The sequence below is a fragment of the Pseudomonas sp. SID14000 genome, from assembly GCF_002165135.1.
In the GTDB taxonomy this organism is placed as follows: Bacteria; Pseudomonadota; Gammaproteobacteria; order Pseudomonadales; family Pseudomonadaceae; genus Aquipseudomonas.
Window position 1 is genome coordinate 1 of the sequence record NZ_NFZQ01000016.1, and the last position, 56,005, is coordinate 56,005.

The window sequence follows — 56,005 nt, forward strand, 5'->3', positions numbered from 1 at the left end:
TCACAAGCACCCACACGAATTGCTTGATTCGATTTGTTAAAGAGCGTTTGGTTAAGAGCTTTTCGTCTCAACCGAGGCGCGCATTCTACGCTTTCCTCATTTGCTGTCAAGCGTTTATTTTGAAGTTTTTTGCGAGAAACTCGTTTAGCTTCAAACACTTGACTCAACAGGGTGGCTGGCTTTGCTTCGCTACCGCGTTGGAGTGGTGCGCATTATAGGGCGGCTTTTCAGGAGGTCAACCTTTAATTTCAATAATTTAGAATCTTTTTGGAAAAGACCGCGTCAGGGCCACCAGGTGCTCGCCACAACACCTTCAGCGCCTATGAGATCGAGCGCCGCCCGCGCGGCGCTTCGCGGGACAAGCCCGCTCCCACATTTGTTGCAACGTGGCCATGCCTGTGAGGCCATGGTCGTCAGCCTTGGCGCATGACTAAAGACATGTGGGGCGGCAGCCGCGCCAACGGGGAGACATCGTCAGGCCAACAAAGCAGGCAACCATGGCCTGACAGGTTTGGCACGTTGCAACAAATGTGGGAGCGGGCTTGTCCCGCGAAGCGCCGCGCGGGCGGCGCTCGATCTCACAGGCGCCGAAATAACAACGCCGGGCACCTTGCCCCCACACGCCGTAATTGCGCACTATATTGCTCACCCCAACCCCGCTCAAGGATCGCAGCACAGAAATGAACACCCAGCCCCGCAGCCTGGCCGCCACCCTCTTCCCGATCGGCCTGCTGCTCATCGCCATGGCATCCATACAGTCCGGCGCCTCTCTGGCCAAAACCATGTTCCCCCTCGTCGGCGCCCAAGGCACCACCACCCTGCGGCTGATCTTCGCCAGCGTCATCATGCTGCTCATCCTGCGCCCATGGCGTGTGCGCATGACCCGTAACACCCTGCGCAACGTCATTATCTACGGTATGGCGCTTGGCGGCATGAACTTCCTCTTCTATATGGCCCTGCAAACGGTACCTATCGGTATCGCCGTGGCACTGGAGTTCACCGGCCCGCTGGCCGTGGCGATCTTCTCTTCGCGCCGGCCGATCGACTTCCTGTGGATTGCCCTGGCCATCGCTGGCCTGCTGCTGTTGCTGCCGGCGGGCCATGGCGGGCAGGCCCTCGACCCGGTCGGCGTCGCCTATGCCCTGGGCGCGGGCGTATGCTGGGCGCTGTATATCCTGTTCGGGCAGCGTGCCGGGGCTGAACATGGTATCCAGAGTGCCGCGCTGGGCGTTGTGGTCGCCGCGCTGTTCGTTGCCCCCATCGGTATTGCCCACGCCGGCAGCGCATTGCTCACGCCCGCCCTGATCCCCATGGCCCTGGGCGTCGCGGTACTGTCCACCGCCCTGCCCTACAGCCTGGAAATGGTTGCCCTCACGCGCATCCCGGCACGCACTTTCGGCACCCTGATGAGCATCGAACCAGCATTCGGCGCACTGTCCGGTCTGCTGTTCCTGGGCGAGGTGCTGACGATTACCCAGTGGCTGGCTATTCTGGCAATCATTGCCGCATCGGTGGGCACCACCCTGTCCATGCGCAAGGAGCCCAGCCCGGCCGTCGCTGCAGATTGATATGAGAAATATTTTCATTTGAGACGGGATTAGTGATTGTAGCGACCCGCCTCGCTGATTAAGCTGTCACAAAATCATCATCTTTACGCTATCTACTGGGCCGGACACGGACGCTGGGGAAGTTTCAGGAAGAACCAAAGCGATAACGACGGGGCCAGACAGCTGATCCGCCCTGCATTTAAGGACAGGAATGAAACGTATTTTGCTCATCCTGGCCATCTTGGCTATTGCTGGATGTGCCGCCACAGCCAAGACTGAGGTCAAAAGGGGCAAGAAGGGCCTGCATATCAATTGCTCCGGCCTTTCTTCCTCGTGGGACAACTGCTACAGCAAAGCCGCAAGCTCCTGCAGCACGCGCGGCTACCGGGTCATTGCACGCTCGGGAGACAGCGATGAAGAACCCGGAGACTACTTGTTCGGCATAAACCCTGCGGGTTACACCAGCCGCAGCATGATCGTCATCTGCAAATAGAAAAAAGGGCAGCTCGCAAGCTGCCCTTTTCATTTGCCTTACAAAGGCGCGGTACGCGCCTCCAGCCAGGCCAGCGCTTCGCCCTTGAGCAAGGGCGCCAGGCGCTCGCGCACCCTGGCGTGATAGCCGTTCAACCAGTCCAGTTCGTCCCTGGCCAGCAGCTCGGGCAACAAGCAGCGGGTGTCGATCGGGCACAGCGTCAAGGTCTCGAAGTTCAGGAAGTCGCCGAAGGCGCTCTTGCCGGCCTCGCGGTTGACCACCAGGTTCTCGATGCGCACCCCCCACTGCCCCGGGCGGTAGGTGCCCGGCTCGATCGAGCTGATCATGCCCGCCTGCATCGCGGTCTGCGGCGTCGGCGCCGCCTGGTAGGCAATTACTTGCGGCCCCTCGTGCACGTTCATGAAGTAACCCACCCCATGCCCGGTGCCGTGGCCGTAATCCACCTGGTCAGCCCAGATCGGTGCGCGGGCAATGGCGTCGAGCAACGGCGACAGCACGCCACGCGGGAAGGTGGTGCGCGACAGGGCGATCATGCCCTTGAGCACGCGCGTGCAATCCTGCTTCTGCGCAAGGCTCGGGTTGCCTACCGGCACCATGCGGGTAATGTCAGTGGTACCGCCCAGATACTGCCCGCCCGAATCGATCAGCAGCAAACCATCACCCTCGATGACCGCATGCGACTGCTCGGTGGCACGGTAATGCGGCATCGCGCCATTGCCATTGAAGGCGGCAATGGTCGAGAAGCTCAACGACACGAAACCTGGGCGTCGGGCACGCGCTGCACTCAATTGCTCGTCGACGGTAAGCTCGGTAATCACTTCCCGCCCGAGGCTGGCCTCGAACCAGGCGAAGAACTCGCACAAGGCCGCGCCGTCCTGCTCCATCACACGGCGGATGTGTTCAAGGTCGTCTTCACTTTTGCACGCTTTGCTCAATGTAGTTGGGTTGAGCCCCTCGACCAGTTCGACCCCGGCAGGCAGCTTATCCAGCAGGCCGCAGGTTACCCGGGCCGGATCGACCAGCAATCGACTGCCGGCCGGCATGGCGGCAAGGGCCTCGCCTGCTTTGGCGTAATCGCGCACCTCGATACCGTCGGCCGCCAGTACCTGCCTCAGGTGCTCATCAACCTTGTCCGAGCCCACGAACAGGATGGCCTGCTGCTGGCTGATCAAGGCAAAGGCGACGAACACCGGGTTGTAGGACACATCGCTACCGCGCAGGTTGAACAGCCAGGCGATGTCATCCAGGGTAGCGATGAAATGCCAGTCGGCGCCCTTGGCCTGTGCGCTCTGGCGCAACTGCGCCAGTTTTTCCGCCCGGCTCACCGTGGCGTGCGGTGGCAAATGCTGGTAGACCGGGTTGCCTGGCAGCGCCGGGCGCTCTGCCCAGACCTGCTTCAGCAGGTCCTTGTCAGTCACCAGTCGCGCGCCGCGCGCCTTCAGCCGGTCGCCCAGCTGGCGCGCCGAAGCCAGGGCCATGACTGCACCATCTACCGCCACGCTGCCATTGGGCTCGACGTGATCGCCCAGCCATTCCAGCGCGCCAGGCTTGCCCGGCACCAGCTTCATCAACTCGATGCCACTGCCCGCCAACTCATGCTCCGCCTGCTCCCAGTAACGGCTATCGACCCACAACCCGGCAAAGCCAGCCGTGACCACCAGCGTGCCGACCGAGCCATGGAAACCCGACAGCCACTGACGCCCCTGCCAGTAACCGGGCAGGTATTCGGAAAGATGGGGGTCGGCCGAAGGTACCAGCAAGGCATCGATGCCCTCCGCGGCCATTATCCGGCGTACCTGCGCCAGGCGCTGCGGCACGCTTTGTCCAAGGGTGGTCTGAACGTTCATGCGCTCTCCTGCGGCTACATCACGGTTGATCCAGTGTGCCGATAATGAAACAGCCGCCGAAGCCCTGCAATCGTGACGACCGAGCCACGGCATGCATTGCCCGCCACGCCTTGGGCAAACCGGACATTTCCTACAGCAGGGCCAGGACCACCGATCAAGTTCCGCTGAACTTCCCCAGAACACCGGCTTCACACACAGTACATTCATTGCACACAGGCAAATGACCATGCCCAATGCCTGCGCCCCTAAAAGCGGCGTGGTGCTGCTCGACACCCGCGCGCACACACCTGACCACGAGCATGCCGTGCATCTGAAACTTGCCGATGGCCTGGCCCGCCTGTTGGGCTGCCCGCACGTGCAGCCCAGCCAGCCACCAAGCGCCGCCGATGGCTACTACTACCTGCCCACCGAAACCCTGGTCGATCCCAAGCGCCATGCCGCCCTGGGTATCTGCAGCGAGCAGGACCTGTTCGGTGGACTGGTCGCACACCCCTACATGGCGACCAAGGCGATCTCCCACCCGCTGCCCGCCGGGGCCAGTTTCCCGCCGGGCTGGACCGATGACTTCGCCCGACAAGCCAGCGATGCCCTGCTGCGCGGCTACACCGTGTTCAGCAAGGCCGATGCGCGCACCGCCGCACAGCTGTTGCTGGCGGACGGCCCATTGCGGATCAAGCCAGTGCTGGCCTGTGCAGGCCGTGGCCAACAGGTCGTCACCACGGTGGATGAACTGGAACCACTGCTGGCCGGCATGGACGATCAGGACCTTGCACTATGGGGGCTGGTGCTCGAAGAAGACCTGAGCAAGGTGCAAACCTTCAGCGTCGGTCAGGTACGCGTCGCCGGCCTGACCTGCAGCTATTACGGCACGCAGCAACTGACCCGCGACCATCAGGGCACGGAAGTGTACGGCGGCTCCGACCTGGTGGTAGTGCGCGGTGACTACCGGGCACTGCTGCAGTTGCCGCTGGACGACCCACTGCGCCTGGCCATCAACCAGGCGATGGCCTACGAACAGGCTGCCGAGCAGCACTTCCCCGGCTTCATCGCCTCACGGCGCAACTACGACATCGCCCGCGGCGTGAACTCCCAGGGCCACCTGCGCAGCGGCGTGCTCGAACAATCCTGGCGCCTGGGCGGCGCCAGCAGTGCCGAGCTGCTGGCCTTGCAGGCGTTTGCCGACGACCCGGCATTGCAGCGGGTGCGTGCCTCCACCCATGAAGTGTTCGGCACCCCTGAGCTGCCGGCTGACGCCTCCCTCTATTACCAAGGAAACGACAGTGAACTCGGACAACTCAGCAAATTTGCGCGGATTCGCGAACATGACCATCCAGAGTGAGACCATTGAACTGCAGGTCGAGGATGACAGCATCGTCGGCACCCTGGTCAGCCCCGGCAGCAAGATGCCGGGCATCCTCTTCGTCCATGGCTGGGGTGGCAGCCAGCAACGCGACCTGGCCCGTGCCCGGCATATCACCGGACTGGGCTGCGTGTGCATGACCTTCGACCTGCGCGGCCACGAAAAAACCGAAAGCCAACGGCTGACGGTCACCCGCGAACAGAACCTCAAGGACCTGCTGGTGGCCTACGACCGGCTGGTAAACCACCCGGCCGTCGACAACAACGCCATCGCCATCATCGGCAGCAGCTATGGCGGCTACCTGGCCACCCTGCTGACCCGCGAGCGGTCGGTCAAGTGGCTGGCCCTACGGGTACCCGCCATGTACTGGGACGACGAATGGAACCTCCCCAAGCATACCCTCGACCGGCAACGGCTGAACGCCTACCGCCAGCGCCCACTCGGCCCGGCGGACAACCGCGCACTGGCAGCCTGTGCCGAGTTCGGTGGCGATGTACTGCTGGTGGAGTCAGAGCAGGACGACTACGTGCCGCACAGCACGTTGATGAGCTACCGCTCGGCATTCGTCAGCGCTCATTCGCTCACTTACCGCATCGTCGACGGTGCCGACCATGCGCTGTCCAGCGAAGCAAGCCAAAAAGCCTACAGCTCGATCCTGGCGGCATGGGTCAGCGAAATGGTCATTGGCGCTCGCCTGGACCGTTACCCCCACTACGCCCCCTGGTATGCCTGAGGCTCACCCACCTGACAATGCAGGCCGCCATCGGCACCGCGTACCAGGCTGCGCAGGGTCTGGTACGCGGCAAAGTTGACGCCACGCGCCTGATACCGGCCAAGCAGTTCAAGAAACGGCTCCTCGACGAAATACACGGCCGCCGCCGCCCACGCCTGGCGGGACTGCCATTGCAGGTACTGCAGCACCCGGCTGCCATCGTCACTGGCCTGGATGCTGACACCCTGCAACCCTTCGCAGCGCGCGGCCAGCTCTTCGCTGCGCGCCACCAGCGCCTGGGCCAACGCCAGCTGGCAACTGCCGGGCACTTCATATTCGATCATCTGGGTAAACCACAGGGCATGAGACGTTGCCGTCATGAATGGTCTCCTGGTGACGGGCGCACGCAGCGCGATGTCGAGCAGGGTAAAACCTCAAGCTATGTCAAGGTCAAGAGTTTTCCGCCCCGGGAACGCCTCGAACGGCCTAACCCGATACCGCGAAACGCCGCCGGTAATCACTCGGGGTCAGGCCGGTGATGCGCTGAAACACCTTGCGAAACGCACCTGGGTCCTGGTAACCGACACCCCAGGCGATCTGCTCGACATTGCGCCGGGTAAATTCCAGCAAGCGGCACGCCCGCCCCACCCTCACCTGCTGGCAGTACTCGGTCGGCCGTAGCCCCGTGGCAACACGAAAACGCCGCAGGAAGGTGCGCTCCTCCAGCCCCGCGCATGCAGCCATGCTGGCCAGGTCGGCATCCTGCCCTGCATTGCCCTGCAACCAGTGCTGCACTTTCAGAACCGCCTCGTCACCATGGTCCAGGCGCGGGTTGAACACTGCACCAGGCAACGGCGCCGCGAGCGGATCGACCGCCAGGTAGCGGGCAGTTTCCCGCGCCACCGTCGCGCCCATGAAGCGCTCCAGCAAGCGTAAGCCCAGGTCGGTCCAGGCCATCAACCCGGCCGTGGTGACAATATCACCATCGTCCAGCAACAACTGCTGGGCTTCGACTTGCACCTTGGGAAAGCGCTGGGCAAGCGAATGCACGTAATTCCGATGAGTACAGGCCGGGCGCCCGTCGAGCAGGCCGCTGGCGGCAATGAAGAACACCCCGATGCACACCGACGCCAGCACCGTGCCACTTCGGTGCAACTGGCACAATGAAGCGCGATGGCGCTCGAGCAGCTCACCATGCGGTGCCGACTCCAGGCTCGGCGGAATGATCAGTACCCGCAGCTCGGACGCGACGGCAGGTGGGCTCTCTGGGGCAGGCTGCAACTGCCCCGACTCGTCTGCCTGCCAGAAGCTGACACGCACCGCTGGCAACTCGACGGCCCCCAGTTCGGCAGCCACCCGGTTGGCCACCAGGAACAGGTCGGCCAACCCATGCACGGCAGCACGTTGCGCACCGGGGTACAGCAGCAGGCCGATGTCCAGTCTGGCAGGGTTGTCAGTTTTTGCCCGCATAGTGTCGTTCGCGCCAATCCTCAGGTCAGTGCGCACAGCCTATAACTAACGTCATCCAACGACCACTGCCACAGGAGGCAGCATGAGCAAGCAGGCGCTGATCATCATCGACATCCAGAACGACTACTTCCCGGGCGGCAAATGGACCCTCGATGGCGCCGAGCAGGCGGCTGACAATGCCGCCCGCCTGCTGGCGGCGGCGCGTCAAAGGGACGACCTGGTGGTGCATGTGCGCCATGAGTTCGACAGCGCCGATGCGCCGTTCTTCGCGCCAGGCTCGCAGGGTGCGGCCATCCACGCCAAGGTCGAACCGCTGGCGGGCGAGCCAGTGATACTCAAGCACAAGGTCAATGCCTTCCTCGGTACTGACCTGGAACACACGCTGGACCTGCATGGTGTCGAAGCCCTGACAATCGTCGGCAGCATGAGCCACATGTGCGTCGACGCCGCCACCCGTGCTGCGGCCGATCTGGGCTATGACGTGACCGTGGCGCACGATGCCTGCGCAACGCTGCCACTGGAGTTCGATGGCAAGCAGGTACCGGCGGCTCAGGTGCATGATTCAGTGATGGCGGCGTTGGCGTTTGCCTATGCCAAGGTGGTCAGGACCGATGAGTTGCTGAATAGCTGATCAGTGGATTTGGGGGCGCTTTGCGCCCCATCGCGACGCAAGGCCGCTCCCACAGGTACCGTGCCAGACATCAGATTTGCGCGGCACCTGTGGGAGCGGCCTTGCATCGCGATGGGCTGCGCAGCAGCCCCAAAACCTGCTACCTCAAATCACCACATTGCGCACAAACCGCACCGCAACCACCCCATCGTTGCGATAGGCATACCGGCAGTTGCTGGGAAACACATGGAACTGCCCGACCTGCAAGCGATGCTCGGCCCCTTCGATAATCAGCGTCAACTGTCCTTCGGCCACATAGATCTGCTCGCTCCAGCCTTCGGCATCAGCCTCGCTGCAATAGCACTCGCCTGGTGCCAGCGTCCATTCCCAAAGTTCCACCTCGCGCCTTGCCACACTGCTGCCCAGCAGCACCGCCCGGCTCTGCGGGTGCTCACCGGCCCAGGCCAACTCTTCGATACGCCCAGGGTCACGCTGGTCAGGTGCCTGGATCAGGGTACTGAAAGCAACGCCCAAGGCTTCGGCAACCAGGTCGAGGGTGGTCAGGCTGACATTCCTTTCGCCCGCCTCTATCGCCACCAGCATGCGCCGGCTGACCCCGGAGCGCTCGGCCAACGCCGTCTGGCTCATACCCGCGGCATTGCGCAGGCGACGTACATTGAGACTGACATGCTGCAGCACCGATGCCCGGTGCAAGGAATCTTTGTGCACTATATTGCTCACTGATCGATATTGCGCAGTATACTGCCCATTTTGCGGCGATTGTGCGCCGCCCCCTCCGAGTGCGCAAGACCATGACCCAGCCCAGCAGCAAGCCGACCTCTGCCATTACCTTTCGCCTGAGCAAGGCCGAACTGGTGCTGGTGTTCATCACCATGCTGTGGGGCGGCACCTTCCTGCTGGTGCATAACGTGATGAGCGTCAGCGGCCCGATGTTCTTCGTCGGCCTGCGCTTCGCTGCAGCCGCCCTGTTCGTTGGTGTGGTCTCGGCCCGGGCGCTGCCGGGGCTGACCTTGACCGAGCTGAAGGCCGGCATGCTGATCGGCGTGTCGATCATGCTCGGCTACGGCCTGCAGACCATGGGCCTGCAAACCATCAGCAGCAGCCAGTCGGCGTTCATCACAGCCCTGTACGTGCCGTTCGTACCACTGCTGCAATGGCTGGTACTGGGCCGACGCCCCGGCCTGATGGCCAGCGTCGGTATAGGCCTGGCGTTCACCGGCCTGATGCTGCTGGCCGGGCCGGAGGGCGGCAGCCTGCACTTCAGCGAGGGCGAGTTGGTGACCCTGGTCAGCGCGGTGGCCATCGCCGGCGAAATCATCCTGATCAGCCGCTACGCCGGCCAGGTCGATGTGCGTCGGGTCACCGTGGTGCAACTGGCGACCGCTTCGCTGCTGGCATTCCTGATGGTTGTTCCGACCCAGGAGCGCATACCCGACTTCTCCTGGCTGCTGCTGACCAGTGCCGTGGGCCTGGGCGCCATGAGCGCGGTGATCCAGGTGGCAATGAACTGGGCGCAGAAGTCGGTCTCGCCCACCCGCGCCACCCTCATCTATGCCGGCGAACCGGTGTGGGCCGGGATCGTCGGGCGCATCGCCGGTGAGCGCCTGCCGGGCGTGGCACTGCTCGGCGGCCTGCTGATCGTGATCGCAGTGGTGGTCAGCGAGCTCAAGGTGCGCCGGCCGCGCGAAGCGACCAAAGCACGAGAAGTGCAGGATGAAGGCGAACGCCAGGCCAGCCTGTGAAGCCGCCAACTGCGGCTATGCTTTGTAAAAAACTGTTATAAAAAAACAGCTTGTCACAGCTTGTTTGTAGGATTCTGCGACAGCTTGCGTGTTGGTGATCACCCCCTCGACACGTATGATTCTTTGCAAACTTCTCCAGAATAGAACGCTATGTCATTGATAGTGCTATTGCTTCTGCCGTTCGTGGGCAGTTGCCTGGCAGCCGTGCTGCCGCACAACGCACGTAACGCGGAGTCCATTCTCGCCGGGCTCGTGGCCCTGGCCGGCACTGTCCAGGTAGCACTGCTGTACCCTCAGGTTGCCCACGGTGGCGTGATTCGCGAAGAGCTCCTCTGGCTACCCAGCCTGGGGTTGAACCTTGTGTTGCGCATGGACGGCTTCGCCTGGCTGTTCTCGCTGTTGGTGCTGGGCATCGGTGCGTTGGTGTCGCTGTATGCCCGCTACTACATGTCGCCTCAGGACCCGGTACCACGCTTCTTCGCCTTCTTCCTCGCCTTCATGGGCGCCATGCTCGGCCTGGTAATCTCCGGCAACCTGATCCAGCTGGTGTTCTTCTGGGAACTCACCAGCCTGTTCTCCTTCCTGCTGATCGGCTACTGGCATCACCGTGCCGACGCTCGCCGCGGCGCCTACATGGCGCTGATGGTCACGGGCGCAGGCGGTTTGTGCCTGTTGGTGGGTGCCCTGCTGCTCGGCCATGTGGTCGGCAGCTACGACCTGGACAAGGTCCTGGCTGCCGGCGATACCATCCGCCAGCATGCGCTGTACCCGGTGCTGCTGCCGCTGATCCTCATCGGCGCCCTGAGCAAGAGCGCACAATTCCCCTTCCAGTTCTGGCTGCCCCACGCCATGGCAGCGCCCACCCCGGTATCGGCCTACCTGCACTCGGCGACCATGGTCAAGGCCGGGGTGTTCCTGCTGGCGCGCCTATGGCCGGTGCTGTCGGGCAGCGAGGAGTGGTTCTGGATCGTCGGCGGTGCCGGCGCCCTCACCCTGCTGCTCGGCGCCTTCGCCGCCATGTTCCAGAACGACCTCAAGGGCCTGCTGGCGTATTCGACCATCAGCCACCTGGGCCTGATTACCCTGCTGCTGGGCCTGAACAGCCCACTGGCCGCCGTCGCAGCGGTGTTTCACATTCTCAACCACGCCACCTTCAAGGCCTCGTTGTTCATGGCTGCCGGCATCATCGACCACGAAAGCGGCACCCGTGACATCCGCCGCCTCAGCGGGCTGATCCGCCTGGTGCCATACACCGCCACCCTGGCCATGGTGGCCAGCGCCTCGATGGCCGGCGTGCCGTTGATGAACGGCTTCCTGTCCAAGGAGATGTTCTTCGCCGAAACGGTGTTCATCACCTCCACCGCCTGGGTCGAGGCGACACTGCCGGTGATCGCCACCTTGGCCGGCACTTTCAGCGTTGCCTATGCCTTGCGCTTCACAGTCGATGTGTTCTTCGGCCCCACCGCGCAGGACCTCCCGCATACCCCGCACGAACCGCCACGCTGGATGCGCGCACCGGTCGAGCTGCTGGTGCTCACCTGCCTGGTAGTGGGCATCTTTCCTGCCCAGTCGGTCGGCCCGCTGCTGGCCGCCGCGGCCCTTCCGGTGGTGGGCGGCACCCTGCCGGAATACAGCCTGGCCATCTGGCACGGCTGGAACGCGCCGCTGATCATGAGCCTGGTGGCCATGAGCGGCGGTATCGTGCTGTACCTGTTGCTGCGCAAGCAGCTGCGCCTGGGCCGTTTCCCCTACCCACCGGTGATCGAGCGCTTCAACGGCAAGCGCCTGTTCGAGCACGGCCAGGTGCAGTTGATGCTGCTGGCGCGGCGCATCGAGCGCCTGCTCACCAGCCGCCGCCTGCAGTCGCAGCTGTTCATGCTGGTGCTTGCCGCCTTGCTCGCCGGCCTCACACCCATGCTCTACAGCGGTCTGAGCTGGGGCGACCGGCCGAAGATTCCGGGCTCGGGCGTGTTCGTCGCGCTGTGGCTGATCGCGATTGCCTGCGCCATCGGTGCCGCCTACCAGGCCAAGTATCACCGCTTGGCGGCGTTGATCATGGTCAGCGTCTGCGGCCTGATGACCTGCATCACCTTCGTCTGGTTCTCCGCGCCCGACCTGGCCTTGACCCAGCTGGTAGTAGAGGTGGTCACCACCGTACTGATCCTGCTCGGCCTGCGCTGGCTGCCACGGCGGATCGAAGGTGTATCGCCGCTGCCGGGTAGCCTGGAGCGCGCGCGCATGCGCCGCCTGCGCGACCTGCTGCTGGCGATGCTGGTAGGTGGCGGCATGGCCGTGCTGTCCTACGCCATGCTGACCCGGCCGACGCCCAACGACATTTCCTCGTTCTACCTGAGCCGGGCGCTGCCCCAAGGCGGCGGCACCAACGTGGTCAATGTCATGCTGGTCGACTTCCGTGGCTTCGATACCCTCGGTGAAATCACCGTGCTGGTGGCCGTGGCGCTAACCGTGTTCGCCCTGCTGCGGCGCTTCCGCCCGCCGAAGGAAAGCATGCAACTGCCGGCGCAGCAGCGCCTGCTGGCACCCGATGTGGTCACCGACCTGATCAACCCGCGGCATGCCACCGATACCGCCCTGGGCTTCATGATGGTGCCTGCGGTGCTGGTGCGCCTGCTGCTGCCGATCGCCCTGCTGGTGTCGATGTACCTGTTCATGCGTGGCCACAACCAGCCCGGTGGCGGCTTTGTCGCCGGGCTGGTGATGTCAGTGGCGTTCATCCTGCAGTACATGGTGGCCGGCACCCAATGGGTCGAGGCGCAGATGAGCCTGCGCCCACTGCGCTGGATGGGCACCGGTCTGCTGTGTGCAACCCTGACCGGGGTGGGCGCCATGATGCTGGGCTACCCGTTCCTCACCACCCATACCGCCCACCTGCACCTGCCGTTGCTCGGTGATGTGCACGTGGCCAGCGCGCTGTTCTTCGATGTCGGCGTATTCACCGTGGTGGTCGGCTCGACCCTGCTGATCCTCACCGCCCTGGCGCACCAGTCGGTGCGCGCCTACCGCCCGGCCAACCCGGCGAAAACCAGCCAAGCAGGAGCCGCCTGATGGAAGAAGTGATTGCAGTCGCCATCGGCGTGCTGGCCGCCTCGGGGGTGTGGCTGATCCTGCGCCCGCGGACCTACCAGGTGATCATGGGCCTGTGCCTGCTGTCGTACGGGGTCAACCTGTTCATCTTCAGCATGGGCAGCCTGTTCATCGGCAAGGAACCGATCATCAAGGACGGCGTGCCCCAGGACCTGCTGCACTACACCGACCCGCTGCCGCAGGCCCTGGTGCTTACCGCCATCGTCATCAGCTTTGCCATGACCGCGCTGTTCCTGGTGGTGTTACTGGCATCGCGCGGCCTGACCGGTACCGACCACGTGGATGGCCGGGAGCGTGACGAATGAGTGGCATGAGCCAACTGATCATCGCGCCCATCCTGCTGCCGCTGGTGACAGCGGCATTGATGTTGCTGCTGGGCGAAAAACACCGGCAGATCAAGGCCCGGCTGAACCTGTTGTCGACCTTCGCCGGCCTGGCCATCGCGGTCAGCCTGCTACTGTGGGTGCGCACCCAGGGCCAGGCGGAATCGATCGGTGTCTACCTGCCGGGCAACTGGCCGGCGCCGTTCGGCATCGTGCTGGTGGTCGACCATCTGTCAGCCCTGCTGCTGACCCTCACCGGCATTATCGGCTTCAGCACCCTGCTGTTTGCCCGAGCCCGCTGGGACGGTGCCGGAGCAAGCTTCCACGCGCTGTTCCAGATCCAGCTGATGGGCCTGTACGGCGCCTTCCTCACCGCCGACCTGTTCAACCTGTTCGTGTTCTTCGAAGTGCTGCTGGCCGCCTCCTACGGCTTGCTGCTGCATGGATCGGGCCGCGCCCGGGTGCGTGCCGGCCTGCACTACATTGCCGTCAACCTGTTCGCCTCGTCACTGTTCCTGATCGGCGCAGCGATGCTGTATGGCGTGACCGGCACCCTGAACATGGCCGACCTGGCCCTGAAGATTCCGCTGGTACCGGAGGTCGACCGTGGCCTGTTGCACGCTGGCGCGGCGATCCTGGCCATGGCCTTCCTGGTCAAGGCCGGCATCTGGCCGCTGAACTTCTGGCTGGTGCCGGCCTATGCCTCGGCCAGCGCACCGGTGGCGGCGCTGTTTGCCATCATGACCAAGGTCGGCCTTTATGCCGTGCTGCGCCTGTGGACCCTGCTGTTCTCCGGGCAGGCCGGGGCCTCGGCGCACTTCGGTGGTGAATGGCTGGTGTACGGCGGCCTGGTCACCCTGGCGGTGGCGGCGGTGTCGATCCTGGCCGCGCAGCGCCTGGAGCGCATGGCCGCCCTCAGCATCCTGGTCTCGGCCGGCACCCTGCTCGGTGCCGTCGGCTTTGCTCAATCGGCGCTGACCGGTGCGGCGTTGTTCTACCTGGTCAACTCGACACTGGCGCTGTGCGCACTGTTCCTGCTCGCCGAGTTGGTCGAGCGTTCGCGCTCGGCCAACGAAGCGCCACTGGACGACGAAGAAGACGCCATGCCGCCACCGCTGGAATCACTGCACCCGCCCAAGGGCATCAACCTCGACGATGAGCAAAAGGTGGTGATCGGCCAGATCATCCCCTGGACCATGGCCTTCCTCGGCCTCAGCTTCATCGCCTGCGCCCTGCTGATCATCGGCATGCCGCCGCTGTCTGGCTTTGTCGGCAAGCTCAACCTGATCAGCGCGCTGTTCAACCCACAGGGGCTGGGCGCGCCACCCGAGCAACCACTGGGCACTGCGGGCTGGGGCCTGGTGACGTTGCTGGTCCTCTCTGGCATGGCTTCGCTGATCGCGTTCGGCCGCGTCGGCATCCAGCGTTTCTGGAAGCCAGAGGAGCGCCCGTCGCCGGTGCTGCGCCGTTATGAATGCCTGCCCATCGTCATCCTGCTCGCGCTTTGCATCATTCTCAGCTTCAAGGCTGAACCGCTGCTGCGCTACACCCAGGACACCGCCGCCAGCCTGCAGGCCCCCGACGCCTATATCGAAGCGGTGATGGCCGCCCGGCCGGTTCCTGGCCCCACCTCGCCCGACGTACAGGTGCAGCCATGAATCGATTGTTCCCCGCACCGCTGTTATCGGTTTCACTGTTCGCACTGTGGCTGTTGCTGAACCTCTCGGTCAGCCCCGGCAATCTGTTACTGGCTGCCGCGCTCGGCGTGCTGGCACCGTTGCTGATGGCACCGCTGCGCCCACAGCATGCCCATGTGCGGCGGCCGCTAGCCATTGCCCGGCTGATTGGCCGGGTCGGCATCGATGTGATCATGTCCAACCTGCTGGTTGCCCGGGGCGTGCTGCGTGCCGGCAAGCAGCCGCCACGCTCGGCGTTCGTGCACATCCCACTGGCCCTGCGTGACCCGCATGGCCTGGCGGCATTGTCGATGATTACCACGGTGGTGCCCGGCACGGTCTGGTCCGAACTGGCGCTGGACCGCAGCGTATTGCTGCTGCATGTGTTCGACCTGGACGATGAGGCGGTGTTCATCCAGCACTTCAAGGACACCTACGAACGCCCGCTGATGGAGATTTTCCAATGACAGGCCTGCTCGCCAATGCTGTCCTCGCCAGCCTGTTCATCTTCGCCCTGGCCATGGCCCTGGCGCTGATCCGGCTGTTCCGCGGTCCGTCCGCGCAGGACCGGGTCCTGGCGCTGGACTACCTGTACATCCTGGCCATGCTGACCATGCTGGTGCTGGGAATCCGTTATGCCAGTGACACCTACTTCGAAGGTGCCCTGCTGATTGCGCTGTTCGGTTTCGTTGGCTCGTTTGCATTGGCCAAGTTCCTGCTGCGCGGTGAGGTGATCGAATGACTGAAACCCTCGAACTCCCCTTCTGGCTGGAGCTGGTCACCGCCGCGCTGCTGCTGACCGGCAGCCTGTTCGCCCTGATCGGTTCCGTGGGCCTGTTGCGCCTGAAGGATTACTTCCAGCGCATGCACCCGCCGGCACTGGCCTCGACCATTGGTGCCTGGTGCGTGGCAATGGCCTCGATCATCTACTTTTCCTGGCTCAAGGAAGCGCCGGTGCTGCACGCCTGGCTGATTCCGATCCTGCTGTCGATCACCGTACCGGTGACCACGCTGTTGCTGGCCCGGGCGGCGCTGTTCCGCAAGCGCATGGCGAAAGAACCGGTACCTGAAGAAGTCAGCAGCGGCCGCGATCGCGGCAACTGAACGGTCGCCACCTCACTCATGGGCGAGGCGCTGCAACTCGCGCCGGACCATGGCCGCATAAGGCGGCGGGCCCAGGCGGTACAATTCGCCTGCCACCCAGTTCAACCAGGCGCCTTGCAGTTCCTCGCGCCTGGCCAGCAAACGCTCGGCCTCGGCCACGGCATCCGCCTGGTGCTGCCGATGGAACTCGGCACGCGTAGCAGGCGCGTCGTCACTGTGGGTCATTCACTGGCCTTGAAGGTGGTCAGCTCACCTTTGCGCCATTTGGCAACCTTGCCGGTCACCGCCTTGAGCAACTTGCCCAGGCCTTCCTGCACTTGCTGCTGCGCGGCGAACACCAGCATCACACCGTGGCCCTCACGGAACACGATGCCCTCGCCTTCTGGCACAGAGACGAAAGCATAGTCGCCCACGCCATACACGTTCAGCTTGATTTCGCGAAAGCGCATTTCCAGTTTGCCGCCTTCGCGGCTGGGCAGTACTGCGGCGCGGAAGTGGTCGCCAACCTTCAATTCCAAACGCTGCTTGTCATCGACCACCAATGCGCTTTCGGTGTCGATTTCGGCCATGTACAGGCCTTCTGGATTCTGTTCGGTGACATAGACAAAACGGCCCTGAAACAGCTGGGCCAATTTACCGCGCAGGTCGCCCAAGGCGAACAACGCATGGGTATCAAGAGTGCTGACTGCCAATGAAGTAATCCTCAACCGGTTACAACCCGCCCTCACCCAAGTTCGGTGAGGCACGGCCATTTCTTGTCGATAGGCGAAAAGAGTAATAAAGCGATATGCGAAATGTCTGCGCCCGCTGGCGATGCAGCGTGCGGGATTATTTACTCTGGCTTGCCAGATCTGGCCTCAATACAGGCTTTCGGCATATTCCCGATTAGGGAAGCGTAAGATCTGACAGCGAAACCGCCAGAAAATATGCGGCAGGCAATGCCAGAGCGCATGTGGAAATGGGCCCTGCAATGCATCAGCGCATTACTGGAGGAAGAATATGCACGAAAACACTGAAATCCGTCGAGAGGCAAAGTGCATTTCTTACCGGGGAACGGCCTGAACAGCACCCCGTTCGCTCACCCAGAGCATTCAATGCGTTCAGGCGGCCAGGCCCTTCTTCAACTGTTGCTGCCAGGCCGCCTGGCACTCCAGCGCCTCTTCACGCGTGGCGAATGCGGTACCACGGCGTTCGCCATTGACCAGCACCACCCAGCAGATGCGTTTACCTAGCGCCCGCAGTGTGGCCGGCACGCCCGAACCGATCATCACGGCTACATCGACCCGGCTATTCATCATTCCCTCCGGAATTTAATTAGCACCCTAACGATAAAGCCATGATACGCCTGCTCAAGGCGCGGAAACAGCGCCTCCCGGTACAGCAGTGTTACGTGCGGGGCAACAAAGCCACCGCCGACAAGAAACGCAAAAAGCCCCAGGGATCGCTCCGTGGGGCTTGGCACACCGTGCAGGTGTCACACCTGGCGCTGGTGGCGGTCCAGCTGCTCGTGGCGCTCCTGGGCTTCGATGCAGTATTTGGTGGTCGGGCTGATCAGCAAGCGCTTCAGGCCGATCGGCTCACCGCTGTCATCGCACCAGCCGAAGCTTTCGTCGGCAATACGGTCCAGGGCCATTTCCAGCTGCGGCAGAAGGCGCTGGTCGCGGTCGATGGCATTCACCAGCCAGCTACGCTCTTCTTCGACCGAAGCCACGTCGGCAGGGTCCGACGGGGTGTCCAGGCCTTCGATGGTGGCACGGCTCAGCTCGATGCGTTCATGGGTTTCGACTTTCATCGCCTGCAGCAGGCCAGCGAAGAAAGCCAGCTGGTCAGCGTTCATGTAGTCATCGGCCGACATGGCCAGCAACTGTTCCTTGGTCATCGATTTCTCTATGAAAAAATGTGCATTTGGGCGATTCATGTGCCGCCGACGCCTTGGCATCGGCAGCGGAATTCTTCAAGCGCCAACCGGCACTCTTTTACAGGGGGCGGCAGTCTAAGGCGCTGCGTCGCGTGGAGCAACTGCAAATGGGTGCGAATTTGCTTCCATTGCTCGGAATCCGCTGGTCGGTGCATGGATGAGTGGCCCTGGGAGAGGGGCCTATGGGGCATGGAGGGATTGAACAGGAGTCACCCATTGCTCGCCACAACATGTTCAGCGCCTGTGAGATCGAGCGCCGCCCGCGCGGCGCTTCGCGGGACAAGCCCGCTCCCACATTTGTTGCAACGTGCCGAACCTGACAGGCCATGGTTGTCAGCCTTGGTGGCATGGTTGTAGTTCTGGTTGGCACTACTGCCGCTCCACTTGTCTCAAGCCTTGCACCAAGGCTGGCAACGCCTCTCCCACAGGCATGGCCACGTTGCAACAAATGTGGGAGCGGGCTTGCCCCGCGAAGCGCCGCGCGGGCGGCGCTCGACCTCACAGGCACCAAGCCTCTCAAGGCATGCACCCAAAGGCCCAGTCCAAATCTCCAGCCAGTCCCCAACCAGAATCAACGATCCTTGAACTGCGCCTCGCGCTTGGCAATGAACGCAGCCATCCCCTCTTTCTGGTCTTCGGTAGCAAACGCCGCATGGAACACCCGCCGCTCGAAGCGCACACCCTCGCTAAGGGTGACTTCAAACGCACGGTTGACGCTCTCCTTGACCATCATGCTCACCGGAATCGATTTGCTGGCAATGGTCGCGGCCACCTTCAGCGCCTCTTCCACCAGCTCCGCCTGCGGTACGATACGCGCCACCAGGCCAGCACGCTCAGCCTCCTCGGCTCCCATCAGGCGACCAGTCAGGCACAGTTCCATGGCCTTGGCCTTGCCCACCGCGCGGGTCAGGCGCTGGGTGCCGCCCATGCCCGGCAACACACCAAGGTTGATTTCCGGCTGGCCGAACTTGGCGTTGTCCGCCGCCAGGATGAAGTCACACATCATCGCCAGCTCGCAGCCACCGCCAAGGGCAAAACCGGACACTGCAGCAATGATCGGCTTGCGCCGGTTGGCAATGCGGTCGGCATCGCTGAACAGGTCGTCAACGTAGATTTGTGGGTATTGCAGCTCAGCCATTTCCTTGATGTCGGCGCCAGCGGCAAAGGCCTTGGCGGAACCTGTCAGCACCACGCAGCCGATATTCGGGTCACGCTCGAGCTGGTCCAGGGCCTGGTTGATCTCGCCGACGATCTGCGCGTTCAGCGCGTTCAGCGCCTGCGGGCGGTTGAGGGTGATCAGGCCAACCTTGCCGTGAATGTCCAACAGGATGGTTTCGAATGCCATGCAGTCTGCTCCTTCAAAGATTGCGCGCAATGACCATGCGCTGAATGTCGCTGGTGCCTTCGTAGATCTGGCAAACCCGAACGTCGCGGTAGATGCGCTCCAGCGGGAAGTCACTCAGATAGCCATAACCGCCCAGGGTCTGCAAGGCATCCGAACAGACCTTCTCGGCCATTTCCGAGGCAAACAGCTTGGCCATCGACGCTTCCACCAATGCCGGGCGCCCGGCATCACGCAGTGCGGCAGCATGCAGCACCATCTGCCGGGCCACGGCAATTTTCGTCGCCATGTCGGCGAGGCGGAAGGCCACCGCCTGGTGTTCGATCAGCGCCTTGCCGAAGCTCTGCCGCTCGTTGGCATAGTCACGCGCCACTTCGAACGCCGCGCGGGCCATGCCCACCGCCTGCGAAGCGATGCCGATGCGGCCGCCTTCGAGATTGGCCAAGGCGATCTTGTAGCCCTCGCCTTCGGCGCCCAGGCGGTTGGCCACCGGCACACGCACATTGTCGAAGACGATCTGGCAGGTGTCGGAGGCGTGCTGGCCGAGCTTGTCCTCGACCCGCGCCACTTGATAGCCGGGCGAATCGGTAGGCACGATGAAGGCGCTGATACCGCGCTTGCCAGCGTCCGGGTCGGTCACGGCGAACACGATCACCACCCCGGCGTTCTGCCCGGAGGTGATGAACTGCTTGCTGCCGTTGAGCACGTAGTGGTCGCCATCCAGACGAGCACGGGTCTTCAGGCTGCTGGCGTCGGAGCCGGCCTGCGGTTCGGTCAGGGCAAAGGCACCGAGCATCGCACCGCTGGCCAGCGGGGTAAGGAACTGCTCTTTCTGCTGCTCGCTGCCAAAACGCAGGATCGGCACACAGCCCACCGAGTTGTGCACGCTCATGATGGTCGAGCAGGCGCCATCACCGGCGGCGATTTCTTCCAGGGCCATGGCATAGGCCACGTAACCGGTGTCGCTGCCGCCCCACTGCTCCGGCACCAGCATGCCGAACAGGCCCAGCTCGGCCATCTCCTCGATGGCCTCCTTGGGGAAGCGGTGTTCCTTGTCCCATTGCTCGGCAAACGGCTTCAGGCGCTCCTGGGCAAAGGCGCGTACCGCGTCGGCGATCTGTTGTTGCTCGTCAGTTACCAGCATGCTTCACCTCAGTACAGGCATTCGACAGCCATGGCCGTGGCCTCGCCACCGCCGATGCAGATGGCCGCCACGCCACGGCGCAGGTTGTTCTGGCGCAGGGCCGACAGCAGGGTCACCAGGATGCGCGCGCCGGAAGCGCCGATCGGGTGGCCGAGGGCACAGGCGCCGCCATGAATATTGACCTTGTCGTGTGCCAGGTCGAGGTGCTTCATGGCCGCCAGGGTGACCACGGCGAAGGCCTCGTTGATCTCGAACAGGTCGACCTCGGCCAGATTCCAGCCGGTGCGTTTCATCAGCTTGTCGATGGCACCGATCGGCGCGGTCGGGAACAGAGCCGGGGTGTCGGCGAAGGCGGCGTGGCCGTGGATCACCGCCAGCGGCTTGAGGCCGCGCTTGTCGGCTTCGGAGCGGCGCATCAGCACCAGCGCCGCAGCGCCGTCGGAAATCGAGCTGGAGTTGGCGGCGGTTACCGTGCCGCCTTCGCGGAAGGCCGGCTTGAGCTGCGGGATCTTGTCCAGGCGCGCCTTGGGCGGCTGTTCATCGTCCTTGATGACGCGCCTTTCCTTACCCTCGGTGACTTCCACCGGCACGATCTCGGCAGCAAACCGGCCACTCTTGATTGCGTCCTGGGCACGGGTCAGCGAGGCAATGGCGAACTGGTCCTGGGCTTCGCGGCTGAAGGCGTTGGCCTGCGCGCAGTCTTCGGCAAAGGTGCCCATCAGGCGGCCTTTGTCGTAGGCGTCCTCCAGGCCATCCATGAACATGTGGTCGATGATCTTGCCGTGGCCCATGCGGTAGCCGCCACGGGCCTTGTCCAGCAGGTACGGCGCGTTGGTCATGCTTTCCATGCCACCGGCCACCACCACATCGGCGGTGCCGGCCAGCAGCAGGTCATGGGCCATGATCGCCGCCTGCATGCCCGAACCGCACATCTTGTTCAGGGTGGTGCAGGTGGTGTGCTTGTCCAACCCGGCGCCCAGCGCGGCCTGGCGGGCCGGGGCCTGGCCCTGGCCGGCCGGCAGCACGCAGCCGAACAGCACCTGTTCGACACTGGCGGCATCGATGCCGGCGCGCTCCACGGCGCCACGGATGGCCGCGCTGCCCAGCTGCGGCGCGGTCAGGCTCTTGAGGTCGCCCTGCAGGCCGCCCATGGGCGTGCGCACGGCGCTGACGATAACGATCGGGTCATTGGCGAGGGTCATGTTCGCTCTCCTTACTTGGCAGCCATGCGCAGTGCACCGTCGAGGCGGATCACCTCGCCGTTGAGCATGCTGTTCTCGATGATGTGACGGGCCAGCGCGGCGTATTCCTGCGGGCGGCCCAGGCGCGGCGGGAACGGCACGCCGGCAGCCAGCGAGGCGCGCACTTCCTCGGTCATGCCGGCCATCATCGGCGTTTCGAAGATGCCCGGGGCGATCGTCATCACACGGATGCCGAAGCGCGCCAGTTCGCGGGCGACCGGCAAGGTCAGGCTGGCGATGGCGCCCTTGGACGCAGCGTAGGCGGCCTGACCGATCTGGCCGTCATAGGCGGCGATCGAGGCGGTGTTGATGATCACCCCACGTTCGCCACCGTCATCGGCAGCCCCTTCGGCCATGGCCGCGGCGGCCAGGCGCAGCAGGTTGAAGCTGCCGATCAGGTTGACGTTGATGACCCTGGCGAAGCTGGCCAGGCCATGCGGACCTTGTTTGCCCAGCACTTTCTCGGCGCCGACGATACCGGCGCAGTTGACCAGACCGTGCAGGCTGCCAAAGGCGCTGACAGCCGCATCGACCGCCGCCTGGGCGGCCTGCTCGTCGCTGATGTCGGCCACCGCGAAGCGGGCATTGTCACCCAGTTCGCGGGCCTTGGCCTCGACGGCCTGGGCATTGAGGTCGACCAGCATGACCTTGGCGCCGGCCTCGACCAGCATCTGCGCGGTAGCAGCGCCCAGCCCGGAGGCGGCGCCGCTGACGATGAAGTGTTTGTTGGCTATTTGCATGATCGGTTTCCTTTCAGGCGTTGGCAGGGGTGGCCTGCTGCGCTTGTTGTTTCGCGACTTCCTGGTTGCGCAGGATGAAGCGTTGCAGCTTGCCGCTCGGGGTCTTGGGCAGTTCGCTGACGAATTCGATTTCTCTTGGATAAGCATGGGCGTACAGGCGCTGGCGCACGTGCTGGCGCAAAGCCTCTTCAAGCTCGGCGCTGCCCTGATAACCGCTGGTCAATACCACGAAGGCCTTGATCAGCTCGGTACGCTCAAGGTCCGGTTTACCAATCACCGCCGCCTCGATCACCGCCGGGTGCTCGATCAGTGCGCTCTCCACATCGAACGGGCCTACGCGGTAGCCGGAGGTGGTGATCACATCGTCGCTGCGGCCGACGAAGCTGATGCTGCCGTCCTGGTTCAGCTCGACGGTGTCGCCGCTGAGGTAGTACTTGCCGACGAAGGCTTTGGTCGGCAGACCGTGGTAGCCCGCGAACCAGCACAGCGGCGACTGCTCGCGATCGACCGCGAGGATGCCCGGCTGACCGGCGGGCAGTTCGTTGCCCTGCTCGTCCAGCACCACGATGCGGTGGCCGGGGATGGCGAAGCCGGCCGAGCCGAGGTGTACCGGGTGCTGCAGGCCATGGTGGTTGCACAGCACCATGCCCAGCTCGGTCTGCCCGTAGTGGTCGTGGATGGTCACGCCCAGTTCGTCGGCGAACCAGCGGATCACTTCCGGGTTGAGCGGCTCGCCGGCACTGCTGACCACCCGCAGGCGCCCCTTGACCGGGGCCGAGAAGTCATTGCCTGCGGCAATCAGCAGGCGGTACGCGGTGGGAGAGCCGGCCAGGTTGGTGACGCCCAGCTTGTCGATTACCCGCGCGCAGCTTTCAACACTGAACGGGCCATCGTAGAAGGTGGTGGCATGGCCCAGCGACAACGGGCCGGTGACCGCGTAATACAGGCCATAGGCCCAGCCCGGATCGGCCAGGTTCCAGAAGATGTCCTCGGGGCGCAGGTCGATGGCATCGCGCATGTAGCCCTGAAACGCGACGATCGCGCGCAGCGGCACTTCCAGCGGCTTGGCCGGCCCCGTGGTACCGGAGGTGAACATCAGCAGGAACGGGTCGTCGCCTGTGCGCATGACGGGCTCGCAATCAGGTGCAGCACTGTCCAGGCACTGCTGGAAGTCCAGTTCGCCGCTGCGGGCCTTGACGGTGATGATGCTCGGGCAGGCGTGCACATCGTCCAGTTTGGCGCGGTTGTGGCTATCGGTGACAACCACTCGGGCCTGGGATTGCTCAAGCCGGTGTTCGATCGCCTTGGGGCCGAACGCAGTGAACAGTGGCTGGTACACCGCGCCGAGGCGCCAGGTAGCGAGTATCGTGACCAACAGTTCAGGCGTACGCGGCATCAGGCCCGCGACCCGGTCACCCGCCTCCACACCTTGGGCCTTGAGTACGTTGGCGAAGCGGGCGGCACGCTCGCGCAACTGGTCGAAACTGTATTCGGTGCTGTTGCCGTCACGGTCCATGTAGACCAACGCCGGCTTGTCGCTACCGGTATGGCGGTCGCAGCATTCGACACAGGCATTGAGGGCATCGAGGTCGCCATGCAGCGCCGCAACGGCGGCGCGGGCATGGTCGAAAGCACGTACGGCCTCGGCGTAATCGCGCATCGTCGGACTCCTGGTTTATTGTTTTTGGAGTGGAACCATCGGTCCGACGATCTTCGCGCTGCCGACGCAGCACGGCAATGGCCAAAGCTATCAATCTGCCTGAGCGGATTGGCGACTCAGGCCTGCGCAGCCCTGGCCTCCAGCAGATCGCGGGTCAGCTGCACTGCCAGCCGATACCGTTCGCTGATCCGCTGATGTTCCAGGTCATCCCATTGGGCCTGCCTCTGGTCAGCATCCTGCGGCTCGGCCTGTTCGGTCAGCTCCGCGACTCTTTCATCGAACTTGGCGGCCAGCACAGCAAAATCTTCGCTGTAATGCTCTTCCAGCCAGTTAGTCCAGAACGTCTGCAGGCAAATTGAGCTGGCCTGGGCATCCACCGTCTGGACAGTGCGCACGAAAGCACGAGCGGCGTCGAGCTGCTCGGCACCGACACCGCCAAGGTCACCGTACCTGATGCTGGTGGGCTGCCCAGGCAAATTCAATTCCTGCGCCAACGCCACGCAATAACTGAGCTTGACCTCAATGGGATCCACGGGTTGATGCAAGCTCTGGCGAGTCGCGAGATCCATCCTGATGAACTCTTCAAGCTTGGACAGATTGCACAGCCCCAAGCCCAGACTCAGCAGCGATTCCTGGCTGGTTGCAGCGGTGCTGTTGGCTTTGGCGATCATTGCGTGCAGGCGCATATCGCTGAAGCGCTCGGCGATGCTGTCGGCGCAAGTGGTAGGGGCGCTGGCAATCGCCTGTATCTCCCCGGCCAGCCCAGCATCCTGATCCATCTCTTCCAACAGGCTCCACACCTGCAATCTCATGTCTGGCCCGCGTTGCTGGAAATCCTTGGTGTGCTGCAACTGGCTCAGGATCTGCTCGACTTTTTCCATGCCAGGGCGTGCGAACAGACGATTCCAGCGCTGACCCATTTCTTCGGCTTGCGGTCCGCCACCCCAAAGCTGCCAAGCGGACAACTGCCCCGGCTGCAGACTGATGGCGTGGCCCGGATGAGGGACTGCATGGAGGCGGGTCCGCTGCTGTACCGATACGGCATTGCCATCGAGGCGAAACGCCAAGCGGAACTCGTAAGGCATCTGCAAGATCACCTCAGGCACGCTGGAGATCTCGTTCACACTCAAATCCGCCACGTTGAGCATGCCACACCGCTCCAGCCCGGCCGGCCAGCTCACCAAGCCACAGTGCCGAAGGTAGAGCCTCCTTAACGCTGGCATTGCATCGAAACGGAACCTCAAGCGGCGCAAGGGATTGAAACTGAGATCCAGATCGGTCAGCTGCGGCAAACTGCCAAGCAGTCGCTCGCCTTCCTCGTTGATCCGAATATGATTGTGCAGCAACTGCAGACTTTGCAGGTTGCCAAGGTGTCGCAGCCCTGCAGGCAGTACGTACAAATGGTTGCGAGACAGATTCACGCGACGCAGCTGCGTAAAACAACTGAAAAAGCCTTCCGGGATCACCAGCAATGGTGTACTGGTCATCACGAAAGTGGTCACGAAATGGAAGTCCAGTGACGCCCTGAGGTCCGGCAGGCTGGTCACCTGAAGCGCGCTGATATCCAGAATTCTGTCATACCCTGCCGGATCGTGAATATCGACAGGCAACTGCCGGCGCCACGCCTGGCGCAAACGCGTCGCCAACAAGCGTCGCGGCACGATTTCCGTGTTACGAGCGAACTCAACCCAGGCATTGAGCCTGTCGCACAGCAGTTGAAAGTTTTCTTCTTCAGAGATGAGGGTATCGAAAGGGTCTTCCGTCTCGAGAATCCGCGCCAGGTGATTGTCTATCTGCACTTGGCTGTCACCTCGGTACAACACAGACAGGCGCTGGCGCATGCGGCTTGCAAGGTCCAGCTCGGTAGACTGGCGGCCGCCCAGGGCGTATCCGACACGACCATCAGGCAATCGCTCGCCCGGGTTGAACCAGCCCGGATGCTGGCGCCAACCCAGCACATCAAGCAGTGCCCTGCGTTCGGCCGGGATCTTTGCAACTACCCGCTGGCGCAGGTCACCGGCAGGGTCGCCGCTGTCCAGCCCCAGCCTGTCGCGCTGCTCGGCAGTCAGCAACGCCAAAACCGCCTCGAACAGGTCATCGTCAGCCTGGTCGAGGTCTGACTCCAAGGGCAGCCCACGATGGTCACTCAGGCGGAACCGCCCATTGCTGCGAGTCAGGATGACCTGATTGTCTTGCGCGGCCTGACTGTTCAGCACAGCCACTCGACGGCCGCCGACACGCAGCTCCAGCCGCCGTTCGAAGGCCCACCCCCTCAGGCGTGGCAGCAAGTGCAAGGCCAGTTCCCCGCTCTCATCGCTATAGCCATTGCGCAAGATCAGGCCGCGCCGGGCCCGGGCCAGCCTGGCATGCTGGAGCAACGAGCGCGCCCGTTGCGCCACGCCAAGCGGAAGCCGCGAGCGCAACTGAATGTGCTCTCGCTCCGTACTGGTGACCGTGGCCGCCAGCTCCATGGCGTAATCGGCATCCAGCCCGGGGAAATCACGCATCACTAGCCGGGCCACTTCGTCTTCGGTCGAACCAGCAGCTGTCAGGTGGGTGAACAGCCCGCTGCGCAGCTCGGCTTCGTGCTCCAGCAACGTGGCAGCGTCGCCGCTTGCATTCACACCGGCCAGGCCCAGGCGATGCCGGCACCAGTCAAGAAGCCTGGGCTCGGGCCGCTCAGCCGAGCCTGCGGCTAACGCAGCAAAGAAGCTGTCGATCCGGGCATCGGCATCGAACCCGCGCAGCATGCTACGAAGGTTGGCGGGCAACGGGCGGTTTTCAACCAGAATGCCACGCAACTCGTCGATATCAGCACCCGCTGCCAGCAACAACTTGTCGGCACGGCGCGCATCAAGCGCAACGGCCTGCGGCCACAGGCGGTCGAGCATGCTGGCTGCATCGTTCCAGGCTACCGGCGTCTCATCACGCAAATGCCAGAAGCGTTCACCGTTGTATTCGACCACAGGCCCGTAGGCGTCAGCCCGCGATGGGTGACGCAGCCGCCAAGGCCCCTGCGCCCGAGGCTGGTGGACCTCGTAGCAGCGACCATCGATGCGCAGCCAGAACCGCCCGTCGCGGGCCAGCAGGCCTCGCTCGTCCGGTTCGGCATCGCCAGACGAACTCTCGTATCGGCCAAGGTCGTTATGCCACAGCCGCGCACTGCCATCAGCCATGGCGGCAGGCTCCAGGCTATCGACGAAGGAGCTGCGCGCGAAACGGTTGACCAATGAATTTGCGCCAGCCACCGCTCCTGCCGTGATGGCAACCGAAGCGGCAATCCGGGCCACATCAAGCACATGCTCGACAGCTTCATGGTCATGCCCCTCTGCCCAATCCTCCACCCCCTCGAACACATGCGAACATACGTCTGCTACCGCCTGTGCCAGCAAAGCGGCACCGACCACCGGGATGAAGAAGCCCGCCAGGTTGGCCACACTCCAGCCAAGCGCGGCCCAACTTGCCAGGCGGGCCTGGCTAGCCTTGTCATCGGCGTCGGCGGTCGGTACCAGCAACAGCCGGGCATCGTCCTTCGCACGTGCAATCTGGGCGTCTGCCCAGTGCTTGCCCAGGGTTTCATGCACCGCCTCGCCCTCGGGCTGCAGGTCCGGAACGGTGTCTGCCAGACGTTTGCGCAACTTTTCAGTGAAATCGGTGCGGTCGCGCAACGCGACCCGCTGACACAGCGCTGCCCGATCGGCGGGCTTCTCCAGGCGGGCGACCAGTGTCGTCTCATACTCCACCTTCGAGCGGTAGTGGCGCAAAGGCTGGTCGACGTTGTCAGGCAAGTACACGACCACGCCCTGGTCGCTGTCATCGGCGCCGCGCAGCTGGATGAACACACCGTCGTGCACCGTGCAGCCCAGCAGGCTCAACAACCCCGGGTAGGCAGTCAGTGGCGCCCCACTCTCGGGCTGGTCCGCAGCGCCGGAGGGGGACACACAAGCATCGAGCGCGGCTCTGACTGCCGGTTCGATCGTCTTCTTCAGCGCAGCGATGTGCACGGCCAGACTGAACCCGGCAACCTTGTCCTCGGCAAACAACGCCTTGTTCTTGTCCAGCAGGTTGGCCAGGCGTGCCTGGTACTGGGCGCCCGCATCCAGCTCGCGGACGATGCGCTTGAGCTCGTCAATGTCACCCGACAACAATGTGTTGCTGTTGGGCCGGAACAGACCACTGCCCTCCAATGGTGTCTCGCCATCGGGAAAGTTCTGCATCAGGCGCAACAAACCAGGCTGTGGGTCAGCGAGGCTCGACTCGATGTAGGGTGACGTGAAACCAGTAGCGCGTCGGGTCATCTCCCGCCATTGCAGCTTGGCCAGTGACTGGCCGGCAGGCAGGATGCTGGCCAGGCCTTCGCCATACACCTGCAGTGCATAGGCGTGAGGCGGAGCGAGGCCCCGGGTTGCCTCCTCCACGCGTTTTCGGCTGGCCCGATGGCTGGCAATCAGGCGACGCAGTTCGGCGATCTCGGCAGGGCTGGCCTGTTTGACCCAAGGCGGCAAGCGCTTGCTGATGAAGGCATCGGTGACCCGGTGGGCGTCTGTTGAGGTGACAGTCTTGGGAAGGGGCGTGACACTGGGGAAGCTGCGCATGGGCTGCACTCTGTTCAGCTGGAATGGGCTGAGCAATCTTTCATCCAACACCCGCCAGCTTCAGAGGGAACCTGTGCCCCGCCGTACTCAATCGGCAGCAGCGCCGTGCATGTGCTGGGCACGACGCTGGCCCGGGTTGCAACCGAACCACTTGTGCGCGGCCTTGTAGAGCGCGCTGCTGTCGGCAAAGCCCAGGCGCTCGGCAATTTCAGCCATGCTCAGGTCCGCCTGGCTCAACCAGGTGTCCGCCAGTTCGCGCCGTACGCTGTCCTTGAGCCCGTGGTAGGTCTGCCCCTCATCGGCCAGGCGCCGGCGCAACGTGGCCGGTGAAACGCCCAGGCGCCGGGCGCAAGCATCGCTGTCTGGCCAGCTGGCAGGTTCCAGGCCCAGCAGATCACCGCGAATACGCAGTCCAAGGCTGGCCGGGTCGCGGTACTTCACCAGGATATTGCCCGGCGCCTGGGCGAGAAAACGCTGCAGTTGCGCCTCACTGCGCCTGAGGGGCTGGTCCAGGCTCTGCGGGGCGATCACCAGGCGTGTCAGGGGGCGGTCGAAGTGCAGGTTACGGGTGAACATCACTCGGTAATCGTCGCAAAACGGCGGCGGGCCGCAGCGCAGGTCGATCGCCAGGATGGGTATGCGTCGGCCGGCCAGCCAGCACGCCACGCCGTGCACGATCATCCAGAACGTGAAGTAGGTAAATGCGCGGCGCGGCAGGTCGCGGGGCTCGTTGAGGACGATCTCGGCCATGTCCGGCTGGCGCACCAGCCCGGGGTGCAAGTCTTCAAGCATCAGCGAAAGAAACGCCAGCATGGTTTCCAGACCTTGGCCCACGGTCGGCTGGGCCATGGCCGCGCGGCACATGAAAGCCAGGCTGCCCGAGCGAAGGCCACGCGGGTCCATTGCAAAGAACTCGTCATTGCAACGCCGTGCCAACAGACGCCAGAGCCGTGCATAGGCCTGGGCGCTCACCCTCGCTTCAGGCCGGCGCAACTGCTCCGGATCGATGCCGGCGCGGGCCAGCAGACCGGCATCGGGTTCGCCCGCCGGGCACGTCTGCAACAAGGCCTCACGCACCAGTTGCATGGAGATAGTGTCTTTTTCACGCATTGAAGCTTCAGTCCTTGTCTTCACCGCTGGACGAACAGCCGGCCAACCCCAGAAACGCCTGGATCAGGCGCAACTCCCGGCGACGCTCCAGGCAACCGACCCAGTGCTGGTTGATCAGGCCGGCACCTGCCAGAGGGAGTGCTACCACGCGCGGGTCATGGGCGACTTCGGTGGAGGATACAACACCAATACCCAGTTCCGCGGCAACTGCCTCAGTCACTGCTTCCCGGCTGTCGAGCTCCAGCAACACCCGCGGTTGCACACCCGCCCTCAGGCATGCCTTGTCGAAGGTACGACGAGTGGTGGAGCTGGGTTCGCGCAGCACCATTACCTGCTGGTGCAAGTCGGCCAGTGCCACATTCGCTCCGCTTCCTGCCCAGGCATGTCCCGCTGGCACCAGGGCGCACAACCGGGATTCACAGAGCTTCTGCAGGTACAGCCCCTTGCGTGGTTCGGTCTCGGTCAGGACAGCGACGTCGGCGTGCTCGCCCAGCAACGCAGCGAGCGTTTCCTGGGCATTGCCCAGGCGCAGGTTCACGGTGATGCCTGGGTAACGTTCCCGCAGTACAGCCAGCATCGGCATGACCCGGTGCGGGCCATCGGCGGCCACCTCGAGGCGCCCGGTAAGCAACTGGCGGTTGGCTTCAAGCATGGCCTGCGCCTCTTCGGCCAGGCCGAACATGGCGCGGGTGATGGCCGCCAGGCGGGTGCCCTCTTCGGTCAACTCCACCCGCCGCGCGGTACGTCGCAGCAAGGTGATCTGGTAGTGCTCCTCCAGCGCCTTGACATGCCCGGTCACCGCCGGCTGGCTGATGAACAGGCGTGCGGCGGCACGGGTGAAACTGCCTTCCCGGGCCACGGCATCGAAGGCACGCAACTGGAACAGGTTCATATTTATCGGCCTGACTTATAACTGGGATAACAACAAACAATTTGATTGATGACAGCGCCAATTGCAACCTAGGCCCCGTAGTTTCAGCCCACCGCTTGTGAGGAATAACGGAATGAGCAACGCCCCGATTCTGCTGACCCCTGGTCCCCTGACCACATCAATCCGCACCCGCCAAGCCATGCTGGTGGACTGGGGCTCCTGGGACCGCGACTTCAACCAACTGACCGCCAGTGTCTGCGAGCAACTGCTGGCGATCATCGACGGCAACGCCAGCCACCATTGCGTGCCCCTGCAAGGCAGCGGCACCTTCGCCGTGGAGGCGGCCATCGGTACCCTGGTGCCGCGTGACGGCAAGGTCCTGGTGCTGATCAATGGCGCATATGGCCAGCGTCTGGCGAAGATCTGCAAGGTGCTGGGCCGCGCCTACAGCACCTTCGAAACCGCCGAAGACCAGCCGACCACCGCCGCCGACGTCGACCGCCTGCTGGCCGCCGACCCGGCCATCACCCATGTCGCGCTGATCCACTGCGAAACCAGCACCGGTATCCTCAACCCGCTGCCGGAGATCGCCCAGGTGGTCAAAGGACACGGCAAGCGCCTGATCATCGATGCCATGAGCTCGTTCGGCGCACTGCCGATCGATGCCCGCAAAATCCCTTTCGAGGCGCTGATCGCCGCCTCCGGCAAGTGCCTGGAAGGCGTACCTGGCATGGGCTTCGTATTCGCCGAGAAAACCGCCCTGGCAGCCGCCGAAGGTAATGCCCACTCGTTGGCGATGGACCTGCACGACCAGCACACCTACATGGCCAAGACCGGCCAGTGGCGCTTCACCCCGCCGACCCATGTGGTCGCCGCCCTGCACGAGGCACTGCAGCAGTACAACGAGGAAGGGGGACTGCCGGCACGCCACCAGCGCTACGCCGACAACTGCAAGACCCTGCTCGACGGCATGGCCGCCCTCGGCCTGCGCAGCTTCCTGCCCGCCGGGATCCAGGCGCCGATCATCGTCACCTTCCACGCACCGAAGGATGCCCGCTACCAGTTCAAGGACTTCTACGAACGGGTCAAGGCCAAGGGCTTCATCCTTTACCCAGGCAAGCTGACCCAGGTGGAAACCTTCCGTGTCGGCTGCATCGGTGTGGTCGGAGCGGATGGCATGCAGGCCGCCGTGAATGCCGTGGCCGAGGTGCTGCGGGAAATGGAAGTGCTGGACATCTGACCCTTTGCCCACCCTATTTCAGGAACAAGCGCACATGAACTACAGCAACCCCACCCAGCTGCAAGCCGCCATCCTCGACTGGGCCGGCACCGTAGTCGACTTCGGCTCCTTCGCCCCCACCCAGATCTTTGTCGAAGCCTTCGCCGAATTCGATGTGCAGGTGTCCATCGAAGAAGCCCGCGGCCCGATGGGCATGGGCAAGTGGGACCACATCCGTACCCTGTGCGATGTGCCGGAAATTGCCGAGCGTTACCGCAAGGTGTTCGGCCGCACTCCGACCGACGATGATGTCACCGCCATCTACAACCGCTTCATGCCCCTGCAGATCGAGAAGATCGCTGTACACTCGGCGCTGATCCCTGGCGCCCTCGACACCCTCACCGGGCTGCGCCAGGACGGCCTGAAGATCGGCTCGTGCTCGGGCTACCCGAAGGTGGTGATGGACAAGGTGGTGGCGCTGGCCGCGCAGAATGGCTACGTGGCCGATCATGTGGTGGCCACCGACGAAACCCCGAACGGCCGCCCATGGCCGGCCCAGGCCCTGGCCAACGTGATCGCGCTGGGTATCGACGATGTGGCCGCCTGCGTGAAAGTCGACGACACCGCGCCGGGTATTCTCGAAGGCCGCCGCGCCGGCATGTGGACCGTGGCCCTGGTGTGCTCGGGCAATGCCCTGGGGCTGACCTGGGAAGGCTACCGCGCACTCAGCGCCGAGAGGCTGGAGAGCGAGCGCCAGCGCATCCACGCGCTGTTCGCCGGCAGCCGTCCGCACTACCTGATCGACACCATCAACGAACTGCCCGAAGTGATCGCCGACATCAACCGGCGCCTGGCCAAGGGCGAGATGCCGCAAGCCTCCTGAGCCGGCATTGGGGCCGCTTTGCGGCCCCTTGTTCTGGGTTGCGATCTGGCCCGGATCTGTACATTGAGTTGCCGCTGCAATTGCCAAAACATGGGCCCTCCCCATCCTGAGATGCCCAGCCCCAATGAGCACACATACCCGCACCCGCCGCCTGACAATCCCGCAACTGGTGGCCATGAAAGGCCAGCAGAAGATCGTTTCGCTGACCGCCTACTCCAGCACTATCGCTCAAGTGATCGACCCGCTGGTCGACTTCATCCTGGTCGGCGACTCCACGGCCATGGTCGGCTACGGTCGACCGTCCACCCTGGGCATGCGCCTGGACGAGACCATCGCCCATACCCGCGCCGTGGTCGACAGCACCCGCCTGGCCTGCGTGATCGCCGACATGCCGTTCGGCAGCTACCAGGAATCCCATGAGCAGGCGTTTCGCAATTGCGCCCAGGTACTGGCCAGCAGCGGCTGCGATGCCGTCAAGCTGGAGGCCAACCAGGCGTTGGCGAGCACCATCGAGTTCCTGGTCGCCCGTGGCATCCCGGTAATGGCGCACATCGGTCTGATGCCGCAGTTCGTCAATGCCATGGGTGGTTACAAGGCCCAGGGGATGAGTGAGGACAGTGCTGCTACGCTACGGGCCGACGCGCAGGCCAACCTGCACGCTGGCGCTTTCAGCCTGTTGCTCGAAGGCGTGGCCGAGCCAGTGGCCCGCGCCATCACCGAAGCCAGCGCCAAACCGACCATTGGTATTGGCGCCTCACCCACCTGCGATGGCCAGGTGCTGGTGACCGAAGACCTGTTAGGTCTGGGCAGCGCTCATGTACCGCGCTTCGTCAAGCAGTATGCCGACGTCGGCCGGGTAATCCGCGAGGCCTGCGGCCGCTATGCGCAGGAAGTACGCAACGGCACGTTTCCAACGTTGCAACACTGCTACGGCGTGTGAGCTTCGTCCTGGATGGCCTTGACCAGGCATCGCAGCGCCAGGGCAATATCCTTGCTCCAGTCCACGCTACAGCAAAGCCGCAGGTGGCTGCGCCAAAGGCCGCACTGGCTGAAGATTTCGCCGGGGGCAATGACAATGCGCTGCGCCAGCAACCGGGCGAAGACCCGGCGCATGTCCACCGGGCGGGTCGCCTGCAACCACAGGCTGGCCCCGCCCTGCGGCTCGACGATATGCAGGTGGCCCTGGCCGTGGGCTTGCACGAGCGCCGCCATCTGCTGCAGACGTTCTTGCAGCATGGGCCGCAAACGCTGTAGATGCTGCTCAAGGCGGCGCGAAGTGAACAACCTGGCGATCGCTCGCTGGCGAATGGGTGAAAGTCGGAAGGCGCGCTCAAGAAACAGCTGCTGCAAGCGTTCGGCATGATGCCGGCATAGCAGATAGCCAAAGGGCGCCTCCGCCCCCATCAGTTTGTCAAAGGTAGAGAACACCAGCAGCCGGTCAGGGTCGGCGAAGTCACGGTAACGCGGCGCTGCCGGATGGAAACACAACTCGCCGTAGGCATCGTTTTCGAAAAGCCACGCATTGCACCCGGCCAGCCAGTGGCAGATCTGCTGCTTGTCTGCCGCCGGCATCAGCCCACCTTGTGGCACATTGGCCACCGACGACAGCACGGCCAGGCGAACCGGTTGATCACACAGCAACTGGTGAAATTGCTGCAGGTCGAAACGCCCGTCTTCACCCAATGGCACTTCAATGATGGTCATGCCTGCCGCCTGCAACTGCCGCAATACCGCCCAGTTGCACGGCGACTCCACCAGCGCCACCTGGCCCTCGAGGCCCAGGGCGCGCAATGCCAATTCAAGGACGCTGCGCAGGTCTGCACCGATGAACACCTGGTTGGCCTGCCAGTAGTGCTGCGCCGAATGGGTGTAGCGGTCGGCCAGCACGCTGCGCAGCTCCGGCTCACCGAACGGTTGGTACAGGGGGGTCTGTGCACGTGGGTACTGGCGCGCCAGTTCGCGCTCGATCATCAGCAGTGGCTGCTCCAGCGACAGCAGCATGGCTGGCGCATCACTGCCCAGGGCGAGCATACCCGGCTGACGGGCGCTGGCGAATACCGTGTCAAGCAGGCTCGGGGAATGCCCGCGCAATGCAGGTGGGCGAGTGCGGGTGAAATAGCCCAGCTTGGGCCGTGCATACACCCGCCCTTCATCTTCGAGCAGCGCATAGGCGTACTTGGTGCTGGACACCGAAACGCTCAGGCGCTGGGCCAGCTCGCGCAGCGACGGCAGGCGTTGTTCCACGTCGCATGGGGCTGCCTCGATACGCTCCAGCAGGTAGCGGTAGACCGCTTGGTAGGTGTATTCGGGGTTGTTGTTCGGGCTGTTTTCCATAACCTGATCTATACACGGCTTTTTGTAGGCGCGACACAAGGCCGAGCCTACACTGAACCCGACAAGCCCGCCGGTAAAACCCTACTGTGGCAACTGCACCTGCGGCTTGGTCGCGGCAAAGATCGCCCAGCTGGACATGAACAGCGCCGCGATCAACGGCCCGATGACGAAACCGTTGAGCCCGAACACTGCCAGCCCGCCCAAGGTCGATACCAGGATCAGGTAGTCCGGCATGCGCGTATCCTTACCCACCAGGATCGGCCGCAGCAGGTTGTCCACCAGGCCGATCACCAGTACCCCGAACGCCGTCAGGATCACCCCCGGCAATATCGCCCCGGTCAGCAGGAAGTACGCCGCCACCGGCGCCCATACGATCCCCGCCCCCACCGCCGGCAACAGTGACAGAAACGCCATCAGCACCGCCCACACCAGCGCACTGGGAATATCCAGCACCCAGAAGATGAACCCGCCCAGCGCCCCCTGGGTAATGGCCACCAGCACATTGCCTTTCACCGTCGCCCGCACCACACGGTTGAACTTCAGCTGTAGACGGCGCTTCTGGTGCTCGGGCAACGGCACCGCCAGACGCACCCGCCGGGCCACCTCCGCACCTTCGCGCAGGAAGAAGAACAACAGGTACAGCATGACGAAGAAGCTGACCATGAACTGGAAGGTGTCCTGCCCGAAGTTGAACGCCTGGCTGGCCAGCACCTGGCTGCCCTGGGTAGCCCACTTGCTGATCTTGTCGCGCAGCCCGTCGAGGTTGCCCATGCCCATGCTGTCCAGGCCCTGCTGGGCAAACGCCGGAAGCATGTCCTTGCCGCGCTCGACATAACCGGCAATATCCAGCTCCCCGTGCTCGATGCGCTGGTACAGCGTGGCGCCCTCCTGCACCAGCAGCGCGCTGGTGATGATCACCGGCAAGATCGCCACCAGCAGGCATACCAGCAAGGTGGTAGCTGCGGCCAGGTTGCGCCGGCGGCCGAAACGCAGCAGCAGGTGACGCTGCAGCGGAGCGAACAGGATGCCAAGTATCACCGCCCAGAAGATCGCACCGTAGTAAGGCAGCAGAATCCACACGAATGCGATGGTCACCAGCGCCAGGAGCACTGCCAGGGCTCTGTTCTGTAAAGCGGCTTCGTTCATCGCATGTCCTCGAGTGGCTTCTGGGATATTAGTGCGCGCCGCCTGGGTAAAAGTGCCACGCTTTACTTGATGCAAATCAATACGCGCCGTGTCTGCCAGCACTAGCATCCGCGCCTTTTGCCCCGGTGCGCACATGAACCCTACCGCCAAGCCCGAACTGCTGGCCCCCGCCGGCACCCTCAAGACCATGCGCTACGCCTTTGCCTATGGCGCCGACGCGGTCTACGCCGGCCAGCCGCGCTACAGCTTGCGGGTACGCAACAACGAGTTCGACCATGCCAACCTGGCCCTGGGTATCCAGGAGGCGCATGCCCTGGGCAAGCGCTTCTATGTGGTGGTCAACATTGCACCGCACAATGCCAAGCTCAAGACCTTCCTCAAGGACCTGGCGCCGGTGATCGAGATGGCGCCGGATGCGCTGATCATGTCCGACCCCGGCCTGATCATGCTGGTGCGCCAGCACTTCCCGCAGATGCCGGTGCACCTGTCGGTGCAGGCCAATACGGTCAACTGGGCCAGCGTGCAGTTCTGGCAGCAACTAGGCCTGAGCCGGGTGATCCTGTCGCGCGAGCTGTCGCTTGAAGAGATCGAGGAAATCCGCCAACAGGTGCCGGACATGGAGTTGGAGGTGTTCGTCCACGGAGCCCTGTGCATGGCCTACTCCGGCCGCTGCCTGCTGTCGGGCTACCTCAACAAGCGAGATGCCAACCAGGGCACCTGCACCAACGCCTGCCGCTGGAAATACGACGCCACCCCGGCTACCGAGAACGCCACCGGTGACATCGTGCGTGAGGTGCAACCTACCTTGGGCCTGGGTGCGCCGACCGAGCAGGTATTCCTGCTGCAGGAGAGCAACCGCCCCGGCACTGAAATGCCAGCGTTCGAGGACGAACACGGCACCTACATCATGAACGCCAAGGACCTGCGCGCCATCCAGCACGTCGAGCGCCTGGCCGGCATGGGTGTGCACTCGCTGAAGATCGAAGGCCGCACCAAGTCGCATTTCTACTGCGCCCGCGCGGTGCAGTCGTATCGCCAGGCGATCGACGACGCAGTGGCCGGGCGGCCGTTCGACCGCACGCTGATGGACAACCTCGAGTCTCTGGCGCAACGCGGCTACACCGAAGGTTTCCTGCGCCGCCATGTGCACGACGAATACCAGAACTACCAGCGCGGCAACTCGGTCTCCGAACGCCAGCAGTTCGTCGGCGAACTGACCGGCCTGCGTGTCGACGGCCTGGCCGAGGTCAAGGTGAAGAACCGCTTCGCCGTGGGTGACCACCTGGAACTGATGACCCCGCGCGGCAACTACCACTTCGACCTGCACCGCCTGTGCGACCGCCAGCAGCAGGCCATCGAGGTGGCGCCGGGTGACGGCCACGTGGTGTACCTGCCGATTCCGGAACAGGTCGCGCTCGACTACGCCCTGCTGATGCGCGATCTCAGCGACGACGAGGAGGTCAGCTGACAATCCTGTAATGTGCACCTCAGCTACCTGACAGGTGCCAGCGGCGAACATCATTCAAGCCGCTTACGCTATGCTGCTGAACTACCGCTGGAAGGAGTGCTTCACCATGCTGCGCAAACACTTGCTGACCCTGGGCCTGCTGGCCGTCACCGGCCTGGCCCAGGCCGCCGAGACCATCGACGTCTACCGCGACCCCAACTGCGGCTGCTGCAAGGCCTGGATCAGCCACCTGCGCGACAACGGCTTCACCGTCAACGACCATGTCGAGCCGAACATGAGCGAGGTCAAGCAACGCCTGGGCGTGGCACCACGCCTGGCGTCGTGCCATACCGGGGTGATCGACGGCAAGTTCGTCGAAGGCCACGTGCCGGCCGAGCAGGTGCGCCTGCTGGCCAAGCGCAACGACCTCAAGGGCCTGGCCGTACCGGGCATGCCCATGGGCTCGCCCGGCATGGAAATGGGTGATCACAAGGATGCCTACCAGGTCATCGGCGTGACCCAGGACGGCAAGGACACCGTGGTCGCCAACTACTGATGCTCAGCCTGTGGGCGCTGTTCCTCAGCGCCTTCGGCGCCGCCACCCTGCTACCGCTGCAATCGGAGGCTGTGCTGGTCGGCCTTTTGCTGCGCCAGCCCGAGGCCTGGGCCACCCTGCTGCTGGTGGCTACCCTGGGCAATGTGCTGGGCTCGGTGGTCAACTGGGTGCTGGGGCGGGCCATCGAGCACCTGCGTGACAAGCGCTGGTTTCCGTTCAGCCCTGCCCAGCTGGAGCGTGCGCAGCAGCGCTACCAGCGCTGGGGGCAATGGTCGCTGTTGCTCAGCTGGATGCCGGTGATCGGCGACCCACTGACACTGATCGCTGGCATCATGCGTGAGCCGTTCTGGCGCTTCCTGCTGCTGGTGACCCTGGCCAAGGCCGGCCGCTATGCGGTGCTGGCGATGGTCACCCTGGGCTGGTTTCACGCCTGATTGCCAGTAGGTGCTGGTGGGCCTGAACAAGGGCCCACAGGGGGGCTCCTCCTACACGTTCCAGATCTGCTCCTCGGTCCAGCCCAGCTCGGCAAAGTCCGCCGCCCGCAACCCCGCCTCTTCCTCGCAGAAAAACTCATCCAGTTGCGGCGGCCTCACTGCCGTATCACTGAGCATCGCATGCACCTGCCCGCGGTGATGCACCTGGTGCTCGAACAAGTGTGCCAGCAGGCGCAGCCGTTGCTCTCGCTGCACCCGCCCGGGGCGCACGATGCTCACATAGCGCCCCAGGTCACCATCGCGCAGGCCGCGGCAATAGGCGATCAGCCGGTGATCGGCCTGGGCCTGCTCGGCATGCAGGTCGGTGCAGGTGGCAAACGGCTGTTCCGGCTCGAAGAAGCGCTCGCCATTGGCGTCGGGCAGTTCGCCACGCTGCTCGCATTCGAGCATGTGCAGGTAGAACCAGTCCACCGTCAGCAGGTGGTTGAGGGTGGCCTTGATCGACGGGAAAAAGCTGCAGCGCGGGGCGACGAACTCGTCCTGGGTCAGTTGCAGGCAGGCCTTGTACAGGCGGTGGTTGGCCCAGCCATTGTTGTAGGCCTGGGTCAGCAAATGATGCGACAGCGGCTCCATGGTTCGGCTCCTTTTCAGGCGAAGCGTTGCAGTTGCATCTCCCGTAGCCGGCTCAGGGTCCGTTGGTACGGGAACGCCAGATACCCTTGAGTGTAGAGGGCATCCAGCGGCACCTGTGCCTCCAGGTACAACGCCACGCGCCGGTCGTAGCATTCGTCGACAAGGGCAATGAAGCGGCGCACTGCGTCGTCTTTGGGCGACAGCGCCGGCAGTTCACGGTCGCCCGCCACCACCCGCGCAGCAGCATCCTCGGTGCCACGAGCAATGCGCCCGGCCCGCTGTTCACCACCCAGCGCCGGAATGCCCGACACCAGGATGGCCGGGAAACGGTCGCAAAGTGCCATGAACTCCATGGCCGCCAGCGGCTGTTCGCACAGCTCGGTGAAGCGGCACCAGATGGCCTGCGCGCTGCGTCGCACCACCTGCACCTGCCTGGAGCCGATGGCCAAGGGCTGATCATGGCCCGCATCGCTAGGGCTTAGCTGGCGGAACACCTCTCCCAGCTGGCTGTCCTGCCCCGCTTGCGCCACCCAGTAACGCTGGCACTCGGCGCCGGGATGCAGGCGGTGGTCCTGCTCGCCGGCTACCGACAGTACTTGCATGTGCCGCTGAATGGCGGCGATGGCCGGCAGGAAACGCTCGCGGTTGAAGCCGTCACGGTAGAGCTGCTCGGGTGGCTGGTTGGAGGTGGCAACGATCACCACGCCTTGGTCGAACAGCACCTGGAACAGGCGGCCGAGGATGATCGCGTCTCCGATGTCGTTGACGAACAGCTCGTCAAAACACAGCACGCGGATCTGCCCGGCCAGTTCCCGGGCCAGCGCCAGCAGCGGGTCGACGGTGCCGTTGAGCTGGAACAGGCGCTGGTGTACCCAGGCCATGAAGTGATGGAAGTGCTGACGCCGGCTGGGTATCCGCAGGCAACGGTGGAACTGGTCCATCAGCCAGGTCTTGCCGCGGCCGACCGGGCCCCAGAGGTAGATACCCTGGGTGACGCGACCCTGTTCGACGGCCTGGAAACAGGCCTGCAAGGCCTCGACGGCGCGGGCCTGGGCGGGGTCGGCGACATAACCCTGGGTGGTCAGGGCCTGCTGGTAGAGGGAATGGGGATCGATAGCCATGCGGCATTCTACACATACCTTGTGGGAGCGGCCTTGTGTCGCGAAAGGGCTGCGTAGCGGCCCCGGCAATATTCGGCGTGCTGCAAAAATCCTGGGGCCGCTCTGCGGCCCTTTCGCGACACAAGGCCGCTCCCACAAGTACTGTACTGCGTCAGGTACCGTCGCCCAGGCCTACCTTGAGCAGCGCGCCGTCCTTGTCGTCGGTCAGCACATACAAGTACCCATCCGGCCCCACCCGCACATCGCGGATACGCGCCTTCAGTTCACCCAGCAACCGTTCTTCATGCACCACCTTGTCGCCATCCAGCTGCAGGCGGATCAGCTCCTGGGTGGCCAGCGCGCCAATGAACAGGTTGTGGTCCCAGGCCTTGAACGTGGGGCTGTCGTAGAAGGCCATGCCGCTAATACCCGGCGACTTCTCCCACACATGGTGCGGCTCGACCATACCCTGCACATGATTGCCCTTGGCCTCGGGGATGGGCAGCAGCGAGTAGTTGATGCCGTGGGTCGCAATCGGCCAGCCATAGTTCTTGCCGGGCTCGGGAATGTTGATTTCGTCGCCGCCACGGGGGCCGTGCTCGTGGGTCCACAGCTTGCCGGTCCAGGGGTTGAGCGCGGCGCCTTGCTGATTGCGGTGGCCGAACGACCAAATCTCCGGCCGCACGTTGTCCTTGCCGACGAAGGGGTTGTCCCTGGGCACTTCGCCGTCCGGCAAGATACGCACGATCTTGCCTTGCAGCTTGTCCAGGTCCTGGGCAGTCGGGCGCTGGTTGTTTTCACCGAGGGCGATGAACAGGTAGCCGTCGCGGTCGAACACCAGGCGCGAGCCAAAGTGGTTGCCCTCCGACAGTTTGGGCTGCTGGCGGAAGATGACGTTGAAGTTTTCCAGCCGGGCGCGGTCCTGGGACAACTGGCCACGGCCGACCGCCGTACCGGCCTTGCCATCACTGCCCTCCTCGGCGTAGGACAGGTAGACGGTGCGGTCCTTGGCGAATTCCGGCGACAGCACCACATCCAGCAGGCCGCCCTGGCCCTCGGCCCAGACCTTGGGCACGCCGCTGATCGGCGGGCCGACCTTGCCTTCGGCATTGACCACCCGCAAGTTGCCGGCGCGCTCGGTGACCAGCATGTCCTTGCCGCCCGGCAGGAACGCCAGGGCCCAGGGGTTGCGTAGGCCGTCGGCCAGGGTACTGACGGTCAAGGTGCCTTCTTCACTGCGAAACTGCTGTTCGGCCGCTGCCTGCGCCAGCAGGGGCAGGAGTGCGGCGGCGGTCAGGGTGGCAAACCAGGGTGCTCGAAGCATGCAGGATTCCTTTCGTTGGGAGGTCACGGCGCGCGCGGGTTGCTGCGGGGTGGGCGGGTGGGCTCCAGGTTCGGGGTTTGCTGCTGGCGGCGCAGGTTGTCGCCGTTGCCGATGCCACGGTTGTCCAGGGTGGGCATGCGCTGGTACGGGGCGGAGGACGGGCCGCGCACCGGCGGCGTAGCCGGCATGCTGCCCTGGCGGCTGTTGGGGTTGGCGCGCTGGATCGGACTGTTGTAGGGGTTGTTGTTGCCGGCGGCGAGTTGCAAGGGGGGCTCGGGGGCCGCTTGCGCGGGCAGGCACAGCACCAGACCGAGGACCAGGATGGGCAATGTAGGGGTCATGCTTCACCTCCTGTACGAAAAAGCCGCGCCTGGTGGGTTTGATAGCCTAAGGCGCGAAGGGTTCGCGGCAAAAGTGTGAATGCGGGTGGAGATGATTCCTGATGTTTCAGTATGGGCCGCAAAGCGGCCCCAGGTTACTGCCCCTTGTCCACTTTGTGCCGCGCCGCATACAGGCAAAGCATTTCCATCGCCAAGGTCGCCCCGGCCAGTGCGGTGATGTCGGCATGGTCATAGGCTGGCGCCACCTCCACCAGGTCCATGCCCACCAGGTTGATGCCGCGCAACCCGCCGAGGATCTCCAGCGCCTGCACCGTGCTCAACCCACCGCACACCGGTGTGCCGGTGCCTGGCGCATAGGCCGGATCGAGGCAGTCGATATCGAAGGTCAGGTACACCGGCCGCTCGCCCACCCGCTGGCGAATCGCCGCGATCACCGCCTCGGTGCCTTGGCGGTGCACCTGGCGGGCGTCGAGGATGGCAAAACCCTGGCTGTCATCATTGGTGGTGCGCAGGCCGATCTGCACCGAGCTGGCCGGGTCCACCAGGCCTTCGCGGGCGGCATGCCAGAACATGGTGCCGTGGTCGATGCGCTTGCCTTCCTCGTCCGGCCAGGTGTCACTGTGCGCATCGAAGTGGATCAGCGCCAGCGGGCCATGCCGGCGGGCATGGGCCTTGAGCAGCGGGTAGCTGATGAAGTGGTCGCCGCCCAGGGTAAGCATGGCGCAGCCTGCTTCCAGAATATGCGTGGCATGGGCTTCGATACTGTCCGGGACCGACTGCGGGGTGCCGCTGTCGAAGGCGCAATCGCCATAGTCGATCACCGCCAGGTGGTCGAACGGGTCGAACGCCCACGGCCAGTGCCGGGCCCAGGCCTGCTGCACCGAAGCGGCGCGGATCGCCCGCGGGCCGAAGCGCGCACCGGGGCGGTTGCTGGTGGCAGTATCGAATGGCACACCGCTGACCACCACATCGACACCGCGCAGGTCGCGGCTGTAGCGACGGCGAGAAAAACTGGTAATGCCGGCGTAGGTACTTTCCGCAGCGGTGCCATACAGGCTGTCGCGGGTCATGGCCTGGTCATTGTTTGCGGCTTGCTCCACGGTCGGGCTCCTTTTTCATCATGGGTTACTGGCGGCTGCGAAACGCGGTCCACAGGCGGTTGCGCTGGCGCAGGTCGGCCAGGGCCATGCTGCGGTCGGCATACAGGCGCTGGCGCACCGCGGCCGGCGGGTAGATGTCCGGGTCGTTGCGCACCGCTTCGTCCACCAGCGGCGTGGCTGCCTGGTTGGCGTTGGCGAAGAACAGCGTGTTGGTCAACGCGGCAACCGACTCGGGCTTGAGCATGAAGGCGATGAACACCCGCGCGGCCTCGGGGTGCGGGGCGTCCTTGGGAATGACCAAGTTGTCCTGCCACACCAGCGTGCCTTCGCGTGGGATGCGGTAGATCAGCTCGAACGGTTTGCCGGCACGGCGCGCCTGGTCGGCGGCCATCGCCGCATCACCATTGTAGGTAAGCGCCAGGCACACGCTGCCGTTGGCCAGGTCGCTGATCTGCAGGCCATTGGCGATATAGCTGATCGACGGCTGCAACTGGCTCAGCAGGTTCTGCGCGGCGGCCAGGTCGTCTTTGCTCTGGCTGTAAGGGTCCTTGCCCAGGTAGTTCAGGGCCACGCCGATCACCTCCTGCGGCGAGTCGGGCATGGCGATGCCACAGTCCTTCAGCCGGCTGGCGTACTCGGGCTTGAACAGCAGGTCGAGGCTGTCCAGCGGCACATCCCCCAGGCGCTGGCGCACCGCTTCCACATTCACCCCCAGGCCCAGGGTGCCCCAGGTGTAGGGCACGGCATGGCGGTTGCCAGGGTCGGCCTCGGCAAGCTTGGCCAGCAAGTCCTTGTCGAGGTTGGCGTAGCCGGGCATGGCTTGCGGGTCGAGCGGCTGCAGGGCGTTGGCCTTGAGCGCCCGGGCCAGCACGGCCGACGACGGCACTACCACGTCATAACCACTGCCACCGGTCAGCAGCTTGGTTTCCAGCACCTCGGTGGTGTCGAAGGTGTCGTAGCGCACCTTGTAGCCGGTTTCCTGCTCGAAGCGCTGGAGGGTTTGCGGGGCGACGTAGTCGGCCCAGCTGTAGAGGTTGACGACCTTTTCTTCGGCCTGCAGCGGCAAGGCCAGGACCAGAGACAGCAGGCACAACGATCGACGCATGGCGGACACCTCGGCAAATGGGTGGATGCCGCGAGAATGCCAGCCGGGTTACATTGACGGAATGCCAAGTTTGCAAAGCTGACATTCATCAGGAGCAATGTAATGCTCGGACAAGTACACAACCCCGACCTGCACCTGCTGCGGCTGTTCGTCACTGTAGTCGAGGCCGGCGGCTTCAGCGCCGCGCAAGGCGTGCTGGGCCTGAGCCAGCCCACCATCAGCCAGCGTATGGCGCAGCTGGAAGCGCGGCTGGGCTACCGCCTGTGCAGCCGAGGCAAGGGGGGTTTTCACCTGACGGAAAAAGGCGCGTTATTGCTGGACGCTGCCCGTGGGTTGCTGCTGAACATCGAGCAGTTTCGCCAGCAGGCAAATGGCGTTGCCGGGCGGCTGCTGGGGACCGTGCGGATCGGCATGGCGGAGAACCAGGACAAGGCGGTGAGCCTGAAGCTGGCAGCGGCTGTTGCGGCGTTTCGCAGGCGTGAGGAAGCGGTGCAGCTGGAGTTGATCAGTGCGCCGCCAGCAGAGTTGGAGCGCTTGTTGCTGGAGCAGCGTCTGGATTATGCCATCAGCTACTTTTCCGGCAACCAGGCCGCCTTCGATTACCAGCCACTGTTCGAGGAGCGGCAACGGCTGTATTGCGGCAAGGGGCATGTGCTGTTCGGTGCGGCTGGCATTGGACGGGAGCGGTTGCTGGCGATGGATCAGGTGCGCCATCCGTACCGGTTTCTCAAGGGCGGCGAGCCGTTCCAGAGCCAGCGCAGCATGGCGGTAGCGGAACAGATCGAGAGCGTACTGACGTTCATTTTGTCGGGGCGGCATATTGGCTATCTACCGTACCATTGTGCGCAGGGGTGGGAGGCTGAGGGGCTGTTATGGGCGCTGGACCCGGGGCTGGACTTTGTGGTGCCGTTTACCCTGGCCAGGCACCGGGCGCAGGCGGTTGGTGAGGCACAGCAGGCGTTTGCGCAGGATTTGCTGGCGGCGTTTGCCTGACCGGGCCTCTTCACGGGTGAACCCGCTCCCACAGGATTCTCACACAGCCTGAAGGCTGCGCCGCACCTGTAGGAACGGGTTGACCCGCGAAGAGGCCGGGACAGACGACATCAATCAGTAAGCCATGCTCCAGGTCAGGGTGTAGGTGCGCCCGCGCCCCTGGTAGTCATACAGGTACGCCGGCCCGTAGGTCGGCGAGTAGAACAGCGTCGCACGCTGCCCCCAAACCGTGCTGTACTGCTTGTCCAGCAGGTTCTGGATACCGGCGCTGAAAGTACCGAAGCCGGTGTCCTGGCTGCCCAGCAGGTCGAAGGTGGTGTAGCCGTCGATCTCGTGGTCGGCATCGTCCTTCAGGTTGAAGGCATGGTTGGCCTGCAGCCGCGCACTGCGGCCATCGCCCTTCCAGCCAACGAACGCGGTAGCCTTGGACAGCGAGGCATAGCGGGCATCGCGTTTGATCCAGCCGCCATCGACATCTTCTTCCTCGGAGCGGGTCAGGTGCAGGGTGCCACCGGCTTCCCAGCCGGTCTGGAAGTGCCGGGTCAGCGCGCCCTCAAAACCGAAGTCACGGCTTTTCTGGTCTTCCACATTGATGGTCAGCGTCTGCGAGTCGACGTTGATGATCTTGTCCGACCAGATGTAGTACAGCGCCGCCTGAGCATCCCAGTCCAGGTCGGCATAGCGCCAACCCAGTTCCACCTGGCGACTCTTGATGCCGGCCAGCGGGTTGTCGGCCACACTCAGGCCAGGTTTGCCGTAGTACTTGGCCGGGTCGGGCAGGTCAAAGCCTTCGCCGTAGTTGGTCCATACCTGGTGGCCATTCTTGAAGTCGTAGATGGCACCGACGTTGAACAGGTTGACCTGGTAATCGTTGCTGCCGCCCGGCACACCCTTGAAATCGCTGACGTCCACATCCATCTGCTGGCGCCGGGCGCCGCCGGACAAAGTCAGGTTATCGGTGGCATGCCAGTCCAGCTGGGCGTACACCGACACGCCATCGACCCGGTAGCTGGGGTAGCGTGCGGCCTTGCTGTCCTTCTCCAGCTCCAGGCCACCCGACTCTGAGGACGTCTGGGCGTTGAAGGTGGTCTGTTCGGCGTTGAAGCGCTCGCGGTCTAGGTCGACGCCGTAGGTCAGCTTCAGCGTATCCCACTGCTTGGCGAACAGGCCCTTGAGGCTGGTGACCTCGAAATTCTGCTGCGAGGCGGCGAAGTACACCCCGCGCGAGCCGGTGGGTGTGGCGCGGTTGTAGTACGGGAACGGGTAGAAGTTGTCGTCTTCCTTGCGGTACGAGGCCTGCAGGTAGAAGTCCTGGCCCAGCACGTCGGTGTGGTGGTAGTTGGCGTTCAGCAGCAGGCGCCGGGTACGCGGCTCCAGGTCCGACGAGTAGCCGCTGCGCAGCTCGGCGTCCTCCAGGTCGGACGGGGCGTTGTAGTTCAGGTTGGGGAAGTAGATACCGGTGCTGCCGTGGTTGCCCGAGTCATAGTACTGGGCCAGCAGGTCGAGGCTCTGCTGGTCGTTCAGTTGCATCCCCAAGGTACCGAGCACGTCGATGGTGCGGTTGTACTGCAGGTCGGTCTGGGTGTTGTCGATGAAGATCTGGTCGCCGGCGCCGTCGTAGAAGGCTTCGTTCTGCTCACCGGAAACCCCCAGCCGGGCATTGACCCGCTCGTTACCGCCACTGATCGACTGGGCGAAACGGGTGGCTAGGTCGTCACTGTTGTTGAAGCCGCTGCTGGCACCGAGCTGGGTCTCGAACCGTGCAGGGCCGGGTTCGCCCTTCTTGGTCACGATGTTGATGATGCCGCCGGTGGCGCCGCCGCCGTAGATGGCACTGGCGCCAGACAGCACTTCGACACGCTCGACGTTGAACGGCGAAATGCTGTCGAACTGACGCGACAGGCCACGCGAGCTGTTCTGGCTGACCCCGTCGATCATCACCAGCACGTTGCGCCCGCGCATGTTCTGGCCGTAGTTGGTACGCCCTTCCGGGGCCAGGTCGAGGCCTGGCACCAGCTTGCCGATGGCTTCCTTCAGGCTGACGCCACTGTCGATCTGCTCGCGCAACTGCTGCTGGTCGACCACCCACACGGTACCGGGGATTTCACTGATCGCGGTGCTGGTGCGCGAGGCCACGCTGACCTCGATCGGCTTGAGGTTGACCGCCTGCGGCAAGGCGTCGGCCTTGCGCAGGGTCACTGTGCGGGCGTCGCTGAAGTGCCAGCTCATGCCGCTGCCGGCCAACAACTGCCGCAGGGCCTGCTCGATGCTGTAGCTGCCCTGCAAGGCCGGGCTGGCCAGGCCGGTGACGTCGCCGGTGGTATACAGCAGGTGCAGGCCAGCCTGGTCGGCGAACGTGGTCAGGGCCTGGTCCAGCGACTGGGCTGGCAGGTCGAGCTGGACCTGGCGGGCCTGGGTCTGGGCCTGTTCGATGGTGGTCGAGGCCGACGCCTGTAGCGGGCCGACCAGCATGGCCAAGGCACTGCAGGACATCAGGGCATGGTGAAGAGGACCGCGGCGGCGGTGCAAAGGCTTGAGCATCAGAGGCACGAATGAGCTTCCTGACAAGTCGTAAATGAGAATTGGTTGCTGATCAGTCCCACTACGACGATCTGGCTTGCAGGAACTTGCAGTGCCAAATGGAAAATATTTTTATTTCTGTGCTGCGAAGAGGCCGGAACAGGCGAATCAATGAACCACGGCCAGCCAAGGCAGGTAGGTCACCTTCAGCCCATAGCGCTGCTCAAGGGTGCGCAACAGCGCCTCCGGCTCATCGAGGTCGAACACTCCGCTGACCTCCATCGCCGCCAGCTTGCTATCCGACAGCACAATGCGCCCATGCCGGTAACGCTCAAGCTCCGCCAGCACCTGCCCCAGCGGCTTGCCGTTGAAGATCAGCTTGCCGCGCTGCCAGGCCATCTGCGTACCGGCATCGGCCGCTACTGCCAGTTCATGCTCGCCAACCTTGGCTTCGCCATGGGCCAATACCACGCGGCCATCGCGACGCACGCTGAAGGTGGCCGCACTCCCCTGCACTCGCTCACCGGCCGTGTCGACCACAAAGGGCCGTGAATCATCGGTGGTCTCGAACAAAGCCTCACCGGCCTCCAGCACCACTCGCCGCTCACGGTCGCTGAACACCACGCTCAGGGCACTGGCACTGTTCAGCGTCACCCGCGTGCCATCGGCCAGGGTCACCACCTGCCGCTCGCCCACCCCGGTGTGGTAATCCGCCAGCAGCACCGGCGCCTGCTGCCAACCAGCCACACCAGCGGCCAATACCAGAGCAGCAGCCACACCCGCCTGTTTGAGCCAGTTGCGGCAATGGCGCAGGGCCTGGCCGATGTATTTCGCCACCATGCTTTCGGAAACCCCCAGGCGTTGCGCGATCTGCACCTGGGTCAGGCCTTCGACGCGGTTCAGCAACAGCGCCTGGCGGGCATTGTCCGACAGCTGCAGCAGCGCCTGGTCAAGGATCTGCAGACGCTCCCGGGCCAGCAACGCCGCCTCGGGTGCTGGCGCCGGGCAGGCCACCTCACCTGCCCGCTCGCAGTCATCGTGGCTGGCGGCAATGCGCTGCTCGCGGCGCAAGGCATCGATCGCCAGGTTGCCGGCCACGCGGAAGATGAAACTGCGCGCGTGCAGCACCGGCACTGCCTGCTGGTCGATGTGCACCAGCTTCAGGTAGGTTTCCTGCGCGACGTCGGCAGCACGCTGGCGGTCGCTCATGCGCCGGGTCAGGAACTGCAGCAGGTCGTCGTAGTGCTCCTGGAAACTCGCCAGCAGGCCCGACACGGGTGAGGTCAGCATGGGTTTGGGAACAGCCAGTAGGAGAAGTTATCGGGCGTTAATGAGAAACAGTATCTTTCATCTGACGGGAGACTTTCAACGTCGACGCGCATTTGCCACACTGCCCCTTCGCCCACTACGGCAAGGTCGCACCCATGGTTGCCCGTCTGCACCGCTACGTCCGCCTGCTCCTGGTCCTGCTGCTGGCCTGCAGCCTGGGGGCCTGCGCGCTGTTCCAGGCACGCGACCCGGTCAATATCAGCGTGATCGGTATCGAACCGCTGCCCGGGCAGGAGCTGGAACTGCGCATGGCGGTGAAGATGCGGGTGCAAAATCCCAACGAGGCGCCGATCGACTACAACGGCATCGCCCTGAACCTGGAAGTGAACGGCCAGCCGCTGGCCGCCGGAGTCAGCGACCAGCAGGGGCATATTGGCCGTTATGGCGAAGCGGTGATCGTGGTGCCAGTGAGCATCACGGCGTTTGCCTTCCTGCGCCAGGCCTATGGGCTGGGCCAGGTGGATTCGCTGCAGGGCCTGCCCTATGTGCTGCGCGGCAAACTGGCCGGCGGGCTGCTGGGGACCGTGCGCTTTACCGACGAGGGCAAGCTGGACCTGCCAAAAGGCGCCAACTGGTAAGCGCCCGGAGGGGTGTGATCAGCGGTTGGCGCTGGCCGCGGCCATCAGCTTGTTGACTTCGCTGCGCACCATGTTGGCGTATTCGGGCGGCGACATGCCGTCCAGCTCGGCGCGCACCCACTCGGCCCATTTGCCTTTGCGCCGTGGTTTTTCGGCGATCAGCCGCGCCGCTTCGCCCTTGGCCTTGCCAAGGTTGTTCTGCCACAGCTCGAACAGCCGGGCCTTCTCTGCCTCGATCTGCGCCCGTTCCTCGAAGCTCATGTTGGCCAGATTGAAACTCATGGAGGTACCTGCAGGTTTGAAAATGGCCGCTATCTTACACCCAGGTACCGCAACACCCCAAAGCCGCCGCAACTTTCCCGACGCGCCGGCATCCATTGTCCAGACCACACCATCGACGAGGACGAGTTCATGGCCCGGAAAAACGCCGCACTGGCCGACAGCGACCAGATCAAGGACCAGGTATTCAGCGAACTGCAGGCGCTGATCGAAGAATCGGAAAAGCTGCTGAATGACAGCGCCACCCTGGTGGGTGACGAGGCGGAAACCCTGCGCGCGCAGATAAGCCTCAAACTACGCCAGGCGCGCCATGCCGCCGACAAGGTGCGCAGCAAGGCGCAACCGGTGGTGGAGGCTACCCAGGACTACATCGGCGGCCACCCATGGCAGACCGTGGCCCTTTCTGCAGGCCTCGGGCTGGTGGTCGGCCTGTTGCTGGGCCGCCGTCACTGACGCCTGGGCCGCCTGGTGCGAGTCAGGCGGCCTGCGCCAGCGGAATACCACTGTGGAAGCGCAGCTCCTGGTCCGGTGACTGGATCAGCTCCACCTCCGCTGCGCGCACCAATTCCACTCGGCGAGCGATGTCTGCCTCATCGCCGTAGTTGTGCGCCAGTTTCAGGTAACCCTGGTAGTGGCGCGCTTCGCTCTTCAGCAGGCCGTGGTAGAAGCGGCCCAGTTCCTCATCCAGGTGCGGTACCAGCGCGGCAAAGCGCTCGCAGCTGCGCGCCTCGATGAACGCCCCCACCACCAGCGTATCCACCAGCTTGACCGGCTCGTGGGCGCGCACCAGGCGCCGCAACCCCGACGCATAACGCCCCGCCGACACCGGGCGCAGTGGCACGCCGCGGCGCTTCATCAGGCGCAGCACCTGCTCGTGGTGCACCAGCTCCTCGCGGGCCAGGCGCGACATCATGTTGATCAGGTCGAGGTGGGTGTTGTACTTGGCGATCAGGCTCAGGGCGGTGCTGGCAGCCTTGAATTCGCAGTTCTTGTGGTCGATCAGCAGGGTTTCCTGGTCGGCGAGCGCCGCTTCGATCCAGGCATCTGGCGTCGGGCAACCAAGAAAGGCGTCGATTTCGGGGATCAGGGACATAAGCGTGCAACCACACAGAACAGGCAGAGCCGGCGATTATACCGGCGGCGGCGGGCGGCGCCAGTGACTATGCTTGATGTACATCAAGCGCCAGCGGGGGACGCGCCGACTATAGTCAGGCATTGGTCGCCACCTTATGAAGGGAGTTAACGCCCATGCAAGCCGTCCGCAGCATCCTCGTCGTGCTCGACCCCGAGCACGCCCACAGCCGGGCACTGACCCGGGCCAAGCTGATCGCCGGCCTCACCGGTGCACGCCTGCACCTGCTGATGTGCGACAAAAGGCATGACCACAGCGCACTGCTGAGCCTGCTGAGCAGCCAGTTGCATGATGACGGGTACGACAGCGTCACCCATGAAGAGGCCTGGCGCGACAACCTGCACGACACCATCATCTACGTGCAGCAGGCCGAGGGCTGCGAGCTGGTGATCAAGGAGCACCGCCCGGACAACCCGCTGAAAAAGGCCCTGCTCACCCCCAGCGACTGGAAGCTGCTACGCCAGTGCCCGTGTGCCGTGCTGATGGTCAAGAGCGAGCGGCCGTGGACCGGGGGCAAGATCCTGGCAGCGGTAGACGTGGGCAACCAGGACGAGGACCACCGCCGCCTGCATGCCAGCATCATCGACCATGGCTATGCCATTGCCGGGCTGGCCAAGGGCGAGTTGCATGTCATCAGCGCGCATCCGTCACCGATGCTGTCGGCGTCGGACCCGGTGTACCAGCTGAGCGAAACCATCGAGAAGCGCTACCGCGAGGCTTGCAAAGCGTTCCAGGCCGAGTACGGCATCAGCGACGAGTGCCTGCATGTGGCCGAAGGGCCGGCTGATGTACTGATCCCGTATACCGAGCAGAAGCTCGATGCGGTGGTGACAGTGATCGGCACCGTGTGCCGCACGGGGATTTCCGGGGCGTTGATTGGCAATACCTCGGAAGTGGTACTGGATTCGCTGGAAGGCGATGTGCTGGTGCTCAAGAGCGAGGAGGCAATTGCCCACCAGGCGGAATTGGCCCGCGGCTGAATTTGCCTTCCTCAGGAGGACACATGATTCCTTGAAATTGCAGGGCCCCTGTGGGAGCGGGTTTACCCGCGAAAGCGGCGGTGAGTCCAAGGACGCATTCGCGGGTAAACCCGCTCCCACAAGGTTTTCTTACCGGAATTCTCTAGACCAACGCCTCCCGCACCTTCGGGTCCAGGCCCTCCCCTGCATTGGCCTCGGCCCATTGCGCCAGCTGCTGGCGCATTGCCGGCGTCCAGAAGTTCTGCAGATGCTGCCGTACCCCTTGCACCGCCAGCGCCCGGTCTGGCTCGCTGTCGAAGTAATGGGCAATCTGGTTGGCCATCTTGACCAGGTTTTCGGTGCTCATCGGCGCACCTCGGCTTTCTCCGTCTTCTCCGCTTTACGGCGCTCCTTCAGCAGCCGCCGCTGTTCATCACTGAAGTCCTGATAGCGCTTCTGCCACTGCGAAGGCTGGAACACCTTCACCACCTCCACCGCGGTCACCTTGTACTCGGGGCAGTTGGTAGCCCAGTCAGAGTTGTCGGTGGTAATCACGTTGGCCCCAGACTCGGGGAAGTGGAACGTGGTGTACACCACCCCCGGCGCCACCCGCGTGCTTACTTTGGCGCGCAACACCGTCTGCCCGGCGCGGCTGCCGATGCCGACCCAGTCGCCATCCTGGATGCCACGGCTTTCGGCGTCGGTCGGGTGGATTTCCAGGCGGTCGGCGTCATGCCAGGCGACGTTGCCGGTGCGCCGGGTCTGGGCGCCGACGTTGTACTGGCTGAGGATGCGCCCGGTGGTCAGCAGCAGCGGGTAGCGGGTGTTGACCTTCTCGTCGGTGGGCACGTAGCCGGTGAGCATAAAGCGCCCCTTGCCGCGCACGAACTGGTCGATATGCATGGTCGGCGTGCCATCCGGCGCGGCGTCGTTGCACGGCCACTGCAGGCTGCCGTGGCGGTCGATCTCGGCATAGCTGACGCGGTGGAATGTGGGCGTCAGGCGGGCGATCTCGTCCATGATCTCGGACGGGTGGCGGTAGTTCATCGGGTAGCCCAGGGCATTGGCCAGGGCCACGGTCGCCTCCCAGTCGGCCTTGCCGGCCAGCGGTTCCATGACCTTGCGCACCCGCGAAATGCGCCGCTCGGCATTGGTGAAAGTGCCGTCCTTCTCCAGGAACGAGCTGCCCGGCAGGAACACATGGGCGAACTTGGCCGTTTCGTTGAGGAAGATGTCTTGCACCACCACGCACTCCATGGCCAGCAGGGCCGCGGTGACGTGCTGGGTGTTGGGGTCGCTCTGGGCAATGTCTTCGCCCTGGCAGTACAGAGCCTTGAAGCTGCCGTCCAGCGCCGCCTCGAACATGTTGGGGATGCGCAGGCCTGGGTCCGGCTGCAGGGTCACGCCCCAGGCGCGCTCGAACTCGGCGCGCACAACTTCGTTGGAAATGTGCCGGTAGCCGGGCAGTTCGTGGGGGAACGACCCCATGTCGCACGAGCCTTGCACGTTGTTCTGCCCGCGCAGCGGGTTCACCCCTACCCCTTCACGGCCGATGTTGCCGGTGGCCATGGCCAGGTTGGCGATGCCCATCACCGCGGTACTGCCCTGGCTATGCTCGGTCACGCCCAGGCCGTAGTAGATCGCCGCGTTGCCGCCGGTGGCATACAGGCGGGCGGCGGCGCGGATCTGCTCGGCAGGTACGCCACAGACAGGGCCAAGCACTTCGGGGGCGTTTTCCGCCTGGCTGACGAAGTCGCGCCAGCGGGCGAAATCCGCGGTTTCGCAACGGGCATCGATGAAACGCTGGGCCAGCAAGCCTTCAGTGACAATCACGTGGGCCAGCGCGTTGAGCATGGCCACGTTGGTGCCCGGGCGCAGTTGCAGGTGCAACTCGGCGCGGGCGTGCGGCGAGTCGACCAGGTCGATGCGCCGGGGGTCGATCACGATCAGCCGCGCGCCCTGGCGCAGGCGGCGCTTGAGCTGCGAACCGAATACCGGGTGAGCATCGGTGGGGTTGGCGCCGATCACCAGCACCACGTCGGCCTGCATCACCGAGTCGAAGCTTTGCGTACCGGCCGACTCACCCAGGGTCTGCTTCAGGCCATAGCCGGTGGGCGAATGGCATACCCGTGCGCAGGTGTCGACGTTGTTGTTGCCGAACGCCGTGCGCACCAGTTTCTGCACCAGGTAGGCTTCTTCGTTGGTACAGCGGCTGGAAGTGATGCCGCCGATGGAATCGCGACCGTACTTGAGCTGGATGCGGCGGAACTCGCTGGCGGCATAGGTCACCGCCTCGTCCCAGCTGACTTCCTGCCACGGATCTTCCAGGCGCTTGCGGATCATCGGCTTGGTGATGCGGTCCGGGTGGGTGGCGTAGCCCCAGGCGAAGCGGCCCTTGACGCAGGCGTGGCCGTGGTTGGCGCCACCGTTCTTGTCTGGGACCATGCGCACCAGCTGGTCGCCCTTCATTTCGGCGCGGAACGAGCAGCCCACGCCGCAATAGGCGCAGGTGGTGATGACCGCACGCTCTGGCTGGCCCAGCTGCACCAGGCTCTTTTCGGTCAGGGTCGCGGTCGGGCAGGCCTGCACGCAGGCACCGCACGACACGCACTCGGAGGCGAGGAAGTTTTCACCGCCCGCCGCCGCCACCCGCGACTCGAAGCCGCGCCCGGTAATGGTCAGGGCGAAGGTGCCCTGGATGTCCTCGCAGGCGCGCACGCATCGGCTGCAGACGATGCACTTGCTCGGCTCGTAGTCAAAATACGGGTTGGATACGTCCTTTTTCTCGGTCAGGTGGTTGGCGCCGTCGTAGCCGTAGCGCACCTCGCGCAGGCCCACCTGGCCGGCCACGGTCTGCAGCTCGCAGTTGCCGTTGGCCGAACAGGTCAGGCAGTCCAGCGGGTGGTCAGAGATGTAAAGCTCCATCACGTTGCGGCGCAGGCCGGCCAGGCGCGGCGTTTCGGTATGCACCACCATGCCTTCGCTGACCGGGGTGGTGCAGGAGGCCGGGTAGCCGCGCATGCCTTCGATTTCCACCATGCACATGCGACACGAGCCGAAGGCTTCGAGGCTGTCGGTGGCGCACAGTTTGGGGATGCTGGTCCCGAGCATGGCTGCAGCACGCATCACCGAGGTACCGGCGGGCACAGTGATGGCACGGCCATCGATGCTCAGGCTGACCTGTACCTCGCTGTCACGGGCCGGGGTGCCGAGGTCGCTGCTTTTATCAGAAGCGGGGTCGAAGAAATTGATCACTGTGCGGCCTCCGTAGGGGTCAGCCCGAAATCGGCGGGGAAGTACTTCAGGGCGCTGGCCACCGGATAAGCGGTCATGCCGCCCATGGCACACAGCGAGCCGTATTGCATGGTGTCGCACAGGTCACGCAACAACAGGGCCTGGTCATGCCGCTCGGTCATGTCGCTGGTGGCGATCAGCCGGTCGACCACTTCCATGCCCCGGGTCGAGCCGATGCGGCACGGGGTGCACTTGCCGCAGGACTCTTCGGCACAGAACTGCAAGGCGAAGCGCGCCATGCTGGCCATGTTAAGGGTGTCGTCGGCCACTACCACACCACCATGGCCGAGCATCGCCCCCATGGCGGCGAAGGCTTCATAGTCCAGCGGCGTGTCGAAGTGGCTGGGCGGTACCCAGGCACCGAGCGGACCACCAACCTGCGCGGCCTTCAGCGGCCGGCCACTGGCCGTGCCGCCGCCATAGCCTTCCACCAGCTCGCGCAGGGTCAGGCCAAAGGCGCGTTCCACCAGGCCGCCCTGGCGGATGTTGCCAGCCAGCTGGAACGGCATGGTGCCCAGCGAGCGGCCCATGCCGAAGTCGCGATAGAACGCCGCGCCCTTGGCCATGATGATGGGTACCGAGGCCAGGGTGAGCACGTTGTGCACCAGTGTCGGCAAGCCGAACAGCCCCTGCAGCGCGGGCAGCGGTGGCTTGGCGCGGACGATGCC

The 56,005-nt window shown here is 64.1% G+C and carries 53 protein-coding genes (1 of these 53 cut by a window edge); 22 read left to right on the top strand and 31 right to left on the bottom strand.

The features are described from left to right. Positions 1-680: 680 nt before the first annotated feature. Positions 681-1,568: a threonine/homoserine exporter RhtA gene (gene rhtA, locus CAY82_RS21470; RefSeq protein ID WP_087502965.1), complete on the top strand. Its 888-nt coding sequence runs from the start codon at positions 681-683 to the stop codon at positions 1,566-1,568. Between the two features lie 190 nt (positions 1,569-1,758). Beyond that, complete coding sequence (locus tag CAY82_RS21475; RefSeq protein ID WP_025338390.1) at positions 1,759-2,040, top strand: hypothetical protein; 282 nt, start codon at positions 1,759-1,761, stop codon at positions 2,038-2,040. Between the two features lie 38 nt (positions 2,041-2,078). On the opposite strand, the gene CAY82_RS21480 is transcribed toward CAY82_RS21475, so the two are convergent. Then, on the bottom strand, positions 2,079-3,887 hold the full coding sequence (locus CAY82_RS21480) for an aminopeptidase P family protein (RefSeq protein ID WP_087502966.1): 1,809 nt from the start codon (positions 3,885-3,887) through the stop codon (positions 2,079-2,081). Positions 3,888-4,107: 220 nt separating this feature from the next. Between CAY82_RS21480 and CAY82_RS21485 the strand changes: the two genes are divergently transcribed. Both CAY82_RS21485 and CAY82_RS21490 read left to right on the top strand, forming a co-directional pair. Next, on the top strand, positions 4,108-5,226 hold the full coding sequence (locus CAY82_RS21485; protein WP_087502967.1) for a DUF3182 family protein: 1,119 nt from the start codon (positions 4,108-4,110) through the stop codon (positions 5,224-5,226). Then, positions 5,210-5,980: a S9 family peptidase gene (locus CAY82_RS21490; protein WP_087502968.1), complete on the top strand. Its 771-nt coding sequence runs from the start codon at positions 5,210-5,212 to the stop codon at positions 5,978-5,980. The genes CAY82_RS21485 and CAY82_RS21490 overlap by 17 nt, the downstream gene beginning before the upstream one ends. Here CAY82_RS21490 and CAY82_RS21495 read toward each other — a convergent pair. Both CAY82_RS21495 and CAY82_RS21500 read right to left on the bottom strand, forming a co-directional pair. Continuing rightward, positions 5,959-6,339 (bottom strand): antibiotic biosynthesis monooxygenase, encoded by a 381-nt coding sequence (locus CAY82_RS21495; RefSeq protein WP_087502969.1) that lies wholly within the window; start codon positions 6,337-6,339, stop codon positions 5,959-5,961. The genes CAY82_RS21490 and CAY82_RS21495 overlap by 22 nt on opposite strands. Positions 6,340-6,445: 106 nt before the next feature. Then, a complete protein-coding gene (locus CAY82_RS21500) occupies positions 6,446-7,429 on the bottom strand; it encodes a GlxA family transcriptional regulator (RefSeq protein WP_087502970.1) in 984 nt (327 codons plus the stop codon). Between the two features lie 82 nt (positions 7,430-7,511). On the opposite strand from CAY82_RS21500, the gene CAY82_RS21505 reads away from it, so the two are divergent. Next, positions 7,512-8,060 carry a cysteine hydrolase family protein gene (locus tag CAY82_RS21505; RefSeq protein ID WP_087502971.1) on the top strand — a complete coding sequence of 183 codons (549 nt, stop codon included), beginning with the start codon at positions 7,512-7,514 and terminating at the stop codon, positions 8,058-8,060. A 144-nt stretch (positions 8,061-8,204) separates the two neighbouring features. Here CAY82_RS21505 and CAY82_RS21510 read toward each other — a convergent pair whose 3' ends face one another. Next, the gene (locus CAY82_RS21510; RefSeq protein WP_087502972.1) at positions 8,205-8,768 is read right to left on the bottom strand and encodes a helix-turn-helix domain-containing protein; all 564 of its coding nucleotides are present in this window, start codon (positions 8,766-8,768) and stop codon (positions 8,205-8,207) included. Positions 8,769-8,851: 83 nt separating this feature from the next. On the opposite strand from CAY82_RS21510, the gene CAY82_RS21515 reads away from it, so the two are divergent. The 7 genes from CAY82_RS21515 (at position 8,852) to CAY82_RS21545 (ending at position 16,010) form a co-directional block, all read left to right on the top strand. Further along, positions 8,852-9,802, top strand: coding sequence for a DMT family transporter (locus CAY82_RS21515; RefSeq protein WP_087502973.1), 951 nt, complete (start codon positions 8,852-8,854; stop codon positions 9,800-9,802). A 150-nt stretch (positions 9,803-9,952) separates the two neighbouring features. Further along, positions 9,953-12,868, top strand: a complete 2,916-nt coding sequence (locus tag CAY82_RS21520; protein WP_087502974.1) for a monovalent cation/H+ antiporter subunit A — start codon at positions 9,953-9,955, stop codon at positions 12,866-12,868. Continuing rightward, a complete protein-coding gene (locus CAY82_RS21525) occupies positions 12,868-13,212 on the top strand; it encodes a Na+/H+ antiporter subunit C (RefSeq protein WP_013971840.1) in 345 nt (114 codons plus the stop codon). Before CAY82_RS21520 ends, CAY82_RS21525 begins: the two co-directional genes overlap by 1 nt. Beyond that, positions 13,209-14,888, top strand: coding sequence for a monovalent cation/H+ antiporter subunit D (locus CAY82_RS21530; RefSeq protein ID WP_087502975.1), 1,680 nt, complete (start codon positions 13,209-13,211; stop codon positions 14,886-14,888). Before CAY82_RS21525 ends, CAY82_RS21530 begins: the two co-directional genes overlap by 4 nt. Then, the gene (locus tag CAY82_RS21535) at positions 14,885-15,373 is read left to right on the top strand and encodes a Na+/H+ antiporter subunit E (protein WP_087502976.1); all 489 of its coding nucleotides are present in this window, start codon (positions 14,885-14,887) and stop codon (positions 15,371-15,373) included. Before CAY82_RS21530 ends, CAY82_RS21535 begins: the two co-directional genes overlap by 4 nt. Continuing rightward, a complete protein-coding gene (locus CAY82_RS21540; protein ID WP_003259015.1) occupies positions 15,370-15,648 on the top strand; it encodes a K+/H+ antiporter subunit F in 279 nt (92 codons plus the stop codon). The genes CAY82_RS21535 and CAY82_RS21540 overlap by 4 nt, the downstream gene beginning before the upstream one ends. Beyond that, positions 15,645-16,010: a Na+/H+ antiporter subunit G gene (locus CAY82_RS21545; RefSeq protein ID WP_087502977.1), complete on the top strand. Its 366-nt coding sequence runs from the start codon at positions 15,645-15,647 to the stop codon at positions 16,008-16,010. Before CAY82_RS21540 ends, CAY82_RS21545 begins: the two co-directional genes overlap by 4 nt. A 12-nt stretch (positions 16,011-16,022) precedes the next feature. Here CAY82_RS21545 and CAY82_RS21550 read toward each other — a convergent pair whose 3' ends face one another. The 12 genes from CAY82_RS21550 to CAY82_RS21605 all read right to left on the bottom strand — a co-directional run bounded on the left by CAY82_RS21550 (position 16,023) and on the right by CAY82_RS21605 (position 30,652). Beyond that, the gene (locus tag CAY82_RS21550; protein WP_087502978.1) at positions 16,023-16,235 is read right to left on the bottom strand and encodes a hypothetical protein; all 213 of its coding nucleotides are present in this window, start codon (positions 16,233-16,235) and stop codon (positions 16,023-16,025) included. Then, positions 16,232-16,702: a hypothetical protein gene (locus tag CAY82_RS21555; protein WP_063913966.1), complete on the bottom strand. Its 471-nt coding sequence runs from the start codon at positions 16,700-16,702 to the stop codon at positions 16,232-16,234. Before CAY82_RS21555 ends, CAY82_RS21550 begins: the two co-directional genes overlap by 4 nt. Before the next feature lie 408 nt (positions 16,703-17,110). Next, positions 17,111-17,305 (bottom strand): hypothetical protein, encoded by a 195-nt coding sequence (locus CAY82_RS21560; protein ID WP_025338376.1) that lies wholly within the window; start codon positions 17,303-17,305, stop codon positions 17,111-17,113. A 179-nt stretch (positions 17,306-17,484) separates the two neighbouring features. After that, positions 17,485-17,889 (bottom strand): TraR/DksA C4-type zinc finger protein, encoded by a 405-nt coding sequence (locus tag CAY82_RS21565; protein ID WP_003259022.1) that lies wholly within the window; start codon positions 17,887-17,889, stop codon positions 17,485-17,487. Positions 17,890-18,499: 610 nt separating this feature from the next. Further along, entirely contained in the window at positions 18,500-19,273 is a 774-nt protein-coding gene (locus CAY82_RS21570) for an enoyl-CoA hydratase (RefSeq protein WP_050704987.1), read from the bottom strand. A gap of 13 nt (positions 19,274-19,286) precedes the next feature. Next, positions 19,287-20,414 (bottom strand): acyl-CoA dehydrogenase, encoded by a 1,128-nt coding sequence (locus tag CAY82_RS21575; protein ID WP_025338375.1) that lies wholly within the window; start codon positions 20,412-20,414, stop codon positions 19,287-19,289. A gap of 8 nt (positions 20,415-20,422) precedes the next feature. Further along, complete coding sequence (locus CAY82_RS21580) at positions 20,423-21,616, bottom strand: acetyl-CoA C-acyltransferase (RefSeq protein WP_087502979.1); 1,194 nt, start codon at positions 21,614-21,616, stop codon at positions 20,423-20,425. A gap of 11 nt (positions 21,617-21,627) precedes the next feature. Then, complete coding sequence (locus CAY82_RS21585) at positions 21,628-22,395, bottom strand: SDR family NAD(P)-dependent oxidoreductase (protein WP_087502980.1); 768 nt, start codon at positions 22,393-22,395, stop codon at positions 21,628-21,630. A 13-nt stretch (positions 22,396-22,408) separates the two neighbouring features. After that, positions 22,409-24,055, bottom strand: coding sequence for an acyl-CoA synthetase (locus CAY82_RS21590; RefSeq protein ID WP_087502981.1), 1,647 nt, complete (start codon positions 24,053-24,055; stop codon positions 22,409-22,411). 116 nt (positions 24,056-24,171) lie between these two features. Then, on the bottom strand, positions 24,172-28,650 hold the full coding sequence (locus CAY82_RS21595) for an NEL-type E3 ubiquitin ligase domain-containing protein (protein ID WP_087502982.1): 4,479 nt from the start codon (positions 28,648-28,650) through the stop codon (positions 24,172-24,174). A gap of 87 nt (positions 28,651-28,737) precedes the next feature. Next, on the bottom strand, positions 28,738-29,760 hold the full coding sequence (locus tag CAY82_RS21600) for an AraC family transcriptional regulator (protein ID WP_087502983.1): 1,023 nt from the start codon (positions 29,758-29,760) through the stop codon (positions 28,738-28,740). A 7-nt stretch (positions 29,761-29,767) separates the two neighbouring features. Continuing rightward, positions 29,768-30,652, bottom strand: a complete 885-nt coding sequence (locus tag CAY82_RS21605) for a LysR substrate-binding domain-containing protein (RefSeq protein WP_087502984.1) — start codon at positions 30,650-30,652, stop codon at positions 29,768-29,770. Positions 30,653-30,764: 112 nt separating this feature from the next. On the opposite strand from CAY82_RS21605, the gene CAY82_RS21610 reads away from it, so the two are divergent. The 3 genes from CAY82_RS21610 (at position 30,765) to panB (ending at position 33,673) form a co-directional block, all read left to right on the top strand. Then, complete coding sequence (locus tag CAY82_RS21610) at positions 30,765-31,871, top strand: 2-aminoethylphosphonate--pyruvate transaminase (protein WP_087502985.1); 1,107 nt, start codon at positions 30,765-30,767, stop codon at positions 31,869-31,871. Positions 31,872-31,905: 34 nt separating this feature from the next. Next, on the top strand, positions 31,906-32,733 hold the full coding sequence (gene phnX / locus CAY82_RS21615; RefSeq protein ID WP_087502986.1) for a phosphonoacetaldehyde hydrolase: 828 nt from the start codon (positions 31,906-31,908) through the stop codon (positions 32,731-32,733). A gap of 124 nt (positions 32,734-32,857) precedes the next feature. Beyond that, complete coding sequence (gene panB / locus CAY82_RS21620) at positions 32,858-33,673, top strand: 3-methyl-2-oxobutanoate hydroxymethyltransferase (RefSeq protein WP_087502987.1); 816 nt, start codon at positions 32,858-32,860, stop codon at positions 33,671-33,673. Here panB and CAY82_RS21625 read toward each other — a convergent pair. Next, positions 33,661-35,067: a PLP-dependent aminotransferase family protein gene (locus CAY82_RS21625; RefSeq protein WP_087502988.1), complete on the bottom strand. Its 1,407-nt coding sequence runs from the start codon at positions 35,065-35,067 to the stop codon at positions 33,661-33,663. The genes panB and CAY82_RS21625 overlap by 13 nt on opposite strands. Positions 35,068-35,148: 81 nt before the next feature. Next, on the bottom strand, positions 35,149-36,213 hold the full coding sequence (locus CAY82_RS21630) for an AI-2E family transporter (RefSeq protein WP_087502989.1): 1,065 nt from the start codon (positions 36,211-36,213) through the stop codon (positions 35,149-35,151). A 133-nt stretch (positions 36,214-36,346) separates the two neighbouring features. Between CAY82_RS21630 and yegQ the strand changes: the two genes are divergently transcribed. From yegQ to CAY82_RS21645, 3 genes are all read left to right on the top strand, one after another. Further along, positions 36,347-37,681 (top strand): tRNA 5-hydroxyuridine modification protein YegQ, encoded by a 1,335-nt coding sequence (gene yegQ, locus CAY82_RS21635; RefSeq protein WP_087502990.1) that lies wholly within the window; start codon positions 36,347-36,349, stop codon positions 37,679-37,681. 106 nt (positions 37,682-37,787) lie between these two features. Then, positions 37,788-38,216 carry a DUF411 domain-containing protein gene (locus tag CAY82_RS21640; protein WP_063914085.1) on the top strand — a complete coding sequence of 143 codons (429 nt, stop codon included), beginning with the start codon at positions 37,788-37,790 and terminating at the stop codon, positions 38,214-38,216. Then, on the top strand, positions 38,216-38,650 hold the full coding sequence (locus CAY82_RS21645; protein ID WP_087502991.1) for a YqaA family protein: 435 nt from the start codon (positions 38,216-38,218) through the stop codon (positions 38,648-38,650). The genes CAY82_RS21640 and CAY82_RS21645 overlap by 1 nt, the downstream gene beginning before the upstream one ends. A gap of 51 nt (positions 38,651-38,701) precedes the next feature. Here CAY82_RS21645 and CAY82_RS21650 read toward each other — a convergent pair whose 3' ends face one another. The 6 genes from CAY82_RS21650 to CAY82_RS21675 all read right to left on the bottom strand — a co-directional run bounded on the left by CAY82_RS21650 (position 38,702) and on the right by CAY82_RS21675 (position 44,253). Further along, positions 38,702-39,283, bottom strand: coding sequence for a DinB family protein (locus CAY82_RS21650; protein ID WP_087502992.1), 582 nt, complete (start codon positions 39,281-39,283; stop codon positions 38,702-38,704). Positions 39,284-39,297: 14 nt separating this feature from the next. After that, complete coding sequence (gene zapE, locus CAY82_RS21655) at positions 39,298-40,404, bottom strand: cell division protein ZapE (protein WP_087502993.1); 1,107 nt, start codon at positions 40,402-40,404, stop codon at positions 39,298-39,300. 151 nt (positions 40,405-40,555) lie between these two features. Further along, positions 40,556-41,707 (bottom strand): PQQ-dependent sugar dehydrogenase, encoded by a 1,152-nt coding sequence (locus CAY82_RS21660; RefSeq protein WP_087502994.1) that lies wholly within the window; start codon positions 41,705-41,707, stop codon positions 40,556-40,558. A 23-nt stretch (positions 41,708-41,730) separates the two neighbouring features. Next, a complete protein-coding gene (locus tag CAY82_RS21665; protein WP_087502995.1) occupies positions 41,731-42,048 on the bottom strand; it encodes a hypothetical protein in 318 nt (105 codons plus the stop codon). 134 nt (positions 42,049-42,182) lie between these two features. Further along, positions 42,183-43,148, bottom strand: coding sequence for an agmatinase (gene speB, locus CAY82_RS21670; protein ID WP_013971812.1), 966 nt, complete (start codon positions 43,146-43,148; stop codon positions 42,183-42,185). 25 nt (positions 43,149-43,173) lie between these two features. After that, a complete protein-coding gene (locus tag CAY82_RS21675) occupies positions 43,174-44,253 on the bottom strand; it encodes an extracellular solute-binding protein (protein WP_087502996.1) in 1,080 nt (359 codons plus the stop codon). Positions 44,254-44,355: 102 nt separating this feature from the next. Between CAY82_RS21675 and CAY82_RS21680 the strand changes: the two genes are divergently transcribed. Continuing rightward, on the top strand, positions 44,356-45,246 hold the full coding sequence (locus tag CAY82_RS21680) for a LysR family transcriptional regulator (protein ID WP_087502997.1): 891 nt from the start codon (positions 44,356-44,358) through the stop codon (positions 45,244-45,246). Positions 45,247-45,360: 114 nt separating this feature from the next. Here the strand turns inward: CAY82_RS21680 and CAY82_RS21685 are convergent, their stop codons facing one another. Further along, a complete protein-coding gene (locus tag CAY82_RS21685; protein WP_087502998.1) occupies positions 45,361-47,787 on the bottom strand; it encodes a TonB-dependent receptor in 2,427 nt (808 codons plus the stop codon). Positions 47,788-47,934: 147 nt separating this feature from the next. After that, on the bottom strand, positions 47,935-49,056 hold the full coding sequence (locus CAY82_RS21690) for a sigma-70 family RNA polymerase sigma factor (RefSeq protein ID WP_087502999.1): 1,122 nt from the start codon (positions 49,054-49,056) through the stop codon (positions 47,935-47,937). 134 nt (positions 49,057-49,190) lie between these two features. Between CAY82_RS21690 and CAY82_RS21695 the strand changes: the two genes are divergently transcribed. Next, on the top strand, positions 49,191-49,673 hold the full coding sequence (locus CAY82_RS21695; RefSeq protein WP_087503000.1) for an LEA type 2 family protein: 483 nt from the start codon (positions 49,191-49,193) through the stop codon (positions 49,671-49,673). A gap of 18 nt (positions 49,674-49,691) precedes the next feature. Here CAY82_RS21695 and CAY82_RS21700 read toward each other — a convergent pair whose 3' ends face one another. Further along, the gene (locus CAY82_RS21700; RefSeq protein ID WP_025338356.1) at positions 49,692-49,955 is read right to left on the bottom strand and encodes a hypothetical protein; all 264 of its coding nucleotides are present in this window, start codon (positions 49,953-49,955) and stop codon (positions 49,692-49,694) included. A gap of 129 nt (positions 49,956-50,084) precedes the next feature. Here CAY82_RS21700 and CAY82_RS21705 point away from each other — a divergent pair, with 129 nt between their 5' ends. Beyond that, positions 50,085-50,405 carry a YqjD family protein gene (locus CAY82_RS21705; protein ID WP_087503001.1) on the top strand — a complete coding sequence of 107 codons (321 nt, stop codon included), beginning with the start codon at positions 50,085-50,087 and terminating at the stop codon, positions 50,403-50,405. A 22-nt stretch (positions 50,406-50,427) separates the two neighbouring features. Here the strand turns inward: CAY82_RS21705 and CAY82_RS21710 are convergent, their stop codons facing one another. Continuing rightward, a complete protein-coding gene (locus CAY82_RS21710) occupies positions 50,428-51,045 on the bottom strand; it encodes a tRNA-(ms[2]io[6]A)-hydroxylase (RefSeq protein ID WP_063913938.1) in 618 nt (205 codons plus the stop codon). A 155-nt stretch (positions 51,046-51,200) separates the two neighbouring features. On the opposite strand from CAY82_RS21710, the gene CAY82_RS21715 reads away from it, so the two are divergent. Then, complete coding sequence (locus CAY82_RS21715) at positions 51,201-52,064, top strand: universal stress protein (RefSeq protein ID WP_087503002.1); 864 nt, start codon at positions 51,201-51,203, stop codon at positions 52,062-52,064. 142 nt (positions 52,065-52,206) lie between these two features. On the opposite strand, the gene CAY82_RS21720 is transcribed toward CAY82_RS21715, so the two are convergent. The 3 genes in view from CAY82_RS21720 to CAY82_RS21730 are tightly spaced (each overlapping or abutting the next) and all read right to left on the bottom strand, a layout consistent with a single transcriptional unit that may run on beyond the window. Next, entirely contained in the window at positions 52,207-52,410 is a 204-nt protein-coding gene (locus tag CAY82_RS21720; RefSeq protein WP_087503003.1) for a formate dehydrogenase subunit delta, read from the bottom strand. After that, positions 52,407-55,298, bottom strand: coding sequence for a formate dehydrogenase subunit alpha (gene fdhF, locus CAY82_RS21725; RefSeq protein ID WP_087503004.1), 2,892 nt, complete (start codon positions 55,296-55,298; stop codon positions 52,407-52,409). Before fdhF ends, CAY82_RS21720 begins: the two co-directional genes overlap by 4 nt. Next, positions 55,295-56,005, bottom strand: partial view of an NADH-quinone oxidoreductase subunit NuoF gene (locus CAY82_RS21730; RefSeq protein WP_087503005.1) — the end only. Its footprint extends 858 nt past the window's final position; the window shows 711 of its 1,569 coding nt (coding positions 859-1,569); its start codon lies beyond the right edge, outside the window; the stop codon is at positions 55,295-55,297. The genes fdhF and CAY82_RS21730 overlap by 4 nt, the downstream gene beginning before the upstream one ends.

What these genes read in the sequence shown, in the direction of transcription:
- rhtA (WP_087502965.1), top strand. Translation starts at nt 681, where the DNA reads ATGAACACCCAGCCCCGCAGCCTGGCCGCCACCCTCTTCCCGATCGGC.
- CAY82_RS21475 (WP_025338390.1), top strand. Translation starts at nt 1,759, where the DNA reads ATGAAACGTATTTTGCTCATCCTGGCCATCTTGGCTATTGCTGGATGT.
- CAY82_RS21480 (WP_087502966.1), bottom strand. Translation starts at nt 3,887, where the DNA reads ATGAACGTTCAGACCACCCTTGGACAAAGCGTGCCGCAGCGCCTGGCG.
- CAY82_RS21485 (WP_087502967.1), top strand. Translation starts at nt 4,108, where the DNA reads ATGACCATGCCCAATGCCTGCGCCCCTAAAAGCGGCGTGGTGCTGCTC.
- CAY82_RS21490 (WP_087502968.1), top strand. Translation starts at nt 5,210, where the DNA reads ATGACCATCCAGAGTGAGACCATTGAACTGCAGGTCGAGGATGACAGC.
- CAY82_RS21495 (WP_087502969.1), bottom strand. Translation starts at nt 6,339, where the DNA reads ATGACGGCAACGTCTCATGCCCTGTGGTTTACCCAGATGATCGAATAT.
- CAY82_RS21500 (WP_087502970.1), bottom strand. Translation starts at nt 7,429, where the DNA reads ATGCGGGCAAAAACTGACAACCCTGCCAGACTGGACATCGGCCTGCTG.
- CAY82_RS21505 (WP_087502971.1), top strand. Translation starts at nt 7,512, where the DNA reads ATGAGCAAGCAGGCGCTGATCATCATCGACATCCAGAACGACTACTTC.
- CAY82_RS21515 (WP_087502973.1), top strand. Translation starts at nt 8,852, where the DNA reads ATGACCCAGCCCAGCAGCAAGCCGACCTCTGCCATTACCTTTCGCCTG.
- CAY82_RS21520 (WP_087502974.1), top strand. Translation starts at nt 9,953, where the DNA reads ATGTCATTGATAGTGCTATTGCTTCTGCCGTTCGTGGGCAGTTGCCTG.
- CAY82_RS21525 (WP_013971840.1), top strand. Translation starts at nt 12,868, where the DNA reads ATGGAAGAAGTGATTGCAGTCGCCATCGGCGTGCTGGCCGCCTCGGGG.
- CAY82_RS21530 (WP_087502975.1), top strand. Translation starts at nt 13,209, where the DNA reads ATGAGTGGCATGAGCCAACTGATCATCGCGCCCATCCTGCTGCCGCTG.
- CAY82_RS21535 (WP_087502976.1), top strand. Translation starts at nt 14,885, where the DNA reads ATGAATCGATTGTTCCCCGCACCGCTGTTATCGGTTTCACTGTTCGCA.
- CAY82_RS21540 (WP_003259015.1), top strand. Translation starts at nt 15,370, where the DNA reads ATGACAGGCCTGCTCGCCAATGCTGTCCTCGCCAGCCTGTTCATCTTC.
- CAY82_RS21545 (WP_087502977.1), top strand. Translation starts at nt 15,645, where the DNA reads ATGACTGAAACCCTCGAACTCCCCTTCTGGCTGGAGCTGGTCACCGCC.
- CAY82_RS21550 (WP_087502978.1), bottom strand. Translation starts at nt 16,235, where the DNA reads ATGACCCACAGTGACGACGCGCCTGCTACGCGTGCCGAGTTCCATCGG.
- CAY82_RS21560 (WP_025338376.1), bottom strand. Translation starts at nt 17,305, where the DNA reads ATGAATAGCCGGGTCGATGTAGCCGTGATGATCGGTTCGGGCGTGCCG.
- CAY82_RS21565 (WP_003259022.1), bottom strand. Translation starts at nt 17,889, where the DNA reads ATGACCAAGGAACAGTTGCTGGCCATGTCGGCCGATGACTACATGAAC.
- CAY82_RS21570 (WP_050704987.1), bottom strand. Translation starts at nt 19,273, where the DNA reads ATGGCATTCGAAACCATCCTGTTGGACATTCACGGCAAGGTTGGCCTG.
- CAY82_RS21575 (WP_025338375.1), bottom strand. Translation starts at nt 20,414, where the DNA reads ATGCTGGTAACTGACGAGCAACAACAGATCGCCGACGCGGTACGCGCC.
- CAY82_RS21580 (WP_087502979.1), bottom strand. Translation starts at nt 21,616, where the DNA reads ATGACCCTCGCCAATGACCCGATCGTTATCGTCAGCGCCGTGCGCACG.
- CAY82_RS21585 (WP_087502980.1), bottom strand. Translation starts at nt 22,395, where the DNA reads ATGCAAATAGCCAACAAACACTTCATCGTCAGCGGCGCCGCCTCCGGG.
- CAY82_RS21590 (WP_087502981.1), bottom strand. Translation starts at nt 24,055, where the DNA reads ATGCGCGATTACGCCGAGGCCGTACGTGCTTTCGACCATGCCCGCGCC.
- CAY82_RS21595 (WP_087502982.1), bottom strand. Translation starts at nt 28,650, where the DNA reads ATGCGCAGCTTCCCCAGTGTCACGCCCCTTCCCAAGACTGTCACCTCA.
- CAY82_RS21600 (WP_087502983.1), bottom strand. Translation starts at nt 29,760, where the DNA reads ATGCGTGAAAAAGACACTATCTCCATGCAACTGGTGCGTGAGGCCTTG.
- CAY82_RS21605 (WP_087502984.1), bottom strand. Translation starts at nt 30,652, where the DNA reads ATGAACCTGTTCCAGTTGCGTGCCTTCGATGCCGTGGCCCGGGAAGGC.
- CAY82_RS21610 (WP_087502985.1), top strand. Translation starts at nt 30,765, where the DNA reads ATGAGCAACGCCCCGATTCTGCTGACCCCTGGTCCCCTGACCACATCA.
- phnX (WP_087502986.1), top strand. Translation starts at nt 31,906, where the DNA reads ATGAACTACAGCAACCCCACCCAGCTGCAAGCCGCCATCCTCGACTGG.
- panB (WP_087502987.1), top strand. Translation starts at nt 32,858, where the DNA reads ATGAGCACACATACCCGCACCCGCCGCCTGACAATCCCGCAACTGGTG.
- CAY82_RS21625 (WP_087502988.1), bottom strand. Translation starts at nt 35,067, where the DNA reads ATGGAAAACAGCCCGAACAACAACCCCGAATACACCTACCAAGCGGTC.
- CAY82_RS21630 (WP_087502989.1), bottom strand. Translation starts at nt 36,213, where the DNA reads ATGAACGAAGCCGCTTTACAGAACAGAGCCCTGGCAGTGCTCCTGGCG.
- yegQ (WP_087502990.1), top strand. Translation starts at nt 36,347, where the DNA reads ATGAACCCTACCGCCAAGCCCGAACTGCTGGCCCCCGCCGGCACCCTC.
- CAY82_RS21640 (WP_063914085.1), top strand. Translation starts at nt 37,788, where the DNA reads ATGCTGCGCAAACACTTGCTGACCCTGGGCCTGCTGGCCGTCACCGGC.
- CAY82_RS21645 (WP_087502991.1), top strand. Translation starts at nt 38,216, where the DNA reads ATGCTCAGCCTGTGGGCGCTGTTCCTCAGCGCCTTCGGCGCCGCCACC.
- CAY82_RS21650 (WP_087502992.1), bottom strand. Translation starts at nt 39,283, where the DNA reads ATGGAGCCGCTGTCGCATCATTTGCTGACCCAGGCCTACAACAATGGC.
- zapE (WP_087502993.1), bottom strand. Translation starts at nt 40,404, where the DNA reads ATGGCTATCGATCCCCATTCCCTCTACCAGCAGGCCCTGACCACCCAG.
- CAY82_RS21660 (WP_087502994.1), bottom strand. Translation starts at nt 41,707, where the DNA reads ATGCTTCGAGCACCCTGGTTTGCCACCCTGACCGCCGCCGCACTCCTG.
- CAY82_RS21665 (WP_087502995.1), bottom strand. Translation starts at nt 42,048, where the DNA reads ATGACCCCTACATTGCCCATCCTGGTCCTCGGTCTGGTGCTGTGCCTG.
- CAY82_RS21675 (WP_087502996.1), bottom strand. Translation starts at nt 44,253, where the DNA reads ATGCGTCGATCGTTGTGCCTGCTGTCTCTGGTCCTGGCCTTGCCGCTG.
- CAY82_RS21680 (WP_087502997.1), top strand. Translation starts at nt 44,356, where the DNA reads ATGCTCGGACAAGTACACAACCCCGACCTGCACCTGCTGCGGCTGTTC.
- CAY82_RS21685 (WP_087502998.1), bottom strand. Translation starts at nt 47,787, where the DNA reads ATGCTCAAGCCTTTGCACCGCCGCCGCGGTCCTCTTCACCATGCCCTG.
- CAY82_RS21690 (WP_087502999.1), bottom strand. Translation starts at nt 49,056, where the DNA reads ATGCTGACCTCACCCGTGTCGGGCCTGCTGGCGAGTTTCCAGGAGCAC.
- CAY82_RS21695 (WP_087503000.1), top strand. Translation starts at nt 49,191, where the DNA reads ATGGTTGCCCGTCTGCACCGCTACGTCCGCCTGCTCCTGGTCCTGCTG.
- CAY82_RS21700 (WP_025338356.1), bottom strand. Translation starts at nt 49,955, where the DNA reads ATGAGTTTCAATCTGGCCAACATGAGCTTCGAGGAACGGGCGCAGATC.
- CAY82_RS21705 (WP_087503001.1), top strand. Translation starts at nt 50,085, where the DNA reads ATGGCCCGGAAAAACGCCGCACTGGCCGACAGCGACCAGATCAAGGAC.
- CAY82_RS21710 (WP_063913938.1), bottom strand. Translation starts at nt 51,045, where the DNA reads ATGTCCCTGATCCCCGAAATCGACGCCTTTCTTGGTTGCCCGACGCCA.
- CAY82_RS21715 (WP_087503002.1), top strand. Translation starts at nt 51,201, where the DNA reads ATGCAAGCCGTCCGCAGCATCCTCGTCGTGCTCGACCCCGAGCACGCC.
- CAY82_RS21720 (WP_087503003.1), bottom strand. Translation starts at nt 52,410, where the DNA reads ATGAGCACCGAAAACCTGGTCAAGATGGCCAACCAGATTGCCCATTAC.